This window comes from Vibrio sp. M260121, assembly GCF_036533715.1.
Lineage (GTDB): Bacteria > Pseudomonadota > Gammaproteobacteria > Enterobacterales > Vibrionaceae > Vibrio.
This window is the reverse complement of record NZ_JATABF010000028.1, coordinates 1-57,336: the sequence shown is the minus strand read 5'-3', so window position 1 is coordinate 57,336 and position 57,336 is coordinate 1. Positions and strand designations below refer to the sequence as shown.

The 57,336-nt window shown below is 46.4% G+C and carries 56 protein-coding genes and 1 pseudogene (1 of these 57 only partly in view); 36 read left to right on the top strand and 21 right to left on the bottom strand.

The genetic code is table 11. From position 1 onward, the window contains the following. From ispC to QTO06_RS15530, 15 genes are all read left to right on the top strand, one after another. Positions 1-990: the 3' portion of a 1-deoxy-D-xylulose-5-phosphate reductoisomerase gene (gene ispC / locus QTO06_RS15600; protein WP_331408814.1), read on the top strand. Its footprint begins 216 nt before the window's first position; only the last 990 of its 1,206 coding nucleotides appear in the window; its start codon lies beyond the left edge, outside the window; the stop codon is at positions 988-990. Next, positions 990-2,348 carry a sigma E protease regulator RseP gene (rseP, locus tag QTO06_RS15595; RefSeq protein ID WP_331408812.1) on the top strand — a complete coding sequence of 453 codons (1,359 nt, stop codon included), beginning with the start codon at positions 990-992 and terminating at the stop codon, positions 2,346-2,348. The genes ispC and rseP overlap by 1 nt, the downstream gene beginning before the upstream one ends. A 44-nt stretch (positions 2,349-2,392) precedes the next feature. Beyond that, entirely contained in the window at positions 2,393-4,807 is a 2,415-nt protein-coding gene (gene bamA, locus QTO06_RS15590; protein ID WP_038891873.1) for an outer membrane protein assembly factor BamA, read from the top strand. A 13-nt stretch (positions 4,808-4,820) separates the two neighbouring features. Continuing rightward, on the top strand, positions 4,821-5,330 hold the full coding sequence (locus QTO06_RS15585; RefSeq protein ID WP_005430239.1) for an OmpH family outer membrane protein: 510 nt from the start codon (positions 4,821-4,823) through the stop codon (positions 5,328-5,330). Between the two features lie 6 nt (positions 5,331-5,336). Beyond that, positions 5,337-6,368, top strand: coding sequence for a UDP-3-O-(3-hydroxymyristoyl)glucosamine N-acyltransferase (gene lpxD / locus QTO06_RS15580; RefSeq protein ID WP_005430236.1), 1,032 nt, complete (start codon positions 5,337-5,339; stop codon positions 6,366-6,368). Positions 6,369-6,541: 173 nt separating this feature from the next. Beyond that, positions 6,542-6,994, top strand: coding sequence for a 3-hydroxyacyl-ACP dehydratase FabZ (gene fabZ, locus QTO06_RS15575; RefSeq protein WP_005430234.1), 453 nt, complete (start codon positions 6,542-6,544; stop codon positions 6,992-6,994). A 1-nt stretch (position 6,995) separates the two neighbouring features. After that, the gene (lpxA, locus tag QTO06_RS15570; RefSeq protein WP_331408810.1) at positions 6,996-7,784 is read left to right on the top strand and encodes an acyl-ACP--UDP-N-acetylglucosamine O-acyltransferase; all 789 of its coding nucleotides are present in this window, start codon (positions 6,996-6,998) and stop codon (positions 7,782-7,784) included. Positions 7,785-7,966: 182 nt separating this feature from the next. Beyond that, complete coding sequence (lpxB, locus tag QTO06_RS15565; RefSeq protein ID WP_331408809.1) at positions 7,967-9,106, top strand: lipid-A-disaccharide synthase; 1,140 nt, start codon at positions 7,967-7,969, stop codon at positions 9,104-9,106. Between the two features lie 9 nt (positions 9,107-9,115). Further along, positions 9,116-9,754, top strand: coding sequence for a ribonuclease HII (rnhB, locus tag QTO06_RS15560; protein WP_331408807.1), 639 nt, complete (start codon positions 9,116-9,118; stop codon positions 9,752-9,754). Between the two features lie 92 nt (positions 9,755-9,846). Continuing rightward, positions 9,847-13,326, top strand: a complete 3,480-nt coding sequence (dnaE, locus tag QTO06_RS15555) for a DNA polymerase III subunit alpha (RefSeq protein WP_331408806.1) — start codon at positions 9,847-9,849, stop codon at positions 13,324-13,326. 47 nt (positions 13,327-13,373) lie between these two features. Beyond that, entirely contained in the window at positions 13,374-14,333 is a 960-nt protein-coding gene (gene accA / locus QTO06_RS15550) for an acetyl-CoA carboxylase carboxyl transferase subunit alpha (RefSeq protein WP_331408805.1), read from the top strand. A gap of 103 nt (positions 14,334-14,436) precedes the next feature. Further along, positions 14,437-15,783, top strand: a complete 1,347-nt coding sequence (gene tilS, locus QTO06_RS15545; RefSeq protein WP_331408804.1) for a tRNA lysidine(34) synthetase TilS — start codon at positions 14,437-14,439, stop codon at positions 15,781-15,783. 64 nt (positions 15,784-15,847) lie between these two features. After that, positions 15,848-16,162, top strand: a complete 315-nt coding sequence (locus QTO06_RS15540) for a c-type cytochrome (protein WP_331408802.1) — start codon at positions 15,848-15,850, stop codon at positions 16,160-16,162. A gap of 223 nt (positions 16,163-16,385) precedes the next feature. Continuing rightward, positions 16,386-16,724 carry a nitrogen regulatory protein P-II gene (glnB, locus tag QTO06_RS15535; protein WP_005436810.1) on the top strand — a complete coding sequence of 113 codons (339 nt, stop codon included), beginning with the start codon at positions 16,386-16,388 and terminating at the stop codon, positions 16,722-16,724. A gap of 136 nt (positions 16,725-16,860) precedes the next feature. Next, the gene (locus tag QTO06_RS15530) at positions 16,861-17,709 is read left to right on the top strand and encodes an endonuclease/exonuclease/phosphatase family protein (protein ID WP_331408800.1); all 849 of its coding nucleotides are present in this window, start codon (positions 16,861-16,863) and stop codon (positions 17,707-17,709) included. Between the two features lie 27 nt (positions 17,710-17,736). Here the strand turns inward: QTO06_RS15530 and QTO06_RS15525 are convergent, their stop codons facing one another. The 3 genes from QTO06_RS15525 to gloB form a co-directional block, all read right to left on the bottom strand. Further along, entirely contained in the window at positions 17,737-18,423 is a 687-nt protein-coding gene (locus QTO06_RS15525) for a YIP1 family protein (protein WP_005430220.1), read from the bottom strand. After that, on the bottom strand, positions 18,420-20,006 hold the full coding sequence (locus QTO06_RS15520; RefSeq protein WP_331408799.1) for a lytic transglycosylase: 1,587 nt from the start codon (positions 20,004-20,006) through the stop codon (positions 18,420-18,422). Before QTO06_RS15520 ends, QTO06_RS15525 begins: the two co-directional genes overlap by 4 nt. Before the next feature lie 253 nt (positions 20,007-20,259). Then, positions 20,260-21,018, bottom strand: coding sequence for a hydroxyacylglutathione hydrolase (gloB, locus tag QTO06_RS15515; protein WP_331408798.1), 759 nt, complete (start codon positions 21,016-21,018; stop codon positions 20,260-20,262). A 39-nt stretch (positions 21,019-21,057) separates the two neighbouring features. On the opposite strand from gloB, the gene QTO06_RS15510 reads away from it, so the two are divergent. Then, complete coding sequence (locus QTO06_RS15510) at positions 21,058-21,813, top strand: class I SAM-dependent methyltransferase (protein ID WP_005436820.1); 756 nt, start codon at positions 21,058-21,060, stop codon at positions 21,811-21,813. On the opposite strand, the gene rnhA is transcribed toward QTO06_RS15510, so the two are convergent. Continuing rightward, on the bottom strand, positions 21,810-22,274 hold the full coding sequence (gene rnhA / locus QTO06_RS15505; RefSeq protein WP_005533940.1) for a ribonuclease HI: 465 nt from the start codon (positions 22,272-22,274) through the stop codon (positions 21,810-21,812). The two genes, QTO06_RS15510 and rnhA, sit on opposite strands and share 4 nt — an antisense overlap. A gap of 58 nt (positions 22,275-22,332) precedes the next feature. Here rnhA and dnaQ point away from each other — a divergent pair, with 58 nt between their 5' ends. The 4 genes from dnaQ (at position 22,333) to QTO06_RS15485 (ending at position 25,528) form a co-directional block, all read left to right on the top strand. Then, positions 22,333-23,049, top strand: coding sequence for a DNA polymerase III subunit epsilon (dnaQ, locus tag QTO06_RS15500; RefSeq protein WP_005433192.1), 717 nt, complete (start codon positions 22,333-22,335; stop codon positions 23,047-23,049). 15 nt (positions 23,050-23,064) lie between these two features. Next, positions 23,065-24,315 carry a TIGR03503 family protein gene (locus tag QTO06_RS15495; protein WP_208445267.1) on the top strand — a complete coding sequence of 417 codons (1,251 nt, stop codon included), beginning with the start codon at positions 23,065-23,067 and terminating at the stop codon, positions 24,313-24,315. 213 nt (positions 24,316-24,528) lie between these two features. Continuing rightward, positions 24,529-24,921: a DUF1353 domain-containing protein gene (locus QTO06_RS15490; RefSeq protein WP_331408797.1), complete on the top strand. Its 393-nt coding sequence runs from the start codon at positions 24,529-24,531 to the stop codon at positions 24,919-24,921. 343 nt (positions 24,922-25,264) lie between these two features. Continuing rightward, positions 25,265-25,528, top strand: coding sequence for a hypothetical protein (locus tag QTO06_RS15485; RefSeq protein ID WP_047481390.1), 264 nt, complete (start codon positions 25,265-25,267; stop codon positions 25,526-25,528). A 105-nt stretch (positions 25,529-25,633) separates the two neighbouring features. Here QTO06_RS15485 and fadE read toward each other — a convergent pair whose 3' ends face one another. Then, positions 25,634-28,078, bottom strand: a complete 2,445-nt coding sequence (gene fadE / locus QTO06_RS15480; RefSeq protein ID WP_331408796.1) for an acyl-CoA dehydrogenase FadE — start codon at positions 28,076-28,078, stop codon at positions 25,634-25,636. 358 nt (positions 28,079-28,436) lie between these two features. Here fadE and lpcA point away from each other — a divergent pair, with 358 nt between their 5' ends. Both lpcA and QTO06_RS15470 read left to right on the top strand, forming a co-directional pair. Further along, a complete protein-coding gene (lpcA, locus tag QTO06_RS15475) occupies positions 28,437-29,012 on the top strand; it encodes a D-sedoheptulose 7-phosphate isomerase (protein ID WP_005436835.1) in 576 nt (191 codons plus the stop codon). A 61-nt stretch (positions 29,013-29,073) separates the two neighbouring features. Further along, the gene (locus QTO06_RS15470) at positions 29,074-29,919 is read left to right on the top strand and encodes a class II glutamine amidotransferase (protein ID WP_038891862.1); all 846 of its coding nucleotides are present in this window, start codon (positions 29,074-29,076) and stop codon (positions 29,917-29,919) included. A gap of 84 nt (positions 29,920-30,003) precedes the next feature. On the opposite strand, the gene purN is transcribed toward QTO06_RS15470, so the two are convergent. Then, entirely contained in the window at positions 30,004-30,642 is a 639-nt protein-coding gene (purN, locus tag QTO06_RS15465; RefSeq protein ID WP_039986299.1) for a phosphoribosylglycinamide formyltransferase, read from the bottom strand. A gap of 143 nt (positions 30,643-30,785) precedes the next feature. Next, positions 30,786-31,826: a phosphoribosylformylglycinamidine cyclo-ligase gene (purM, locus tag QTO06_RS15460; RefSeq protein ID WP_005436839.1), complete on the bottom strand. Its 1,041-nt coding sequence runs from the start codon at positions 31,824-31,826 to the stop codon at positions 30,786-30,788. A 179-nt stretch (positions 31,827-32,005) separates the two neighbouring features. Between purM and upp the strand changes: the two genes are divergently transcribed. Beyond that, positions 32,006-32,632, top strand: coding sequence for a uracil phosphoribosyltransferase (gene upp, locus QTO06_RS15455; RefSeq protein ID WP_005445324.1), 627 nt, complete (start codon positions 32,006-32,008; stop codon positions 32,630-32,632). A 142-nt stretch (positions 32,633-32,774) separates the two neighbouring features. On the opposite strand, the gene QTO06_RS15450 is transcribed toward upp, so the two are convergent. Beyond that, on the bottom strand, positions 32,775-34,028 hold the full coding sequence (locus tag QTO06_RS15450; RefSeq protein ID WP_009707401.1) for a uracil-xanthine permease family protein: 1,254 nt from the start codon (positions 34,026-34,028) through the stop codon (positions 32,775-32,777). 235 nt (positions 34,029-34,263) lie between these two features. Here QTO06_RS15450 and QTO06_RS15445 point away from each other — a divergent pair, with 235 nt between their 5' ends. Next, complete coding sequence (locus QTO06_RS15445) at positions 34,264-35,532, top strand: DUF2066 domain-containing protein (RefSeq protein ID WP_054824025.1); 1,269 nt, start codon at positions 34,264-34,266, stop codon at positions 35,530-35,532. Positions 35,533-35,676: 144 nt separating this feature from the next. On the opposite strand, the gene QTO06_RS15440 is transcribed toward QTO06_RS15445, so the two are convergent. From QTO06_RS15440 to QTO06_RS15425, 4 genes are read right to left on the bottom strand one after another with little or no spacing between them, the layout of a single operon-like run. Beyond that, positions 35,677-36,117: a DUF2069 domain-containing protein gene (locus tag QTO06_RS15440; protein ID WP_005436847.1), complete on the bottom strand. Its 441-nt coding sequence runs from the start codon at positions 36,115-36,117 to the stop codon at positions 35,677-35,679. A 19-nt stretch (positions 36,118-36,136) separates the two neighbouring features. Next, positions 36,137-36,709, bottom strand: a complete 573-nt coding sequence (gene wrbA, locus QTO06_RS15435; protein ID WP_009707399.1) for an NAD(P)H:quinone oxidoreductase — start codon at positions 36,707-36,709, stop codon at positions 36,137-36,139. Beyond that, positions 36,710-37,060 (bottom strand): arsenate reductase (glutaredoxin), encoded by a 351-nt coding sequence (gene arsC / locus QTO06_RS15430; protein ID WP_180824740.1) that lies wholly within the window; start codon positions 37,058-37,060, stop codon positions 36,710-36,712. A 16-nt stretch (positions 37,061-37,076) separates the two neighbouring features. Further along, complete coding sequence (locus QTO06_RS15425) at positions 37,077-38,531, bottom strand: beta-barrel assembly-enhancing protease (RefSeq protein ID WP_331408795.1); 1,455 nt, start codon at positions 38,529-38,531, stop codon at positions 37,077-37,079. Between the two features lie 270 nt (positions 38,532-38,801). On the opposite strand from QTO06_RS15425, the gene QTO06_RS15420 reads away from it, so the two are divergent. Further along, a complete protein-coding gene (locus QTO06_RS15420; RefSeq protein ID WP_009707396.1) occupies positions 38,802-39,038 on the top strand; it encodes a sulfurtransferase TusA family protein in 237 nt (78 codons plus the stop codon). A gap of 1 nt (position 39,039) precedes the next feature. Beyond that, positions 39,040-40,110 (top strand): AI-2E family transporter, encoded by a 1,071-nt coding sequence (locus QTO06_RS15415; protein WP_005436858.1) that lies wholly within the window; start codon positions 39,040-39,042, stop codon positions 40,108-40,110. A 64-nt stretch (positions 40,111-40,174) separates the two neighbouring features. Here QTO06_RS15415 and bcp read toward each other — a convergent pair whose 3' ends face one another. Further along, positions 40,175-40,645, bottom strand: a complete 471-nt coding sequence (gene bcp, locus QTO06_RS15410; RefSeq protein WP_331408794.1) for a thioredoxin-dependent thiol peroxidase — start codon at positions 40,643-40,645, stop codon at positions 40,175-40,177. 16 nt (positions 40,646-40,661) lie between these two features. Further along, positions 40,662-41,204, bottom strand: a complete 543-nt coding sequence (locus tag QTO06_RS15405; RefSeq protein ID WP_005436861.1) for a glycine cleavage system protein R — start codon at positions 41,202-41,204, stop codon at positions 40,662-40,664. 408 nt (positions 41,205-41,612) lie between these two features. Here QTO06_RS15405 and dapA point away from each other — a divergent pair, with 408 nt between their 5' ends. Both dapA and bamC read left to right on the top strand, forming a co-directional pair. Beyond that, positions 41,613-42,491: a 4-hydroxy-tetrahydrodipicolinate synthase gene (dapA, locus tag QTO06_RS15400; RefSeq protein WP_331408793.1), complete on the top strand. Its 879-nt coding sequence runs from the start codon at positions 41,613-41,615 to the stop codon at positions 42,489-42,491. Between the two features lie 66 nt (positions 42,492-42,557). Beyond that, entirely contained in the window at positions 42,558-43,577 is a 1,020-nt protein-coding gene (gene bamC, locus QTO06_RS15395) for an outer membrane protein assembly factor BamC (RefSeq protein ID WP_331408792.1), read from the top strand. A 128-nt stretch (positions 43,578-43,705) separates the two neighbouring features. Here bamC and QTO06_RS15390 read toward each other — a convergent pair whose 3' ends face one another. The 4 genes from QTO06_RS15390 to QTO06_RS15375 are packed head-to-tail and all read right to left on the bottom strand — an operon-like array spanning position 43,706 to position 46,149. Continuing rightward, complete coding sequence (locus QTO06_RS15390; RefSeq protein WP_033005406.1) at positions 43,706-43,909, bottom strand: DUF2897 family protein; 204 nt, start codon at positions 43,907-43,909, stop codon at positions 43,706-43,708. Continuing rightward, the gene (locus tag QTO06_RS15385) at positions 43,906-44,604 is read right to left on the bottom strand and encodes a M15 family metallopeptidase (protein WP_331408791.1); all 699 of its coding nucleotides are present in this window, start codon (positions 44,602-44,604) and stop codon (positions 43,906-43,908) included. Before QTO06_RS15385 ends, QTO06_RS15390 begins: the two co-directional genes overlap by 4 nt. Before the next feature lie 39 nt (positions 44,605-44,643). Beyond that, on the bottom strand, positions 44,644-45,780 hold the full coding sequence (gene dapE / locus QTO06_RS15380) for a succinyl-diaminopimelate desuccinylase (RefSeq protein ID WP_199437797.1): 1,137 nt from the start codon (positions 45,778-45,780) through the stop codon (positions 44,644-44,646). Between the two features lie 18 nt (positions 45,781-45,798). After that, complete coding sequence (locus QTO06_RS15375) at positions 45,799-46,149, bottom strand: ArsC family reductase (protein WP_005436871.1); 351 nt, start codon at positions 46,147-46,149, stop codon at positions 45,799-45,801. Between the two features lie 304 nt (positions 46,150-46,453). On the opposite strand from QTO06_RS15375, the gene QTO06_RS15370 reads away from it, so the two are divergent. Next, positions 46,454-46,741: a winged helix-turn-helix domain-containing protein gene (locus QTO06_RS15370; RefSeq protein ID WP_005445349.1), complete on the top strand. Its 288-nt coding sequence runs from the start codon at positions 46,454-46,456 to the stop codon at positions 46,739-46,741. 38 nt (positions 46,742-46,779) lie between these two features. Here QTO06_RS15370 and QTO06_RS15365 read toward each other — a convergent pair whose 3' ends face one another. After that, the gene (locus QTO06_RS15365; protein WP_331408790.1) at positions 46,780-47,112 is read right to left on the bottom strand and encodes a DUF4156 domain-containing protein; all 333 of its coding nucleotides are present in this window, start codon (positions 47,110-47,112) and stop codon (positions 46,780-46,782) included. Position 47,113: 1 nt separating this feature from the next. Then, entirely contained in the window at positions 47,114-47,467 is a 354-nt protein-coding gene (locus QTO06_RS15360; protein ID WP_045480567.1) for a DUF2956 domain-containing protein, read from the bottom strand. Between the two features lie 143 nt (positions 47,468-47,610). On the opposite strand from QTO06_RS15360, the gene QTO06_RS15355 reads away from it, so the two are divergent. Both QTO06_RS15355 and QTO06_RS15350 read left to right on the top strand, forming a co-directional pair. Further along, positions 47,611-48,096, top strand: a complete 486-nt coding sequence (locus QTO06_RS15355; protein WP_331408789.1) for a DUF2919 domain-containing protein — start codon at positions 47,611-47,613, stop codon at positions 48,094-48,096. Positions 48,097-48,140: 44 nt separating this feature from the next. After that, on the top strand, positions 48,141-49,043 hold the full coding sequence (locus QTO06_RS15350) for a Dyp-type peroxidase (RefSeq protein ID WP_331408788.1): 903 nt from the start codon (positions 48,141-48,143) through the stop codon (positions 49,041-49,043). 79 nt (positions 49,044-49,122) lie between these two features. Here QTO06_RS15350 and melR read toward each other — a convergent pair whose 3' ends face one another. After that, on the bottom strand, positions 49,123-50,133 hold the full coding sequence (gene melR / locus QTO06_RS15345) for a transcriptional regulator MelR (protein WP_331408787.1): 1,011 nt from the start codon (positions 50,131-50,133) through the stop codon (positions 49,123-49,125). 328 nt (positions 50,134-50,461) lie between these two features. Here melR and QTO06_RS15340 point away from each other — a divergent pair, with 328 nt between their 5' ends. From QTO06_RS15340 to QTO06_RS25560, 5 genes and pseudogenes are all read left to right on the top strand, one after another. Continuing rightward, positions 50,462-51,814 carry an alpha-glucosidase/alpha-galactosidase gene (locus QTO06_RS15340; RefSeq protein ID WP_331408786.1) on the top strand — a complete coding sequence of 451 codons (1,353 nt, stop codon included), beginning with the start codon at positions 50,462-50,464 and terminating at the stop codon, positions 51,812-51,814. An 88-nt stretch (positions 51,815-51,902) separates the two neighbouring features. After that, the gene (gene melB / locus QTO06_RS15335; protein ID WP_331408784.1) at positions 51,903-53,327 is read left to right on the top strand and encodes a melibiose:sodium transporter MelB; all 1,425 of its coding nucleotides are present in this window, start codon (positions 51,903-51,905) and stop codon (positions 53,325-53,327) included. 116 nt (positions 53,328-53,443) lie between these two features. Next, positions 53,444-55,690, top strand: coding sequence for a hypothetical protein (locus tag QTO06_RS15330; RefSeq protein ID WP_331408783.1), 2,247 nt, complete (start codon positions 53,444-53,446; stop codon positions 55,688-55,690). 172 nt (positions 55,691-55,862) lie between these two features. Then, positions 55,863-57,002 carry a flagellin gene (locus tag QTO06_RS15325; RefSeq protein WP_331408782.1) on the top strand — a complete coding sequence of 380 codons (1,140 nt, stop codon included), beginning with the start codon at positions 55,863-55,865 and terminating at the stop codon, positions 57,000-57,002. Between the two features lie 263 nt (positions 57,003-57,265). Next, positions 57,266-57,336 (top strand): annotated as a pseudogene (locus QTO06_RS25560) (flagellin); the annotation flags it as partial.

The following is a 57,336-nucleotide window of genomic DNA, read 5'->3' as shown; positions in this document are numbered from 1 at the left end:
TCTCCTCGTACAGAAGTGTTGGGTGGTGTTGATGCGCTTTGTCATGTGTCTGCCCTAAAAGAAGTCGACAGCGTGATGGCGGCTATTGTTGGTGCGGCAGGTCTGCTTCCAACCATGGCAGCGGTAAAAGCGGGCAAGCGTGTTCTCCTTGCGAACAAAGAAGCACTGGTGATGTCTGGGCAACTGTTTATCGATGCAGTTGAAGAGCACGGCGCAGAGCTACTTCCTGTTGATAGCGAACACAATGCGATCTTCCAGTGCCTACCTCAACAAGTTCAAACTAACCTAGGTCGCTGTAACTTAGAAGAGCATGGTATTTCATCTATCCTGCTTACTGGTTCTGGTGGTCCATTCCGCTACACGGATATCGCTGAGCTTGAGAGTGTTACTCCTGCACAGGCAATCGCTCACCCTAACTGGTCGATGGGACCTAAGATCTCGGTCGATTCTGCAACCATGATGAACAAAGGTCTTGAGTACATTGAAGCAAAATGGCTGTTTAATGCGGCTCGCGAACAGCTGAAAGTGATCATTCACCCTCAGTCTGTGATTCATTCTATGGTGCAATACCGAGACGGTTCAGTCTTAGCACAAATGGGTGAGCCAGATATGGCAACGCCGATTGCACTGACCATGTCTTACCCATCTCGTGTGAATGCTGGTGTGAAACCACTCGACTTTACTCAAGTGGGTGAGTTGACGTTCCTTCAACCCGACTTTGCTCGCTACCCGTGTTTGAAGCTAGCGATTGATGCTTGTTATGAAGGTCAACATGCTACGACCGCTCTGAATGCAGCAAACGAAGTCGCTGTTGATGCTTTCTTGAATAACCGTCTTGGTTTCACTGATATCGCTCGCATCAATGAATCAGTTTTGAACAAAATCACTGCAAGCCATAAAAGTGAGAATGTGAATAGCTTGGAAAGCTTGATAGAGCTAGATAGAATGTCACGAACTATCGCCTTAGAATTTTTACGCGAGCGTAGCTAATGACTGGTATTTTGTGGAATTTGGTTTCTTTTATCGTTGCACTGGGCATCTTGGTGGCCGTGCACGAGTATGGTCACTTTTGGGTTGCGCGTCGTTGCGGTGTAAAAGTTGAAAAGTTTTCTATCGGTTTTGGTAAGTCTATTTGGAGTAAAGTAGGCAAAGATGGAACTGAGTACAGCATCTCGATGATTCCGCTGGGCGGCTACGTTAAGATGGTGGACAGCCGTGTTGATGAAGTGCCTGAGCACGAAAAGCATTTGGCGTTTGACCAAAAGCCACTTTGGAAGCGCACATCGATTGTGGCGGCGGGTCCGATTTTCAATTTTCTCTTCGCCATTGTGGCGTACTGGCTGGTCTTTTTGATTGGTGTACCAGCAGTGAAGCCGGTAATTGGTGAAGTTACGCCCAATTCAATCATCGCAGAAGCAGGAATTGAATCAGGGATGGAACTAAAATCCATCTCAGGTATCAAAACTCCGGACTGGGAATCAGTCAACATGGGATTAGTTTCTCATATCGGTGATGATTCGATGACAGTGACGCTATCTTCAGCAAATGAAGTTGGCTCAGAAGTCACGAAGACACTTGATATCCGTGATTGGAAATTTGATCCTGAAACACAATCTGCGATGCAGTCACTAGGCTTCAAACCGTACACTCCTGAGATTTACACGGAGCTAGCGCAGGTGAGTGAAGGTGGTGCCGCTGAGAAAGCAGGCCTACAAGCTGGTGACAAAATCATCGAGATTGAAGGTGATAAGATTTCTAAGTGGGATGACGTGGTTCAAGCCATTCGTTCTAACCCAGAAACACCAATTGATGTGATCGTGTTGCGTCAAGGTGATGAGCAGTCATTTACCTTGATTCCAGGTAGTCGTGAGCTAGCTAACAAAGAAACCGTTGGCTTCGCGGGTATCGCACCTGAAGTCGCAGAATGGCCAGAAAGTTATCGCTTCGAACTACAGTTTGGTGTATTCGAGTCTATTGGCAAAGCGATTGACAAGACTGGTCAAGTTATTGGACTTACAATCAGTATGCTTAAGAAACTGATTGTAGGTGACGTTGGTCTGAACAATTTGAGCGGACCAATATCTATTGCCAAAGGAGCTGGGGCGACCGCAGACTACGGTCTGGTCTACTTTTTAGGTTTTCTGGCACTAATTAGTGTTAACCTAGGTATTATTAACCTCGTTCCTTTACCAATGTTGGATGGTGGGCATCTACTGTTTTTCGCAATCGAAGCAGTCATCCGACGCCCAGTGCCTGAGAAAGTACAGGAAATGGGCTATCGAATTGGTGGTGCGATTATCTTCTCGCTCATGGCGTTAGCGCTATTTAATGATTTTACTCGTCTGTGATAGTTCAGAGACAAAAGCAGTAGCAAGGAATAATTAGAACAAGTATGGCGATTAAGCGAATTCTGTTTGCAAGTTTACTGGCGACCAGTGTATCTGCAAACGGAGCAGAGAACTTTGTAGTTCAAGATATTGAAATCGATGGATTGCAGCGTGTGGCACTGGGTGCAGCGTTGCTGAAAATGCCTGTACGTGTCGGTGATACCGTTGACCAAGGCGATGTTGCAGAGATCATTCGCGCATTGTACGCATCGGGTAACTTCGAAGATGTAAAAGTACTGCGTAATGGTGATGTTCTGGTTGTTCAAGTAAAAGAACGTCCAACTATTGCCAGCATCTCTTTCTCAGGCAACAAAGCAATCAAGGACGAGCAGCTACAAGAAAACCTGAATGCTTCTGGCGTTCGTGAAGGTGAAGCGCTTGACCGCACAACGCTGAGCAACATCGAAAAAGGTTTGGAAGACTTTTACTATAGTGTTGGTAAATACAACGCGACCGTAAAAGCGGTTGTTACTCCATTGCCTCGTAACCGTTCTGACTTGAAATTCGTCTTCACCGAAGGTGTATCGGCGAAAATTCAGCAAATCAACTTTATCGGCAATGAAGTCTTTTCTGATGAAGACCTTCTTTCTCGTTTCAACCTAAACGTTGACGTGCCATGGTGGAACTTCCTAGCGGACGAAAAATACCAGAAGCAAGTACTTGCTGGTGACATCGAAGCGCTGAAGTCTTACTACCTAGACCGTGGTTACCTGAAATTTAACGTTGATTCGACACAAGTGGCGATTTCTCCTGACAAAAAAGGCGTATATATTACCCTAGGTCTTGAAGAAGGCGACGTGTACACCGTTAAAGACGTGAAATTCCGCGGTAATTTGATCGGTGAAGAAGCAACGTTCGAAAAGCTAGTTCCTTTCGAAGACAACGAAACGTATAACGGCTCTCGTGTTACTTCGATGGAAGAAGGCATCAAGCGTGTGCTTGGTGAATCTGGTTACGCTTACCCACAAGTAAACACCATCCCTGAGTTCGACGATGAAAACAAACAAGTATCGCTTGTTGTAAACGTTGAGCCGGGTAACCGTATTTACGTACGTGACATTCGCTTTACGGGTAACAACTCGACCAAAGACGAAGTTCTGCGTCGTGAAATGCGTCAGATGGAAGGCAGCTGGCTAAACTCGAAATCAATCGAAACCGGTAAAACGCGTCTAAACCGTCTTGGTTACTTCGAGAACGTAGAAGTACAAACGGTACGCGTACCTGGCAGCGATGACCAAGTTGACCTAGTTTACTCTGTTAAAGAAGCGAACTCAGGCAGCGTGAACTTCGGTGTCGGCTATGGTACTGAGTCGGGCGTGAGCTTCCAGGTTGGCCTACAACAAGACAACTTTATTGGTAGTGGTAACCGCGTTGGTATTAACGCGATGATGAACGACTACCAGAAAAACGTGAGCTTGGACTACCGTGACCCTTACTGGAACCTAGATGGTGTAAGTTTGGGTGGTAAGATCTTCTACGACGAGTTTGAAGCATCTGAAGCGGGTATCGTTGACTATACCAACCAAAGTTACGGCGCAAGTTTGACATGGGGTTTCCCATTCGACGAACTGAACCGCTTTGAGTTTGGTGTTGGCTACACTCACAACAAGATCGGTAACTTGTCACCTTACTTACAGGTAGAACAGTTCCTACAAGCGCAAGAAGATAACATTGATTCTAGCGGCGCGTTGAACACAAATGACTTTGACTTCAACATCTCATGGACACGTAATAACCTAAACCGTGGCTACTTCCCAACGGCGGGTAACCACCAACGTGCATTCTACAAGATGACCGTACCTGGCTCTGACGTTCAATACTTCAAGATGCAGTATGATGTTCGTCAATACGTGCCATTGACTAAGAAACACGAGTTCACACTCTTGTTCCGTGGTCGTCTAGGTTATGGTAACGGTTATGGTCAAACGGATGGCAACGATAACTTGTTCCCATTCTACGAAAACTACTACGCGGGTGGTTTTACAACACTACGTGGTTTCGGCTCGAACACAGTAGGTCCGAAAGCGGTTTATCGTGATTACTCTGGCTCGAACAACGGTGCAGATACAGCAACAGATGATGCTGTTGGTGGTAACGCTGTTGCACTTGCAAGCCTTGAGTTAATTGTTCCAACACCATTTGCTTCGGACGAAGTTCGTAACCAAATCCGTACCAGTATCTTCTTCGATATGGCGAGTGTTTGGGATACGGAATTCGATTACCGTAGCTCAGGTGCGGAATACGGCGACCGTTACTACTACGATTACTCAGATCCAACCAACTACCGCTCATCTTACGGTGCGGCGTTGCAATGGATGTCTCCAATGGGGCCTCTAGTATTCTCGCTAGCGAAACCAATTAAGAAATATGATGGCGACGATGAAGAGTTCTTCACGTTCACTATCGGTAGAACCTTCTAAAGAGGAAAATATTTTGAATAAAATGATCAAAGCAGCTGGCCTAGGCCTTCTAGTACTTAGCTCTTCAATGTTTGCTAACGCGGCTGAAGCTGCTCAGAAAATTGCTTATGTAAATACTGCTCAAGTTTTCCAAGCGCTTCCTCAACGCGAAGTAGTTCTACAAAAAATGCAGAAAGACTTTAAGAGCAAAGCAGACGAGCTGAAATCTATCCAAGCACGTGCTAAGACTAAAATTGAAAAGCTACAACGTGATGGCGAGCTTCTAGGTCAAGACGAAGTTGAAAAACTACGTATCGACATCGCTAAACTAGACAGCGAATACAAAGTGAAAGCACAAGCTCTAGAGAAAGCAAGTGCACGTCGCGAAGCTGAAGAGAAAGCGAAGCTATTCAAGACTATCCAAGACGCAGTGAAGAAAGTAGCAACGAAGAAAGGTTACGACATGGTAATCGACATTTCTTCTCTTCAGTACGGTAAGCCAGAATACAACATCTCTGAAGACGTAATTAAAGCTCTAAAATAAGAAGTTATGAAGACATTGACATTAGCCGAGTTGGCGACAATTACCGGGGGTGAGCTATTTGGTGACGAGTCTCTCGTTGTAAGCCGCGTAGCTCCAATGGATAAAGCACAAGAAGGTGATGTGACCTTCTTGTCTAACCCAAAATACGCAAAACACCTTTCTGAGTGCAAAGCGACAGTTGTGATGGTGAAAGCCGATCACAAAGATCAATGTGTGGGTAACGCATTGGTTGTGGCTGACCCTTACATTGCTTTTGCTCGAGTAGTACAAGCAATGGACACCACTCCGAAGCCAGCTGACGAGATCGCACCAAGTGCCGTTATCGCAGCAGACGTGAAGATGGGTACTAACGTAACTATCGGTGCAAACGCAGTGATTGAAACGGGTGTAGAGCTGGGCGACAACGTAAGTATTGGCGCAGGTTGCTTTATCGGTAAAAACGCAAAGCTAGGTAACAACACTAAGCTTTGGGCTAATGTGACTATCTATCATGAAGTATCAATGGGCGATGACTGTCTAGTGCAATCTGGCACAGTCATTGGCTCTGATGGTTTCGGATACGCAAACGACAAAGGCGAGTGGATCAAAATCCCTCAGTTGGGTTCAGTGCGTATCGGTAACCGCGTTGAGATTGGTGCGTGTACTACGATTGACCGTGGTGCACTTGAAGATACCATCATTGAAGACAACGTAATTCTTGATAACCAACTTCAAATCGCTCATAACGTGCAGATCGGATATGGTACCGTGATGCCAGGTGGTACTATTGTTGCGGGCAGTACGAAAATTGGTAAGTACTGTCAGATCGGCGGCGCGTCGGTTCTGAATGGCCACATCACGATTGCAGATGGCGTAGCTATCACCGGTATGGGCATGGTTATGCGCAGTATCGAAGAGAAAGGTCTGTACTCATCAGGCATTCCACTGCAAACCAACCGAGAGTGGCGCAAGACGGCGACTCGAGTTCACCGCATTGACGAGATGAACAAACGTCTGAAAGCTGTTGAGAAACAGCTGGAAACGAAAGAAGAATCTTAGTTCCACATTCTGAACAAAGACTCGCGAAATGCGGGTCTTTTTCTTCTATAATGACGCGCTATAAGTAGATTTATCACCAAGCTGGTATACACTTTGCAGGCGATTACTGCATAAGTGGCATTTGCCGCTGCCTTGCCATCTTGGTTGTTGAGAATTGATATAGGAAGACGACTTTGACTACTGAAAAGAAAACGATGAACATCTCTGAAATTCAAGAGCTACTACCTCATCGCTACCCATTCTTATTGATCGACCGTGTGATTGACTTCCAAGAAGAGAAGTACCTTCACGCAATTAAAAATGTGTCGGTTAACGAACCTCAGTTCACAGGTCACTTTCCACAGCTACCAGTATTCCCAGGCGTATTGATCCTGGAAGCGATGGCTCAGGCGACAGGCCTACTTGCATTTAAATCATTTGGTGCACCGACGGAAAACGAACTGTACTACTTCGCAAGTGTTGACGGTGCTAAGTTCCGTAAACCAGTAGTACCAGGCGATCAAATGATTATTGAAGTAGAATTTCTGAAAGAGCGTCGTGGCATTGCTGCATTCAGCGGTGTGGCAAAAGTTGACGGCGAAGTGGTATGTTCAGCTGAGCTGAAGTGTGCTCGTCGAGAGTTTTAATATGATTCATGAAACCGCTAAAATCCACCCAGCTGCGGTGGTAGAAGAAGGCGCGAAAATTGGCGCTAACGTGACCGTTGGTCCTTTCACTTACATCACCTCTACGGTGGAGATTGGTGAAGGCACAGAAGTGATGTCTCACGTAGTGATCAAAGGCCACACCAAAATTGGTAAAGATAACCGCATTTTCCCACATGCTGTGATTGGTGAAGAAAACCAAGACAAGAAGTACGGTGGCGAAGATACAACTGTGGTTATCGGTGACCGTAACGTGATTCGTGAAGCGGTTCAGGTTCACCGTGGTACGGTTCAAGATAAAGCAACAACAGTGATTGGTGACGACAACCTGCTTTGTGTAAATGCACACATCGCACACGACGTTATCGTTGGTAACCATACTCACATTGGTAACAATGCGATTCTTGGCGGTCACGTAACCGTTGATGACCATGCAGGTGTGATGGCGCTTTCTGCGATTCATCCGTTCTGTACGGTTGGCGCTTACGCTTACGTTGGCGGCTGTTCTGCTGTTGTTCAAGACGTACCAGCATACGTACTTGCTCAAGGTAACCACGCAACACCATTTGGTTTGAACTTGGTTGGCTTGAAGCGTAACGGTTTCGAAAAACCAGAAATTCGTGCGCTACAAAAAGCGTACAAAGAAATCTACCGTTCAGGTAAGACTCTGGAAGAAGTGAAGCCAATCCTAGCTGAAATGGCACAAGAGTGGCCTGCAGTGAAACGTTTCTCAGATATTCTGGAAACAACGGAACGTGGCATTATTCGTTAATCAACGAATGAGCGGTTAAATTGAAAAGATCGCGCCCAAATTGGGCTGCGGTCTTTTTGTGTTTTATGGATAACGGTTTGTAAGCTGCGAATTGTGCGGCTACTGCGGTTTATGTGGATACATAGTTTATCGTTTAGCTTAAATCGTTACCCATAGCGCACAGGAAAAATAGCGAAGTAGATATGGAAAGACCATTACGTATCGGCATCATTGCCGGAGAACTGTCTGGCGACACGCTAGGTGAAGGCTTTATCAAAGCGGTAAAACAGCAATACCCAGACGCAGAGTTTGTTGGTATTGGTGGCCCTAAAATGATCGCGCAAGGCTGCGAGTCTCTGTTCGATATGGAAGAACTTGCCGTGATGGGCCTAGTGGAAGTGCTGGGCCGCTTGCCAAGACTACTGAAAGTTAAAGCGCAACTTGTTAAGTATTTCACTGAGAATCCACCAGATGTTTTCATCGGAATCGACGCTCCAGATTTTAACTTACGAGTTGAGCTAGACCTGAAAAATGCTGGCATCAAAACTGTGCATTACGTAAGCCCGTCCGTTTGGGCATGGCGTCAAAAGCGCATCTTTAAAATTGAAGCAGCGACTAACCTAGTACTGGCATTCTTACCGTTTGAAAAAGCGTTCTACGATAAATTCAACGTGCCTTGTGAATTCATTGGCCACACATTGGCTGATGCCATTCCGCTGCAATCAGACAAAGCGCCTGCACGTGAGATACTCGGTTTAGAGCAAGATAAGCAATGGTTAGCGGTACTTCCGGGTAGCCGTGGCAGTGAGTTGAAAATGCTCTCTCAGCCATTTATCGAAACGTGTAAGAAATTGCACCAGAAATTCCCCGATCTTGGCTTCGTCGTAGCGCTAGTAAACCAGAAACGTCGCGAACAATTCGAGCAAGCGTGGAAAGAGCATGCACCTGAGCTTGATTTCAAACTGGTGGACGATACTGCACGCAACGTGATTACCGCTTCAGATGCCGTGATGTTGGCGTCTGGCACCGTTGCGTTAGAGTGTATGTTGCTCAAACGCCCAATGGTGGTGGGTTACCGTGTTAATGCTGTAACGGCATTCCTTGCTAAGCGACTATTGAAAACCAAATACGTGTCGCTGCCGAACATTTTGGCTGACACCGAACTTGTAAAAGAATACCTGCAAGATGATTGCACGCCGGACAATTTATTCGACGAAGTGTCTCGCTTACTAGAGAGCGACAACCGAGAAATGTTGGATAAGTTTACTGAAATGCATCATTGGATTCGTAAAGATGCGGATCAACAAGCCGCGAATGCGGTTCTAAAACTGATTAATAAATAGAGATTTACCATGGCTGTAAAACCAAAAACGACCAAAGCAAAAGTAGAACTACCACCGTTTGAATACCCGCAAGGCTATCAGCTGGTTGCAGGTGTCGATGAGGTAGGGCGTGGTCCTTTGGTGGGTGATGTTGTTACCGCAGCGGTCATCTTAGATCCAAACAACCCAATTGAAGGTTTGAACGATTCTAAAAAGCTGAGCGAGAAAAAGCGCCTTGCACTGTTGCCAGAAATCAAAGAGAAAGCCTTAGCATGGGCGGTAGGCCGTTGTTCTCCTGAAGAGATTGATGAGCTAAACATCCTGCAAGCGACCATGGTTGCCATGCAACGTGCAATCGCCGGTTTGAAGGTACAGCCAGACCTTGCGCTTATCGATGGCAATCGCTGCCCGCAGTTGCCAATGGATTCTCAAGCGGTGGTGAAGGGTGACTTGCGCGTAGCGGAAATCAGTGCGGCTTCTATCATTGCCAAAGTGGTTCGTGACCAAGAAATGGAAGAGTTGGATAAACAATATCCGCAATTTGGTTTTGCTAAGCACAAAGGTTATCCAACCAAAGCGCACTTTGAAGCGATTGAACAACATGGTGTGATCGGTGAACATCGTAAGAGCTTCAAGCCCGTGAAGAAAGCGCTCGGCATCGAAGAATAAAGCAAAGTAATAGAATGGGCATTTCGGTGTTATAAACCACGCCCGCTTTAGGTTAGAATCCCAATCAAGATATAGTTTTACGGTACCTGTTAATGTCAGATCCCAAGTTCATTCACCTAAGAATCCACAGTGATTTCTCTATGGTGGATGGTATCAACAAAGTTCCACCGCTCGTTAAGAAAGTCGCCGAACTCGGTATGCCTGCAATGGCGCTGACCGATTTCACTAACCTGTGTGGTTTGGTGAAATACTACGGCACCGCACACGGCAGTGGTGTGAAGCCAATCATCGGTGCAGACTTCAAAATGCAATCGGATGAGTTTGGTGAGGAGCTGACGCAATTAACGTTACTCGCAGCAAACAACGAAGGTTATAAAAACCTGACTTTGCTGATCTCAAAAGCTTACCTTCGTGGTCATGTACAGCACCAACCGGTGCTCGACAAAGCTTGGTTGGCAGAACTATCAGAAGGTTTGATCGTTCTTTCAGGCGCGAAAAACGGTGAAATCGGTAAAGCATTGCTAAAAGGCAACCGTAAAGTTGTCGACAGTTGTGTCGAGTTCTACAACCAATACTTCCCAGACCGCTTCTACCTAGAATTGGTTCGTACTGGTCGTCCAGATGAAGAAACTTACCTGCACTTTGCGATTGAATTGGCAGAAGAGGTTGAGCTGCCAGTTGTCGCAACCAACGAAGTTGTTTTCATCAGTGAAGACTTATTTGACGCCCATGAAATCCGCGTTGCGATCCACGATGGTTACACCCTAGAAGATCCGCGTCGTCCAAAGAACTACAGCCCAGAACAATACCTGCGTACTGAAGAGGAAATGTGCGAGCTGTTTGCCGACATTCCGGAAGCGTTAGAAAACAGTGTTGAAATTGCCAAGCGTTGTAACGTGACAGTACGTTTGGGTGAATACTTCCTTCCAGCCTTCCCAACCGAAGGTATGGAAGAGACCGACTTCTTGGTCATGAAGTCTCGCGAAGGCCTGGAAGAGCGTCTAGAGTTCCTGTTCCCAGATGAGGAAGAGCGCAAGCAACGTCGTCCTGAATACGATAATCGTCTGCAAATCGAACTCGACGTAATCAACCAAATGGGATTCCCTGGTTACTTCTTGATCGTAATGGAGTTCATCCAGTGGTCGAAAGACAACGCGATTCCGGTAGGTCCGGGTCGTGGTTCGGGTGCGGGTTCTTTGGTGGCATACGCACTGAAGATCACCGACCTTGACCCATTGGAATACGACCTTCTATTTGAACGTTTCTTGAACCCAGAACGTGTATCCATGCCCGATTTCGACGTCGACTTCTGTATGGATAAGCGTGACCAAGTAATTGACCACGTTGCGGAAATGTATGGCCGTGATGCGGTATCTCAGATTATCACCTTTGGTACCATGGCGGCGAAAGCGGTAATCCGTGACGTAGGCCGTGTACTTGGCCACCCGTTTGGCTTTGTTGATCGTATTTCAAAATTGGTTCCGCCTGATCCGGGCATGACGCTAGAGAAAGCGTTCAAAGCTGAGCCTGCACTTCCTGAGTTGTATGACGCAGATGAAGAAGTGAAAGAGCTTATCGACATGTGTCGCCTCCTTGAAGGTTGTACACGTAATGCCGGTAAGCACGCGGGTGGTGTTGTAATCTCACCAACCACCATTACAGACTTCGCGCCGATTTATGCTGACTCGGAAGGCCACTTCCCGGTTACTCAGTTCGATAAGAACGACGTTGAAACGGCCGGTCTGGTTAAGTTTGACTTCTTGGGTCTGCGTACCCTAACCATCATCGACTGGGCGTTGGGTCTGATTAACCCGCGTCTAGAACGTGAAGGCAAAGATCCTGTTCGCATCGAATCGATTCCACTGGATGATGCGGCGTCATTCCGTTTGCTGCAAAACTCAGAAACCACTGCGGTATTCCAGCTTGAATCGCGCGGTATGAAAGAGCTGATTAAGCGTCTGCAACCGGACTGTTTTGAAGACATCATCGCATTGGTGGCACTGTTCCGCCCAGGACCGCTTCAGTCGGGCATGGTAGATAACTTTATCGACCGTAAGCACGGTCGTGAGGCGATCTCTTATCCTGATGAAAAGTGGCAACACGAATCGCTTAAAGAGATTCTGGATCCGACTTACGGCATCATCCTGTATCAAGAACAGGTAATGCAGATCGCACAGGTACTGTCTGGCTACACCCTTGGTGGTGCGGACATGCTTCGTCGTGCGATGGGTAAGAAAAAACCGGAAGAGATGGCGAAACAGCGTGCTACCTTCGAAGAGGGTGCAATTGCCAACGGCGTCGATGGCGAGTTGGCGATGAAGATCTTCGACTTGGTAGAGAAGTTCGCGGGTTACGGCTTTAACAAATCTCACTCGGCAGCCTACGCACTGGTTTCGTACCAAACGCTATGGCTGAAGATGCACTATCCAGCGGAATTCATGGCAGCGGTAATGACTGCCGATATGGATAACACTGAGAAAGTGGTTGGCTTAGTTGACGAATGTTTCCGCATGAAGCTCACCGTGCTTCCGCCTGACATCAATGCCGGCTTGTACCGCTTTAACGTAGACGAGAATGGCGCGATTGTTTATGGCATCGGCGCGATTAAAGGTGTGGGTGAAGGTCCAATCGATGCGATCTTGGAAGCGCGCAACAAAGGCGGTCACTTCATCGACCTATTTGATTTTTGTGCGCGAATCGACCTGAAAAAGGTCAACAAGCGCGTTATCGAAAAACTGATTTACGCGGGCGCACTCGACAGGCTCGGTCCACACCGTGCGGCATTAATGGCATCGCTCAACGATGCGGTGAAAGCAGCAAGCCAACACCACCAAGCGGAAGCCTTTGGTCAAACCGATATGTTCGGTGTTTTGACTGATGCGCCAGAAGAGGTGGAACACAAATATACTCAGGTGCCAGCATGGCCAGAGAAAGTATGGTTAGAGGGTGAACGTGAGACGCTCGGTTTATATTTGACCGGCCACCCAGTTAACGCATACATAAAGGAACTAAATAAGTACGTTAGTTGTCGACTAAAAGACGCAACCCCAACTCGTCGCGATCAATCCGTGACAGTAGCGGGCTTGGTAATTGCAGCTCGTGTGATGACAACCAAACGTGGTACGCGAATCGGCATCATGACTCTGGACGATCGAAGCGGTCGAATGGAGGTGATGTTGTTCTCGGATGCGCTCGATAGGTATGCAGAACTTCTCGAAAAAGATAAAATTCTGGTGGTTTCTGGACAGGTCAGCTTTGATGACTTCAACGGTGGCCTTAAAATGTCGGCGCGTGAAGTTATGGATCTGGGTACTGCACGTGAAAAATACGCACGTGGTTTGTCGGTATCTATTGATGCTAACCAGATCAACGATAAATTCTTTGAACAATTTACGCGTATTTTAGAACCGCACAAAGCCGGAACCGTACCTGTCAATGTATACTACCAGCGTGCCGACGCCAGAGCGCGGTTAACATTGGGCACCGAATGGCGAGTAACGCCAACTGATACATTGCTAGACGATTTAAAACAGTTACTTGGTAAAGGCCAAGTAGAACTCGAATTTAACTAAAAAATTCAGCGCAATACGTAAGACGCTGAGTCAAAAAGGATTCATAGATGAGCCTAAACTTTCTTGAATTTGAAAAGCCAATTGCAGAACTAGAAGCAAAAATTGAAGCGCTACGCGACGTATCTCGTCACGGTGGTGATTCTGCGGTTGACCTTGATAAAGAAATCGAACAGCTTGAGAAAAAGAGCCTAGAACTTAAGAAGAAAACCTTCAGCAATCTAGGTGCATGGGAAACAGCTCAACTGGCTCGTCACCCTTTACGTCCGTACACACTGGATTACATCAAGCACGCTTTTGATGAATTTGATGAACTAGCGGGTGACCGCGCGTTTGCTGACGACAAAGCGATCGTTGGTGGTATTGCTCGTCTTGAAGGTCGTCCAGTGATGATCATTGGTCACCAGAAGGGCCGTGAGACCAAAGAAAAAGTAAAACGTAACTTTGGTATGCCTAAACCAGAAGGTTACCGTAAAGCGCTACGTTTGATGGAAATGGCAGAGCGTTTCAACATGCCTATCATCACTTTCATCGACACAGCAGGTGCATACCCAGGTGTTGGCGCAGAAGAGCGTGGCCAATCTGAAGCGATCGCAACTAACCTTAAAGTTATGTCTGGTCTTAAAGTTCCAGTAATCTGCAACGTTGTTGGCGAAGGAGGTTCAGGCGGTGCACTTGCAATCGGTGTAGGTGACTACGTGAACATGCTTCAGTACTCAACGTACTCAGTAATCTCTCCAGAAGGTTGTGCGTCAATCCTATGGCGTGATTCAGACAAGGCACCACAAGCAGCAGACGCGATGGGCCTAACCGCTCCACGTCTGAAAGAGCTTGAGCTTATCGATGAAATCATCGAAGAGCCACTAGGCGGTGCGCACCGTGACCACGTTCAAATGGCTGCAAACATGAAAGCAAACCTGCTTCGTCAGCTAGAAGACTTAGAACAACTGGATCACGAAACGCTACTTGAGCGTCGTTACCAACGTCTAATGAACTACGGTTACTGCTAATTACAGCTGTCGTTAGGCGCTAGCTGAATTCTCGCTAGATTACAGATAAAATAGAAAGGGTTGGGCATACGTCCAACCCTTTTTTGTTTCTATCGGATGATTTATGGAATCGCTTTACTCGCAATTTGCTCAAGTTCTTGATCGTTATTACCAATCAGGCACCAAGATTGTCTTGGCGTTTAGTGGTGGGGTGGATTCGCGTTTATTACTCGAGCTGCTTAGCCGTTATCGCCAAGCGCATTCGATAGACAATCAAACAGCAGGCTCTAAATCTGTTAGCTGTCATGCGGTGTACGTACATCATGGTTTGAGTACCAATGCGGACGACTGGGCAAACCAATGTTTAATTTGGGCTCAGCAAGCAGGAATTTCGTGTTCGGTTGAGCATGTGAACTTAGACATCAATAGTGGTGAAAGCATTGAGTTGTTGGCGCGTGAAGCACGTTACCAGGCCTTAGCAAAGCATATCCAAATGGGTGACTTATTGCTGACAGGGCAACATGCCGATGACCAAGTGGAAACCTTCTTGTTAGCACTTAAACGGGGCAGCGGACCAAAGGGGTTATCATCAATGGCTGAAAGCATGCCGTTTGCTGGTGGCACATTAGTTCGCCCATTGCTGGCCGTTAAGCGAGAGCAAATCGAAGCAGCAGCCAGAGAGCAAAAACTGGATTGGGTAGAAGACGAAAGCAACCAAGATATTCGTTACGACCGTAACTTCCTACGTCATCGTATAGTGCCAGAACTTTCTGAACGTTGGCCGAGCATCCATCAAGCGGTGCAGCGCAGTGCGAGTTTGTGCGCGCAGCAAGAAGCCTTGCTAGATGAGTTACTTAGCGGAGTGTTTGAGCGTGCTTTACAAAGTGATTTGAGTCTGAGTATTGAAGAGTTAGCTACGCACAGTGAACTGGCTCGTGCGCGATTGGTGCGTATGTGGCTGGCTAAGCTAGATGCCAATATGCCAACCCAAGTGCAACTCAATTTAATTTGGAATGAAGTCGGATTGGCACAGCAAGATGCTAACCCTAAGCTGCAACTTAAGCAGGGTGAAGTTCGCCGTTTTCACAATCGCCTTTATTGGGTAACTGAAACGGCCAATGTCACGACGTGGCAGAGTGCTATTCAAACCGATACGGCTTTGGTATTGCCTGAGCGACTCGGAGAGCTCACTTTGAGTACCAGTTCAGAGAAAGCTACCATTGCCTTACCGCCTCAACCTGAACTTCTCAGGGTGACGTTTAATCCTGAAGGACTCTCTGCGCACCCAACTACGCGTAATCACAGTCGTAAGCTGAAAAAATTGTTTCAGGAGTACAATGTGCCGAGTTGGCTGCGCCGCCAGATCCCGATTCTGATGTACCAAGATCAGGTGGTGGCGGTCGGCGATTTGTTTGTTGATCAAGCCTTCAGTGGTCAAGATTGTGAACTTATCTGGCGCAAGTCGTTGTAATTCATGCCACAATGTCGATTATAAAATATAAAAATCCTTAAATAAGAATCGATTAGGTGAAGCAATGAAGAAAACAATCATGGGCGCAATGATGGCGCTAACCATGTTAAGTGGGCAAGCTCTGGCGGCAGGTGATGTAGCCGCAGGGCAAGCAAAAGCAGGCGTATGTGCTGCTTGTCATGGCGCGGATGGTATCGCGGTGATTCCTGGCTACCCAAACCTGAAAGGTCAGAATGAGCAATACATCGTAAGTTCAATCAAAGCGTACAAAGCGGGTCAACGCACTGGTGGCCTTGCCGCAGTGATGCAAGCGCAAGCTAATCTACTGTCAGACGAAGATATCGCAAACTTAGCAGCATACTACGCAAGCTTGAAGTAAGCGCGGGTATAACCCAGATAAAGATTTAGACCAAGCCAGAGCCAGTGCTCTGGTTTTTTCGTTTCGGGCATACAGGATTGCTGACTGCGCGACTTTGTTACATTCATCCGCAAATAAATTCCACCAGTGTCAGGATTTTCAGGTGCTTGGTGACAACAAGGATTGAATGTTGTGAGACGCTAACCGATAATATGCGCAAACGATTGAAGCTTAAGGGATGAACATGAAAAAGATTGAAGCGATTATCAAGCCATTCAAATTGGATGATGTTCGAGAAGCATTGGCTGAAGTAGGCATTACAGGGATGACCGTCTCTGAAGTGAAAGGCTTTGGTCGTCAGAAAGGTCACACTGAACTGTACCGCGGTGCTGAGTACATGGTGGATTTCCTTCCTAAAGTGAAGCTAGAAATCGTTGTGACAGAAGATGTTGCAGACAAGTGTGTAGAAACCATCATTGAAACGGCGCAAACTGGTAAGATTGGTGACGGTAAGATCTTCGTAACCGACGTAGAGCGCGTAGTACGTATCCGTACGGGTGAAGAAGACGAAGACGCGATCTAATCTTTATCCAGATAGATATAAGATTTCACTACAGCATGTGGTGAAAATTTGAGTAAGCTAAAAGGGAGCCGAGAATGGCTCCTTTTTTATTGCTCGTATTTTTGATTCCATTTTATTTTTGCATTCAGGTAGGTCTATGTATCAGCGTTTAGCTTTTGCGTTAGTTTTTCTCATTATCGCTGGGTTTGTGAGTTTTCAGGTGATCTTTACTGTGCCAGAACAACCACAGATTGTTACTCAAACAGGGACGAACATTACTCAAGATATCCGCTGTATGGAGTTTAATAAGCCACAAGCGATTGATAAGAATGGTGAGCTTAACGTTTTGGTATGGAACATCTATAAGCAAAACAGAGACAACTGGCAACAAGCGCTCGATGCTTTCTCTGCCAATAAACAGCTGTTGCTTTTACAAGAAGCCAGTTTGACCGATGAGTTTAAAAACTGGCTGGTGGAAGGCCATTGGATGAGCAACCAAGTAAGCGCGTTTAAGGCACTAGGAAGTGGTGCAGGGGTAATCAGTATTGCGCAGAAAGAGCCAATTCGTGCTTGCGCATACACTACTAAAGAGCCATGGCTGCGTTTGCCAAAGTCGGCTCTATACAGCAAGTATCAACTTAGCAATGGCGAGACTCTAGCTGTGGTAAACATTCATGCGATTAACTTTACCGTCGGAACTGAAGAGTACACTTCACAGTTGTCTGGTTTAGAAATAGTTCTAAAAGAGCACAAAGGCCCAATTTTGTTTGCGGGAGATTTCAATAGCTGGAGTGAGGACCGCGTTAAAGCAATGAAGACGGCTCTCCAAAAGGCAGACCTACAAGAAGCGAAGTTCAGTCAAGATAACCGCACTCAGTTTATTACCGGATTACCACTCGACCACGTCTTTTACCGAGGTCTGACCCTCAAAAACGCGAAAGCGCCGCAGAGCGACGCTTCCGATCATAATCCATTATTGGTGTCGTTTACGCTTAACGACCAGTAAGGGCTCTTATGAACTCGCTTAAATGGCTTAAGCAATAACGATGTACAACGCCCAAATCACGTAAAACGCAATCCAAGGCAGGCTCGAAATCACAAGAGCCTGTCCACGTTCAAACTCTGTCCAAGTCAGAACCACACCGTACCCAAGTACAATGTACCAAGGCAAAAGCAGCGGTAATGAGCTAGCAAAATGTGACCATTCATTGGTGAGTGGCAGTTTTAACAAACCATTTAGGCTGTTTAAATCCGCCGCGTACGTCATTACCTGACCGTGTTTCAGTAACAGGCTCGCATAGCTTGCGATGTCGCCTAGTACCGCTGGGAATAAGATTGCAGAAGCCGCCGCAAACCATTTCCAGTAACCGTATTGTTGTTTGCTTGCTTTCGTCGCTAGGAAGAACCACAGCGCCAAAAGCAGCAGAGTTGCAAAGCGGTTAAACACATCATTGATGATCGCACTTGCCATCAGCGTGTTTGGCTCCAACAGCTCAATCTGCTTAGGATCTACCTGTTGGAATTGAGCCGTTAATTGTTCACTTAGCCAAGTGAAATCCACATTCGAGAAGTAGGCACCCCAGAATAGGAATGGACTGAGCATCAAAAAGATGAACGGTTGCCATCCCCAGCCCCCACGCTGATACAGCGCCAAGAAGCAAGATGTTGGAGAACGAAAAATATCCAACAACATTACAAGCGGGTTACTCGATGGGTTCATACACTTACCTTAGTTACGTCAACATACAACTTAAGCTTCTGACCTGGTTTCAGGTACTTCTGCTTTTGAAGAGAATTCCATTTCACGATGTCGTTGCTCTTCACCTTAAACTTGCTCGCGATGCCGCTGATGGTGTCACCAGAACGCACGTCATAGAATACTGTGCGAATGACTGCGCCTTTGTCTGAGTTTTTCCAGATCACCAGTTTTTGGCCAACGCGCAAGGTGTCTTTTGGTCCCATGCCGTTCCATTTTGCCAGGGACTTATGAGAAACCTTGTTCTCTTTTGCGATAGACCACAAGCTCTCGCCAGATTGCACAACGTGAGTCAGTTTGAATTGACCGCGAGCTCGAGATTGCGTTTTGTTAAGGCGATTTTCCGCAGTAAGCGCGTACTTAGCATCGTCTTTTGTTGACGTTGGGATCATTAGGTACTGACCAACGCGAATATTGTTGTTTTTTAGGCCGTTAGCACGTTGGATAACTTTCGTTGTCGTACCGTACTTCTGAGCCAATACGCTGAGTGAGTCACCAGACTTCACTTTGTAGCGTGCGACCTTCATGCCTTTACCACGGTTCTTCTTCACCTGAGCAAGAAACTGATCCTTTTTCTCGATAGGAATAAGAAGCTGATGCGGGCCATTCGGTGCTGTCGACCATTGGTTGTAAGCCGGGTTGTAACCTTGCAGCTCTTTAACACCAATGCCTGCGTAATCTGCCGCAATCGCGAGATCCAATTGTTCTTTTGGATCGACTTGCGTAAGCACAGGTTTGTTCGGGATCGGTGGAATGTCGATGCCGTACTTATCTTGGTTCGCGATGATGTCTGCAAGTGCAAGTAGCTTAGGAACGTAACTGCTGGTCTCTTTTGGAAGATCTAGAGAGAAGAAGTCCGTAGGTTTACCTAGCTTTTTGTTCTTACGAATCGCGCTTGAGACACGACCGCCACCACTGTTGTAAGCAGCAATCGCTTGGTCCCAGTTACCGTCAAAGCGCTTGCTTTGTTGCTCTAGGTAATCAAGTGCTGCATCCGTCGCTGCATACACATCACGACGACCGTCGTACCAATAGTTCTGCTCTAGGCCCATCATCTTGCCGGTGCCAGGAACGAACTGCCAAAGACCTGCCGCACTACCGTGTGAGTACGCGAATGGGTCAAATGAGCTCTCTACGATAGGTAGAAGCGCTAATTCCATTGGAAGACCACGTTCTTCAATGCGTTTTGTAATCATGTACAAAAACGGCTGTGCACGCTCAGAAACGGTGCGCAGGTGGTTAGGGTGCTTCAGATACCATGTACGGTAGTAAGCGACTTTCTTGTTGTCTGGGATGTCCATTTCAAGCTGCATGCCGATACGACGCCATACATCTTCTTGTTCCTGAGGAGAAAGGGTTTTCGGCGTCTCTTTAGCAGGTTTCTTCGCTATCGATTGCTTTTTCTCGGAGTCCGCTTGAGCCGCGTCTTGTTTTACCGCTTGCTCGGACTTATTGGTTTCTGGTGTTGGTGTGTTTGTTGAATCTGACTGTGTCAATTGACAGCCAGAAAGTAGTAACGCCAACGCCCAACTGTACTTTAAACGCATGGATTCAGCCTATTTAGGGCCTGTTTATCTTCTCCTGCCTGTCGCGCAGCTAAGGTGCGTGGCAGTCGCAAGATAATAGACATCTTGTAACACTAACTAAGGGTAGGGCGCGAAAGCCGCTACTTTTATGCGATTGGGTGAAATACAAACAGCTTTATATCAGCCCCAAACGCAATAGAAGCGCCAGAGGCGCTTCTATGAAAATCAGCTCACGATAATACTTGCGTCGAGCAAAGTTACAAGCAGAAATTGGTTAAAATTCGTTCTTCCACTCACGTAAAGCTGTAAAAACCGAGCATGGGTCGCTATTTTCGATACGGTTTGTTACAGATTTTATGACCTCTGCGTTGGTTGCACGCAGGAATGGGTTGATTAACTTCTCTTTGCGAAGCGTGGTAGGAATAGTTGGAATGTTTAATCCGCGTAGTCGGTTTACGTCATCACGGTACTGACGTAAGTGCTCATTGTCTGGCTCAACCGCTAGGGCAAAGGCTACGTTACTTGCGGTGTATTCGTGCGCGCAGAACACGTCGGTCTCTTCTGGGAGCTTCATAATTTTGCTTAGTGACTCGAACATTTGCTCTGGTGTGCCTTCAAAAATACGACCGCAACCTGCAGAGAACAGCACATCACCACAGAACAACTTACCGTCACCAGCGTAGCCGATGTGACCAAGCGTGTGACCCGGCAAACCTAGCACCATGAAGATTTCTCCGAAAAGCTCAAGCTTATCGCCTTCTTCCATGGCATTGGTCAATGTTGGGATAGGTTCCGCTTTTGGCCCAACAACAGAAACATGAGGAAAAGCATGAACTAAATCTGGAACGCCACCAATGTGATCGTTGTGGTGGTGCGTAATTAAGATCGCTTCTAAAGTTAACTCGTTAGCCTGCAAATATTCTAACACTGGCTTAGCATCGCCCGGATCGACCACGGCACATCGCTTGTCGCTATTTTGTATCAGCCAGATGTAATTATCATTAAATGCGGGTATGCTTTTGATCTCTAACACGATTCGTTCTCCGTCACCCTTTATATAGTCAGGTGGTTAATGAAACCAGCACTCAGCAACAAAACTTTACAGCACCCGTCGACTTGGTCAGACATGAACAATGGGCCGTGGGTACTTGAGTCAATCCAAACCCGACTCGATGAGTGGTGTCCGAAGCTGTTCGGTTACCACATGTTGAAATTGGGTGGCTTGAGCTGTGAGCTAACCAGCTGTAGTTGTAACATTCAACACCAAGTCAACGTAGATATCCAGAACCCGTTGCATAATGTCATCGCAGATGGTTACGAATTACCCTTTTTAGAAAAAAGCTTTGATGTTGTGGTGCTTGCTCATCAGCTTGACTATGCAAGTGATCCCCATCGACTGCTGCGCGAAGTTGATCGCGTCATGATGGATGATGGTTATCTTATTATTACGGGGTTCAATCCGATCAGTCTCACTGGGTTAGCGAGTTTATTGCCTTGGCGAAGAAATAATTTGCCATGGAGTGGTCGCATGTTCACGGTGAACCGGATTAAAGATTGGTTAGGGGTATTGAACTACCAAGTGATTCACTGCGATCGCTATGCGCTGTTTCCAATGACGCGTTACAAAACCATGTGGACGTGGTTAGAGAACAGTTTGGGTGATTGGGCATCACCGGCGGGGAGCTTGTACTATATCGTGGCTCGTAAACGAACGTACCCTCTCAAGCCTATCAAGCCGCATTGGCGCTTAAAGAGAAAGCTAACACCACTTGGCGTGATGAACAGAGAGGGCAGTGCTGTGAAAAAGGTCTCAAGCAGTAAAAACTAAGATGCTTGGTAACCCGTATCTTCTTCGGTTGGGTTCTCTGCGGCTGTGCGCGCTAGCTCATCACAGATTTCATTCTCACGATGGCCTGCGTGGCCCTTAACCCAATGCCAATCTACTTTATGGCGAGCGGTTTCTTTATCCAATGCTTGCCATAAATCGGCATTTTTCACTGGCTTCTTATCTGCCGTTTTCCAGCCACGTTTTTTCCAGTTATGAATCCATTGCGTAATGCCTTGGCGCACGTACTGGCTATCCGTTGTTAACGTCACTTGGCATGGCTCTTTTAGCGTTTGCAATGCCACCACTGCAGCCAACATTTCCATGCGGTTATTGGTCGTCAGCGTGTAGCCTTTCGCTAGGGTCTTTTCCGTTTGTTTGTAACGCAGCACAATGCCGTAACCGCCAGGGCCTGGATTGCCTAAACAAGATCCGTCAGTGAAAATCTCAACGTGTTTGGTCATATTTTTGGTACTATTAGCCGAAACATTTAATAAAGCATAGTCTGACACACATAACCTTATGAATACCAGCAGCAATTCTGAACATAATCGTATTGTCGTTCTCGATACCGAAACCACGGGTATGAACCTAGAAGGCGGCCCGCACTACATGGGTCACCGCATCATCGAAATTGGTGCCGTGGAGATCATCAACCGTAAGCTGACTGGTCGTCACTTTCACGTTTACTTAAAGCCTGACCGTGAAATCCAACCAGACGCGATTGGAGTCCACGGTATTACGGATGAATTCTTGGTCGATAAGCCAGAATACTCTGCCGTACACCAAGAGTTTCTAGACTTCATTAAAGGCGCCGAGCTTGTTGCCCACAACGCGCCCTTCGATACCGGCTTCATGGATTACGAGTTTGAAATGCTCAATCCAAGCATCGGTAAGACGGATGATTACTGTAAGGTGACCGATACCCTTGCCATGGCGAAGAAAATCTTCCCGGGCAAGCGAAACAACCTCGACGTATTGTGTGAACGCTATGGCATTGATAACTCACACCGTACTCTCCACGGGGCATTGCTCGATGCGGAGATTCTAGCCGACGTTTACCTCCTAATGACGGGTGGTCAAACAAGCCTAGAATTTAATGCCAATAAAAAAGATGGCGAAGCCGAAGGCATTCGTCGTGTTGAAGGAAGAAAAGCGCTAAAGGTTTTGCGTGCAACTGCCGATGAAGTAGAAGCACACCAGAAAAGACTCGAACTGGTGAACGACAGTATTTGGTAGTAAATAGGAGAGACTATGTTGAGGGCTTTGTCAGTCGCTATTTTAGCGTTCTGGAGTTGTTTCGCGTTTGCCGCGAGCGAGTCCGCCATGTCTTTGTTAGATAACCGCTTTCGTGTCGATCCCACTATCGAACAGATTACTTTTTTGGTTTATCGTGAACAGAGCTCTCAGCCTGTCGTCCTTGTCCGCCCTGACGGTAAAAAGTATTACGCTTGGGGCACCTACGACAACGTTCGTTGGTATCAAGAATCTTCCCTCGATATTATTTCGATAGATAAACCCATGCCAGGTCCGTGGCAGGCTGTCGGAAAAGTCACCCCGAAAAACAACATTCGTCTGATCTCACACTTAAAGCTCAGCACTGATGTGTTCCCAAATCGCCTTTATCAGAATGAAGCCCTCAAGTTCACCGCACGTTTGACTTCAGACGATAAGCCGCTCGTACTGCGTGACTTCCTAGACCGCGTAAATCTGCGCGTCACCTTCACTAAGTTTGTAGAAAACGAAGACGAACTGATCAAAGAAGCGCGTCCCGTACCTATGGTGATTGGCGAGTTTGCTGATGATGGCCGTGGGCTAGATGAAAAAGCTGGCGACGGTGTGTTTACCGTTCAACTGCCAATTGATATCGAGCCGGGTAAATACCGTGCACGTATTACGTCGGGCAATGGCGTATTTTTGCGAGCACAGGAACAAGTGGTACTGGTGTACCCATCGCCAATCACACGCACCTTTATTCAAGCACGTCATGCAGACCAACCACACCAGTTGGTGGTCAGTGGTGAGCAAGGTATGATCACGCCGGGATCCATTGCGGTGAATGTAGAGCAAGAAGCACCAGACGGTTTCATCAGCTACAGCCAAGGTCAAGTGTCTGCTGACGGCACCAAAACCACGCTTAATATGGATAACGATCCAGAGTTAGGTAAGTACTCATGGCATGGTGAAGTCTTTGCCACAGACCTAGCAACCAAGCGCTCATTAGTCTTCCCAATCAAAGAACAGTCATTTAGCGTCGTTGATGAAGTGGATCTTGAAGCTGCGCGCTTAGCGAAAGAAGCGGAGATCGCCGAGCAACGCCGCATCGAAATGGAAAAACGCATCATCGCCGAACGTGAAGCCGAACGTAAGCGCAGCATGATCATCATTGCCATCGGCAACGTGATTGCATTGATTCTGGTGATTCTATTCTGGATTATCTGGAGCAAGCTCAAAGCCAAACGCCAAGCCATGCCAGAGATGCAGTTGGAAGTGCCTAAGAAGTAGGGCGCAGAATTTAGATTATAGAACGGAGCCGATTGGCTCCGTTTTACTTTCTATGACGCATCTAATTTTGTGACACTCTTGGCGAAGGTTATGAATATCGGTTCGATTTGCAAAATCATTCGTGATATTCACTAAGTGGGTTAAAGCTGATTTGAGTGTGTGAAAGCTTTAAGCTCCAAATCTCAAAGAAGCTAGGTGACTAGGAGGTCTCTTATGAAGTACAAAAAACGTCAGGCATACAAATACAACCTTCATTCCGAAGAACAGATTGAAACCGGTATCACCCTCGCACAGCCTTTCGATAGCCCGTTTCTGAGTCTATCTGAGCAAGGGGTGCTGACGATTAAGAAAGGTTACTCATGGGATGGAGCGAGTGGCCCGGCGATTGATACCAAGAACATCCTCAAAGCGTCTTTGGTGCATGACGCGTTGTATCAGCTCATGAGGGAGGAAATATTGCCGCAAAGCAGTCGAGAGCAAGCGGATAGGCTTCTGCGTCAAATATGTCTTGAACATGGTATGTCGAACTTTAGAGCGACGTACATCTATTACGGAGTAAGAGTGTTTGGCGGATGTTTTTCCAAGTCGGATCTCTTATCTGCCTAGTTAAGCTCTCTTGGTAAGTAGATTCTGAATCACGTTCGTTCCTCACTGTTCAGAATGACGGAAATCTAGAAACACTGTGCGTGTAGTAACCTGATAATTCAAAGTAAACCGTCATTCTAGCGAGCCCCAGCGAGACTAAGAATCTATTGTTAGCACGCTGGGGCGTTTGTTCCTTCACCCTCCACAGAGTGCTCGGCAGTAGGTTCTAGTACGCACACACAATCACTTTGCTGTTCCTTTACGTATCTATGTTAGACTCACGCCATCAGCTATATGAATGACTTCTCATTTGTTTACCTGAGGGCAGCAATTGGGCTGCTGTATTCTTATTAAAGGCACAAAAATGAGCAAATTAACTTCAGCTGAACGTAAAGCACGTGACAACGAACGTTTCTCTCAACGCGTGAGTGAACGCCGTGAAAAAGGTGAAGATGTCGTTGCGTACGCATTGGCGAACAAAAAAGCGGTGAAGTTCCTGACCAAGTCAGAGAAGAAAGCATTGAACGAACGCAAAGCGACACTTCAAGAAGAACTTAAGCTGAAAGAGCAGGAAGAACTGCGCAGAATTGAACAGTCGTTTATCGTTGAAGACAATAACGAACAATAAACGCTTCTTTGCTAACACCGTGTTGTGCTTAGCAGAGATTCAATAAAAAACGGGAGCCTCGGCTCCCGTTTTGCTTTCCTACTTATCGTCTAAGCGATCATTCGCTCAAGCGACGTTTTCCATCTGAGGGTAAAGCGGCTTTGCGGCCAATAGCTCTGGCTCAAAATCGTCTACGTTGATGGTGTCTAGGCGGTGTTGCTCCGCTTCTCTCAGCAAATCAGCTTCTTCTTGAGTAATCACGCCTTGCTCTAGACCTTCTTGAGCAATCATATCCAGACGTAGGAATGGACGGCGTTTACCTTGCGCTTTACATACCTTGTCAAACACAGGCTCAGCTTGAAGAATCACAGACAGTGCCAGCTCAATCTTACCTGCTGCGTTGTGTTCTGTTGGTTCTAGGTACTGACCTCGACCAATACGTGAACGTGTTGCACTTGGCGTTTGTAGAATACGAGCGACTTTGCTGTCTAGCTTATCACTTGGCGCTTTGCGTACACGACCGAATGGCATGATTAACACGCGCAGTGCACGACCAATCACTTTGTTTGGGAAGTTCGCTAGGAACTCATCAATCGCCGCTTCAGTTTGCTTCAAGCTGTCTTGCAAGCCCCAGTGTACTAGTGGCAAATCTTCAACAGGACGACCATCTTGCTCGAAGCGTTTTAGCGTAGCAGAGCCAAGGTATAGTTGGCTTAGAATGTCGCCAAGACGTGCTGACAAACGCTCTTTACGTTTCAACGAACCACCCAGTACCGCCATTGAGATATCCGATAACAGAGCAAGGTTTGCACTGTAGCGGTTCAATTGTTGGTAGTAACGCTTGGTCGCGTCTTTGGTTGGTGATGAAGAACCTAGACCGTCACTTAGACCAAACCAAATACTGCGAACGAGGTTACTCATGGTGAAGCTCACGTGACCCGCTAGTGCTTTGTCGAACTTCTCAACGGCATCGCCCGCGTCAGAATATGCTGCGTTCATCTCTTCAAGAACGTAAGGGTGACAACGAATCGCGCCCTGACCGAAGATGATCATTGAGCGAGTTAGGATGTTCGCACCTTCTACCGTTACCGCGATTGGTGCACCTTGGTAACCACGCGCTAGGAAGTTAGAAGGGCCCATACAGATCCCCTTACCGCCTACGATATCCATTGCGTCGATGATGCTTTGTTGGCCACGATGCGTACAGTGGTACTTCACGATAGCCGAGATAACCGAAGGTTTTTCACCTAGGTCGATACCTGCCACGGTTAAGTTGCTCGCTGCATCCATTACGTAGGCGTTACCACCTAGACGTGCTAATGGCTCTTCCACACCTTCCATGTGGCCGATAGGTTGTTTGAACTGACGACGAATGCGTGAGTAAGCGCCTGTTGCCATAGCCGCTGTTTTGATGCCGCCTGTTGAGTTTGAAGGTAGCGTGATACCACGACCAACCGATAGACACTCAACCAGCATACGCCAGCCTTGGCCTGCCATTTTTTCACCACCGATGATGAAGTCCATCGGTACGAAGATGTCTTTACCGCGAGTTGGACCGTTTTGGAATGGTACGTTAAGCGGGAAGTGACGGTTACCGATCTCAACGCCTTTAAGGTCAGTTGGGATTAGAGCACAAGTGATACCAAGATCTTCTTGATCGCCAAGCAGGCCTTCTGGGTCGCGCAGTTTGAATGCAAGACCAAGAACCGTTGCGACAGGTGCTAGAGTGATGTAACGCTTGTTCCATGTAAGACGCATACCAAGGACTTCTTCACCTTGCCATTCGCCTTTACATACCACGCCGTAATCTGGAATAGAACCCGCATCTGAACCTGCTTCTGGGCTAGTCAGTGCGAAACATGGGATCTCTTTACCTTCTGCTAGGCGAGGTAGGTAGTAATCTTTTTGTTCTTCAGTACCGTAGTGTTGCAATAGCTCACCTGGGCCTAATGAGTTAGGTACACCAACGGTTGACGACAGTACGCCAGAAACACCAGTCAGTTTTTGCAGTACCAAAGATTGCGCGTACGCTGAGAATTCTAGGCCACCGTATTTCTTCTTGATGATCATGGCGAAGAATTTGTTGTCTTTCAGGTATTGCCATACTTCTGGTGGTAGATCGGCCAATTCGTGTGTTACTTGGAAATCACTCACCATGGCACACACTTCGTTTACTGGGCCATCTAGGAAGGCTTGCTCTTCTTTGCTCAGCTTAGGCGCTTTAATTGCGTGAAGTTTTTGCCATTCAGGTTTGCCTTTGAATAGCTCGGCTTCCCACCACACTGTACCTGCGTCCAATGCTTCTTTCTCGGTTTGAGACATAGCAGGCAGGACTTTCTTAAACATCACCAGTGCTTTGCGGCTAATGAGGGATTGGCGAATGCCAGAAACCGCGAACACTGCAACGGCAAGAACGTAAAGTGCCCAGCCAATAAAGCCAACTGAGCCTGCGATTGTCAGTGCTAGCATGGCAGCAGTTAGCAAGCTGACGGATTTCACGAGTGACATTCTGTGGTAAAGCGTAATGCCTAATACAACTGTCATCGCTACGATTGAGAGCAAGATGTCCATATGTTTTTTCCTTTTCAGACTTTAATTATGTTGTACGTCTGTATTTTGGTAAGAGGTCTAACCAGTACTGTAAGTGTAATCAAAATATTAAATAAATGTAAATTCTGAGATTGGGCAAAAAGTGATCTAAGTAGAGTTAAAATTCTAAAGTTGAGAGTTGGGTGATGATTTCGTAAGCAAGTTAACAAGTTTATTACCGTGATAAATCCAAATCTGTTGCTTCGCTATCGACACTAATTCTCGTTTGTGGGTAAACTCAGAGTAATGAACTGTCCGGTGTGAATTTCACATCAGAACAATTTGCCAAGCGAGAGGCTCAACCTCACTGCTGTGGCCGAGATAATAAAGAGAACGTCTTATGTACCAAGATCTGATTAGAAGTGAATTAAACGAAGCTGCTGAAGTTCTGAATAAGTTTTTAAGTGATGACCACAACATCGCGCAAATCGAAGCGGCAGCGAAAATGATTGCTGACTCATTCAAGCAAGATGGTAAAGTGTTGTCGTGCGGTAACGGTGGTTCTCACTGTGACTCTATGCACTTTGCAGAAGAGCTAACAGGTCGTTACCGTGAAAACCGCCCAGGTTACGCTGGTATTGCTATTTCAGATCCAAGCCACCTTTCTTGTGTAAGTAACGACTTTGGTTACGATTTCGTATTCTCTCGTTACGTAGAAGCAGTAGGTCGCAAAGGTGACGTTCTGTTTGGTTTGTCGACTTCTGGCAACTCAGGCAACATCTTGAAAGCGATTGAAGCGGCACAAGCGAAAGGCATGAAGACGATCGCGTTAACGGGCAAAGATGGCGGTAAAATGGCAGGTCTTGCAGACATCGAGATCCGCGTACCACACTTTGGCTACGCAGACCGTATCCAAGAAGTGCACATTAAGATCATTCACATCATCATTCAGTTGATCGAAAAAGAGATGGAATAAGATTTACAACTAAGCCGAATACTGGCTTAGTTGTGTTTTAAGGTAAGGAGTTCGTTAAACCATGTGTGAATTGCTCGGCATGAGCGCAAATGTTCCTACAGATATTTGTTTCAGTTTTACAGGCTTGATGCAGCGCGGTGGTCGCACTGGCCCGCATCGTGATGGTTGGGGGATCACTTTCTATGAAGGAAAGGGGTTCCGTACTTTCAAAGATCCCAACCCAAGTTGTGACTCTCAGATTGCTGAATTGGTGCAAAACTACCCGATCAAAAGTCGTGCTGTAGTGAGCCATATTCGTCAAGCTAACCGAGGTGGTGTGAATCTCGAAAACACCCATCCGTTTACGCGTGAGCTTTGGGGGCGTTACTGGACATTTGCACACAATGGTCAACTGACCGATTACCAAGATTTGCACACAGGGCGTCATCGTCCGGTGGGTCAAACGGACAGTGAAATGGCGTTTTGCTGGCTCTTAAAGCAGATGGAAGATAAGTTTCCTGAACCTCCTCAGGATATGGAAGCGGTCTTTATCTATGTTGCAAAGTGCTGCGACAAACTGAAAGAGAAGGGCGTGTTTAACATGCTGCTCAGCGATGGTGAGTTTGTGATGACTTACTGTACCAACCACTTGTACTGGATCACGCGTCGTGCTCCATTTGGTAAGGCTGCGCTGTTGGATGAAGATGTAGAAATCAACTTCCAAGAAGAGACAACGCCAAACGATGTGGTTTCTGTGATTGCAACTCAACCGCTTACTGGCAATGAAACATGGCATCGCATGAAGCCGGGCGAGTACGGTTTGTTCCATGTTGGTGAATTGGTGCTGAATAACGCTGAAGCGTTAGCGGATGTTCCGTTTGCCGCGCCGAAACCGGGTAATCAAGCGCCGACCGAACCGTTGGAGTGATGGTTTTCTCGCAGTAAAACATTCGAATAAAACAAAAGGCAGCTTGATGGCTGCCTTTTTGCGTTTGGTGTTTGGAATTAAGAGTTACTCGGCTGCGTAGCCGTGCGCACCTAGCTCAAAACCATCGAGATACGCTTTGCCCTCGGTCATCGATAATCGCCCGTCGACTAACCACTTAGTCACCATTGGGTAGATGTTGTGCTCTTGAGTCTGAACGCGTGCGGCGAGTGCGTCGGCATCATCGTCTTCAAATACCGGTACTTTAGCTTGCAGCACAACAGGACCGCCGTCTAATTCTTCTGTGACAAAGTGAACGCTGGTGCCGTGCTCTTTGTCTCCGGCATCAATAGCACGCTGGTGGGTGTGTAAACCCGGATACTTAGGCAATAGAGAAGGGTGGATGTTGATCATCTTACCCAGATAATGGGAAACAAACGCACTGCTGAGAATACGCATGTAGCCCGCCAGTACAATCACATCTGGTTGGTATTCATCAATTTGCTTCATCAGTTCGGCATCAAAGTCTTCACGAGACTCAAATGCTTTAGGATCGACAAAGTGACCATTCACATCAAACTGTTTTGCACGCTCCAAACCGTAGGCATCAGCTTTGTTAGAAAAAACCGCTGCCACTTGTGCGTTTGGCATGTTGGCTTCACAGGCTTCAAGTATTGCTTGTAGGTTACTGCCGTTACCCGAAATGAGGACCACTATGTTTTTCATGATATTGAGACTGCCTTGATACTGTAGGTTTGACGTGCGTAATCACTAAATTACCTACTATTAGAATGGTTTTCGATGTTCCAGATAGCAGAATGAGGACATAGCGTCCTCATTCTTTTTATTTTTTGAGCTTGATTCGCAAGTTATTGGATTTCAACTTGCTCTTCGTTTGCTTCTGCTTGAGCGATTTCACCAATCACCCATGCGTTTTCGCCTTCTTCTTTAAGAAGAGCAACTGCTGCGTCTGCTTGGTCTTTTGGTAGTGCAACGACTAGACCAACACCACAGTTGAACGTACGGTACATTTCGTGCGTTTCAACGTTGCCTTTCTCTTGTAACCATTTGAAGATGATTGGCCATTCCCAGCTGCTACCATCGATAACGGCTTTTGTGCCTTCAGGCAGTACGCGTGGGATGTTTTCCCAGAAACCACCACCAGTGATGTGAGAGATCGCGTGGATGTCGTGCTTCTCAATCATCTTAAGTGCTGATTTGATGTAAATCTTAGTTGGTTCTAGTAGGTGTTCACCGATAGTGCGACCTGCTAGCTCTTCGTTCTTATCTGCGCCAGATACTTCTAAGATCTTACGGATAAGTGAGTAACCATTTGAGTGTGGACCGCTTGAGCCAACAGCGATTAGTGCGTCGCCTGCTGCTACTTTCGTGCCGTCAATCACGTCTTCTTTTTCTACTACGCCAACACAGAAGCCAGCAACGTCGTAGTCTTCGCCTTCGTACATGCCCGGCATTTCAGCAGTTTCACCACCGATAAGTGCACAGCCTGCTTGAACACAGCCATCAGCAATGCCAGAAACCACGTCTGCTGCAGTGTCTACGTCTAGCTTGCCAGTTGCGTAGTAATCTAGGAAGAATAGCGGCTCAGCACCTTGCACGATTAGGTCGTTTACACACATCGCTACTAGGTCTACACCGATGGTGTCGTGCTTGTTCATATCCAGTGCTAGACGAAGTTTTGTACCTACACCGTCAGTACCAGAAACCAGTACAGGTTGTTTGTATTTAGTCGGTAATTCACACAGTGCGCCAAAACCACCGATACCACCCATCACTTCAGGGCGACGAGTACGCTTAACCGCACCTTTAATACGATCTACAAGCGCGTTGCCTGCATCAATATCTACACCAGCGTCTTTATAGCTAAGAGAAGAGTTGTTACCACTCACAGGGAAGTCCTCGGTTTTTAAGTTGGATATGAAAACGGCGCTATTCTACCAGTGGTTAAATACAGATAGCAAACGTTTGCGTCGGTTTTTTTCTTTAGTGATCTATCCTGATATCCCTGCAAAAATCATGTATAATCTGAAGGTTTGTTTAAATATTGCCAAAAAAGCCGGAGATGGAAATGAAAGTTGTTGAAGTTAAACACCCTCTAGTAAAACACAAAATTGGTCTAATGCGAGAAGGTGACATCAGCACGAAGCGTTTTCGTGAGTTAGCGACAGAAGTCGGTAGCCTACTTACTTACGAAGCGACAGCAGACTTTGAAACAGAAAAAGTAACCATTGAAGGTTGGAACGGTCCTGTAGAAGTTGACCAAATCAAAGGTAAGAAAGTGACAGTTGTGCCAATCCTACGTGCTGGTCTTGGCATGATGGACGGCGTACTTGAGCACATGCCAAGTGCACGTATCAGTGTTGTTGGTATCTACCGTGACGAAGAAACACTTGAGCCAGTACCTTACTTCAACAAGCTTGCTTCTAACATCGACGAGCGTATCGCTCTAGTTGTTGACCCAATGCTTGCAACGGGCGGTTCTATGATCGCAACAATCGATCTTCTAAAAGAGAAAGGTTGTCAGGCAATCAAAGTGCTTGTTCTTGTAGCGGCTCCTGAAGGTATCGAAGCGCTAGAAAAAGCTCACCCAGACGTTGAGCTATACACAGCAGCAATCGATGAGAAGCTAAACGACAAAGGCTACATCGTTCCTGGTCTTGGTGACGCAGGTGACAAGATCTTCGGTACTAAATAATTCGGGCTTGATGCTAGATTATTACTGAATTGAAAAAACAAAGGCTTGGTGAAAACCAAGCCTTTTTTGTATCTGTTATATAGATAGAAGCGAGTTACGAGGGCAGGAAGGGCGACTTAAATCGATTAAGCCGCACTACAAATTACTTCGCGTTCTCTTCTTCCATTTGTGCGTTATCCACCACGTGATTTTCACCAAGGTCGTGTGGTAGCACTAGGTTAAGAATGATAGCCACGATACCACATAGGCTCACACCTTGTAGGCTGAACTCGCCAATACCGAAAGCCATGCCGCCGATACCAAACACTAGCGTTACTGCTACGATCACTAGGTTACGTGATTTGTGAAGGTCAACATGGTTCTTGATCAGTGTGTTCAGGCCAACTGTTGCGATAGAGCCGAACAGTAGAATCATGATGCCGCCCATAACTGGAACTGGAATCGTTTGTAGAGTCGCACCTAGCTTTCCAACCAGCGCAAGTACGATGGCTGTGATAGCGGCCCATGTCATGATCACTGGGTTGAATGCCTTAGTTAGCATAACCGCACCGGTTACTTCACTGTAAGTCGTGTTTGGTGGCGCGCCAACCATAGAAGCAGCAATTGTTGCTACCCCGTCACCCGCGATAGTGCGGTGAAGACCTGGCTTCTTCAGATAGTTTTTACCCGTTACGTTAGAAATCGCTAGCATGTCACCTACGTGTTCAACTGCCGGAGCGATAGCCACAGGGATCATGAATAAAATAGCGTTGATGTTGAATTCAGGCGCGGTGAAGTTTGGCATTGCTAGCCAAGCCGCTTGAGCAACCGGAGTGAAATCCACCACGCCGTAGAATAGAGACACAGTGTAGCCTGCCAAGATACCGCCAACGATAGGAACCAGTTTTAGGAAGCCTTTCGCGAATACGCTCAATGCAATCGTCGTTAGCAGTGACACTGCGGAGATGATAATCGCTGCGTCGCCGTTCACTAATTGAATTGCACCGTCACCTGATTTACCTACCGCCATGTTTACAGCCGTTGGTGCTAAGCCAAGACCAATCACCATGATTACTGGGCCAACAACGACAGGCGGAAGAATTTTATGGATGAATCCAACGCCGCGCACTTTGATCATCGCACCAAGGCCAACGTACACCAAACCAGCAGCCATCAAGCCACCCATGGTTGCACCGATACCCCAAGTTTGGATACCGAACATGATAGGAGCAATAAACGCGAAAGAAGAGGCAAGGAAGATTGGAACAGAACGTTTAGTAATCAGTTGGAAAAGAAGAGTACCGACCCCAGCACCAAACAAAGCAACGTTTGGGTCAAGGCCAGTCAGAAGTGGCACAAGTACGAGAGCACCAAAAGCGACAAAGAGCATCTGAGCGCCTTGTAACGCATTTTTCATAATAATTCCCTATTCAAAGATACGCAGACAAATCCGGCGAATCTTATCATCTGGCAATCGATTGCAATGTTGCCTAGATCAAACTTTTGTGTGGATTTATAAGGTCAGCGAATGTTTAGTTTCATGCGGGCCTTTTAAGTTGGTCAGAATACAGACAATTCACTCAGTACTCTTCTTGCTCAAGGTTTGATAGTTGCTTATCATGCGTGTTCTTGTTCAGAGGATTATGAAAACTATGCGCTATTTAGCTCTCTTATTGATAGGTTGGTTGTCTCTGCCAGTTTATGCATTAACTCAGGTAGATATCTATCGTGCCGAAGTGGCGATCGACGGTGAGCAAAAAGACGGCGAAGAACTCGCGCGTCAACAAGGTATGCAAGATGTGATTGTGCGTGCGACAGGCAGCCAATCTTCCCTTAGCAACCCAGTAATTAAGAAAGCAGTGGGTTCAAGTTCTCGCTATATTTCACAACTTGGCTATGGCCAAATGGATGGTCAAAGCAGCTTAAAAATGCTGTTTAACAGTGGCCAGATCCGCTCACTACTAACGCAAGCTCAGCTTCCTCTTTGGTCACCAAACCGTGCGAACATTCTGGTTTGGATGGTAGAAGAGCAAGGCTACGATCGTACGATTACATGGGAGCATTCAGATTCAACGAGTGCAGCGACGCTTCGTGATGCCGCACAAGCACGTGGCCTGCCAATCACGATGCCAGTGGGTGATTTCGATGATGTAACAGGCGTGAACGTTTCTGATCTATGGGGTGACTTTGTTGACCCAATCAGCCAAGCGAGCCAACGTTACCCAGTGGATGCGGTACTGATTGTTCGTGTTCAAGGCGATAAGATTCGTTGGACACTGTACGACCAATCTCCAGCTCAGCTTTCTGAGTCCAAACAATCTCCACGCAGTGGCTCGGCATCTGGCGCAAATGCGATTCCTGCAATGGTTGGTGGCATTGCCGATTACTATGCGAAGAAGAGCGCTGTCGTCGTTTCGAGCAAATCATCAGAAGCGATTGATGTGAAAGTGCTTAGCGTTTCCTCTGCTATGGATTTCTTCGAGCTAGAAAACTCACTAACAAAGTTGAGCTCGGTTGCTGGTGCTGAAATTAAGCGTATTCAAGGCAATCAAGTCACCTTAACTATCCATCTATTGGCTTCTCAACAAGCGTTTGAGCAAGAAGTCTCTTCTATTCGTTCTTTAGAAGTAACGGAAGACCCAATGGCTGGTATGGAAGAAGTTGTGCCGGCCCAGTTACCTGAAGAGCCTGCACAGCCAACGCAATTGCCAGCAACGACAGAAGATGCTCAAGCAGCGGAAGTGGTCGATCTAAATACAGATACAGCGCAACCAGAACAGCCTGTCGTAGTGAAGCCTGCACCAGAGCAGTACGACTTGATCTACAAGTGGAATGCGCCAGTTCGCACGCCTGTCGAGCCTGAAGAAAACTCAGAGATTGCGCCAGTGCTCGAAACGGATGTGGTTGAAGACCTAAACTAAGCATTAGGCCTAGCTAGCAACAAGCTGAACAAAAAAAGAGTCGCCAAGTGCGACTCTTTTTTATTTGGTATTTCTTGCTGGGAATGAGAGCACTGGAGGCTTCATTATCCAAATACGTATTGGGCTGGTTATTTATTGAAACTGCTATTTATTGAATTTAGCTTTCTCTTCTTTCTCTACTTGAGATAGACGTTTTAGCTTCAACCCCAACTCTTTACCACGCGCTCGTGCAAACAAGATGTTACCTGCAAAGCCGAGTGAAGTAAGGAGTAGTTCCACAGCCGCTAACCAACGCTCACCACCATCGATATACAAAATTGTCAGGGCGTGTAAGAAGTACAGCATCAAGACGAAGTTTGCCCATGCGTGCGTGTATGGCTTACCTGCAAGAATGCCTGGCAATGGTAAAAGTAGCGGGATACACCATGCGATAGCCAGCGTGGTACTGCTTAGGTGCGGGTGAGGGGAAAGCGCTAATTGCCAAATCGCGACCCAAGCTAACAATGCCAAATTGCCGAACAGTGCCATGTAGCGATAGGTTTGGGTTCGGGTGCTTAGAGGTGGTTGGTCAATAATGTCAGACATCGATTTCTTATCCTTGAGCTTACTGACTTCCTTTGAGCTTTTTCGCTGCGGTCGCCAGTCGTTTTCCTAATTGTTGTGCGAGACGAATCTCTTCTGCCGTAAGACTTGGTTCTTGTCCTACACTGCTTGCCCCGTATGGGGTCCCACCGGATTGGGTGGTATGCAGTTCTGGCTCTGAGTAAGGGATTCCTAACACCATCATGCCGTGATGCAGAAGTGGGGTCATCATGCTCTGTAGCGTGGTTTCTTGACCTCCGTGCATTGAGGACGATGAGGTAAACACACAAGCTGGCTTATCGATAAGATCGCCGTTCACCCACAAAGGTGTGGTTTGATCCCAAAAGTGCTTAAGCGGTGCTGCCATGTTGCCAAACCATACTGGGCTGCCAAACGCGAGGCCATCACACTGCTTCAACTCATCTAGAGTAACAATTGGATCGGAAGGGGTATGTGAGTGAGGTGACAATTCTTCAACTGTACGCAAAATCGCTTCGCAATGAGGAGTCGATTCGACCCCTCTTGCTATTTGTCTTGCCAGCTGTTTTGTCGAGCCATGACGGCTGAAATACAAAATGAGGATCTGGCAATCCATTTATAGAATTTCCAGTACTTGCTCTGGCGGACGACCAATTTTCGCTTTGCCGTTGGCAACCACAACAGGGCGCTCGAACAGTTTAGGGTTTTGTGCCATTGCTTCGAACAGTTGCTCGTCTGTCACTGACGCTTCACCCAGAGCAAGCTCTTTGTAGATGTCTTCTTTTGTACGCATCATTTCGCGTACAGAAGAGAAACCAAGTTGAGCGAAAAGTGCTTTGAGTTGTTCCACATTAAGTGGTGTATCAAGGTACTTAACGACTTCTGGTGTAACACCGTTTTGCTCTAGCAGTTCTAGAGTTTGACGGCTCTTTGAGCAACGAGGGTTGTGATAAATCACGACTGACATGGTTTTCTCCATTTCGTTATTGTAATGCCATGAATCGATCTCTTTGGATCATTAACTGGTCGATACGAGCGTCGTATCGTGCTTGTTTTAAGCTGCCCAGTTCCGCAATTTTACTTGCTTCAGAATAATATTGAATGGCTTTATTCCATCCTGCACGCAGCGCTAAAATTTCTGCGCGAGCGGCGAGTTCTTCGTCATTGCGACCCAGTGCGTGGTTACCTTTTGATAGAAGGTGCCAGCCGTTGGTATCTTCTGGGTTATCGTGTGTGTAACGTTGAAGAATGCGCACGGCTTCTTCATTCTTATTCGCTTCTAGCAAAGCGTTAGCGTAGTTGATGGACAGCACTTTGTTTTGCGGGTTGCGTTTCAGCGCACTGCTCAGCATATCAACCGCTTTTTGTGGCTTCTTCTGTGCGATGTACAAGTCGGTCATGGCATCCAAATAGAATGGGTTGCCAGGGTCTTGTTGCAGCAGCTTTTTCAGCAGTGGCTCAGCTTCACTCAAACGTTTGTTGTCTAGGTGAACGAGCGCTCGACCGTAATCAAAAGACGGGATGATCTCTGGAGAGGCTTTCTTTTGAGTTCGATTAAACCAACCCATTGCCGCTTGTCCATCGATACCTGCGTAACGCGCAACGATCCGAGCTCGCGTCAAATGGTAGTCAATCGACGGCATGATGCGCATTGGCGGATAAGCTCGGGCACGTGCTCGGCTATCGGTAATACGGTCTTCTGGTAATGGGTGAGTCAGCAGCATTGGTGGTGGCTTGCTGGCGTAGCGATATTCATCCGCTAGGCGACCAAAAAAACGTGGCATTGCTTGTGCGTCAAAGCCTGCTTTTGCCAGTGTCGCGATACCAAAACGGTCGGCTTCTTTTTCGTTTGAGCGGGTGTAGTTGATTTGGCTCTGCATGTTACCGGCTGTTGCTGCCGTCACGGCTGCCATCCCAGCTTCTGGAGAAGCAATGGCGAGTAGCAATGCACCAGCGAGTGCTGCCATAGTAGCTGGCGATCGACGAGCTTGTTCTTCCATGCTTCGTGCAAGGTGGCGCTGTGTGACGTGGGCAATTTCGTGCGCCACAACAGAGGCAAGCTCACTTTCAGTACGAGCGTGTAAAAACAGACCCGAGTGCAGGGCAACGTAACCACCAAAGAAGGCGAATGCGTTGATGTTGCGGTCACGGATCATAAAGAAGTGAAACGGAGTTTTTACGTCATTCGCATTGGCGACCAAACGGTGTCCAAGTGTGTCAATATATTCATTAATGACGGGATCGCTAACAATAGGGCTGCTGGCTCTGAGCATACGCATGTAAGCGTCGCCATAAATCAACTCCTGATCTATCGTCAGAGTACCTCCAGCTGCCGTACCAATATCAGGGAGCTCAAGGCTATTGGCGTAAATAGGTGTCGGTGTACTCAATGCAGCAGCAAGGCATAAACAAACTAGCGAGCGAGTGCGTTTTAACATACGGTTTAAAGATTCTCCAAAATACCGAAACATGGGTTGGGTGCCGAGTTCCTCTCAGCATGACCACCATGCATTATGGTCATCCTTATGGGATGAATATGCTAGCTATAAGACCGAAAATAAACGGATTGGTTTCGTAGATACTTCTTACAAGATGTTAAAATTTTGAATTATAAAGTCTTTGTCGTCTACGCTTAAATCACTAGCACCAGCTCAAAAAGCCGTTACAATACAACCCTATCACAAGTGCAGAGCAATACAATGGAATCCATGTTACTCGATTTGCGCGAGCAACGCTGCCCTATGGCACTGTTACTTGCTAAGCGTCACGCTGCAGATGTGTTTCAGGGAGAAACGCAGCAATATCATCAGCTTGTCATTCAAGTGGTGGATAAAAGCTCTAAACACGATATCGTGAAGTATTTACTTAACCAAGGGTATGCGGTGGATTGCCAAACTTCGCCGGAACACTTCACGTTGACAGTATTCAATAAGGAATCTTCATAAGATGCTTGAAATGGTAAGTCGTTGGTATAAGCGACGCTTTTCAGACCCACATGCAGTGAGCCTAGTGGCGATCTTGCTGTTCGGCTTTATCACAATTTACTTTTTCGGGCATTTGATTGCGCCATTGCTGGTGGCGATCGTTCTTGCATACTTACTTGAATGGCCAGTGACACAAATGTGCCGTTTGGGTATTCCGCGTACTTTCTCCGTCATTACCGTCATTCTTATTTTTATCGGTTTGATGCTGATTGCCGTCTTTGGTCTTGTGCCAACGATTTGGACGCAGGTGGGGAATTTAATAAACGATATTCCGAACATGTATGCAGGGTTACAAAAGTTCATTGCTACACTGCCACAGCGTTATCCTGAGCTGGCAAACCTAGAGATCGTAGAAACCGTTGTTACCAACGCGAAAAACCAAGCCATTGGTCTGGGTGAGAGTGTGGTAAAAGGCTCTTTGGCATCTTTGGTAAGCTTAGCGACACTGGCGGTTTATCTTATTCTTGTCCCACTGTTGGTATTCTTCCTGCTCAAAGACAAAGAAGAAATGCTGCGTATGGCGAGTGGCATTTTGCCGAAAAACCGTAAGCTAGCGAATAAAGTTTGGCACGAGATGAATGAGCAAATCTCGAACTACATTCGCGGTAAAGTGTTAGAAATCCTGATCGTGGGTGGCGTAAGTTACGTGACGTTCGCGATTCTTGACCTGCGCTACTCTGCATTGCTTGCTGTAGCGGTGGGTTTGTCAGTGCTAATCCCGTACATCGGTGCTGCTGCAGTGACGGTGCCTGTCGCGATTGTTGGTTTGTTCCAATGGGGCTTAACACCACAGTTCTACTGGTTATTGGTCGCTTACGGCATCATTCAGGCACTAGATGGTAACGTATTAGTCCCTGTATTGTTCTCTGAAGCGGTAAACCTTCACCCTGTGGCGATTATCGTTGCGGTGTTGGTTTTCGGTGGTTTGTGGGGCTTCTGGGGCGTCTTCTTCGCAATTCCATTGGCGACACTAGTGAAAGCGGTATGGAACGCACTGCCAAGTACTGAAGAAAACGAACCGATACAAGAATAGAAATCGAATCGAATAAAAAGCCCAGCGATTGCTGGGCTTTTTGGTATTTGGATGAAAGCTATGCTTACACGTTTTCTTTCAAGTAGTTCACAACCACTTCGTGGTGATCTTTGGTTTTGAACTTGTTGAACACGTGTTCAATCACGCCGTCTTCGTTGATCAGGAAGCTAATACGGTGAAGACCATCGTACACTTTACCCATGAACTTCTTCTCGCCCCACACACCAAACTGGTCAGCTACCGCATGGTCTTCGTCTGAAAGTAGCGTGAAGTTTAGTTCATCGCGTTCGATGAATTTACCAAGGCGTTTTACTGGGTCGATACTTACGCCCAAAACCACAACGTTGTGTGCATCTAGCTCTGCTTTTACATCACGCAGGCCTTTTGCTTGAGTGGTGCAACCCGGCGTCATCGCTTTCGGGTAGAAGTAAAACAGAACTTTTTTACCTTTGAAGTCACCGAGAGAAACGGTGTTGCCATCTTGGTCGAGCAAAGAGAAGGCTGGCGCTGGCGAGCCTGCTGTCAGCGTATTCATTGTTATATCCTTTACTTTATAGATTGTTTTTAATGAAATTCAGAGAACCTTGTACGTTGAGCGTATTACAAAGTTCATCGAAATCTTCTTGTAATTGCATCAGATTACAGTCAGAGCTCACTGAAGCGGTGATCGCAATGTGGAACTGATCGGCATCTAATTGGATTTTTGATTTACTGATTGTTTGCGCACTAAGGGAATCTAGACCAATCTGTTTATCGGCGAAGAATTGTGTGAATTTCTCTGTAAGGCCGATACGGTCTTCTGATTCGATGAACACTTCCATGGTGTAGCTGTTGTCGAGCAATTCGTGTGCTGACGTGCGTTTCATGATAGTGATAAGGTCGTGTTCTTGACCTAGTAGTGGCAATTGCGTTTCGACGCGGGTGACATTACTGGCGTTACCAGTAAGCAGCATGATAAGAGTGAATTCATTACCAAAGATAGCAATACGGCTATCGACAATGTTACAGCCAGCTTGTGTGACGAGCTTAACCACTTGGTTACATATGCCCGGACGATCCGTTCCAACCGCTGTAAGTACCAGATGTTGCTTCATAAATGAGCTTCTTGTCCTTTCTTCAATAGAGAGATGTTAGCACAGATACGGCACAGAAATGTCGAGTCAGTTCTTTTTTTAAACTTGTTAAAACGCTTTGTTGATTAAGTGAACAGTTTGATTGTTGAGTACTCTATTAATTCACTCAACGCTGACTTGAGCCTCATGACGAGAGAGTATATTCCGCGCCTAATTAAAAGCGGCGGCCTAGGCTTATTCGCGGCATGTCGCCACCAAACACAATTATCAGAATGGCTAGGATTGAGAACAAAATTCACATTTTAGTTGCGAGACCTCTAACAACTGATAATTATTCATTCATTTGTACTTTGTAAGCGAGTTTACGCTCTTGTGTTTTTCAATCGCATTACAGTACCATGCAGAAAGAGTAAAATGAGGGAGATAAACATGTTTTCAGGAAGTATCGTAGCGCTGATTACACCACTAAAATCAGATGGTGGAGTAGATTTTGATAGTCTACAAAAGCTTGTTGAGTACCATGTTGAAGCAGGTACAGACGGTATTGTTGCAGTTGGCACCACTGGTGAGTCAGCGACTCTAACCATTGAAGAGCATGTAAAGGTCGTGAATAAAACCGTTGAGTTTGCAAACGGTCGTATCCCAGTGATTGCTGGTACGGGTGCAAACGCAACCCACGAAGCAGTGACATTTAGCAAATTATTGGCTGATTCTGGTATTACGGGTTTCCTGAGCGTAACGCCTTACTACAACAAACCAACTCAAGAAGGTTTGTACCAACACTACAAAGCAATTGCTGAAGCGAGTGACGTACCTCTAATTTTGTACAATGTACCGGGTCGTACTGCGGTAGATATGTTGCCTGAGACAGTGGCACGCTTGTCAAAGCTTGATAATATCGTGGCTCTAAAAGACGCGACAGGCGATTTAAGCCGAATTGCACTTCACCGTGAACTTTGTGGCGAAGATTTTATCTTACTAAGTGGTGATGATGCGACTGGCCTAGAATTTGTTAAACTTGGCGGTCATGGCGTTATCTCGGTAACGAACAATATCGCGGCTAAGGACATGGCAGACATGTTCCATTTGGCAAGTGAAGGAAAATACGACGAAGCAGAAGCGATCAATGAACGTTTGATGACTCTGCACAAGAACCTATTCGTTGAATCAAGCCCAATCCCAGTAAAATGGGCTGCACATAAGCTTGGTTTGATTGAAGAAGGTGAACTGCGTCTTCCTTTGACCCCACTTTCTGAAAAATCGCAGCCAGTCGTGGAACAGGCGCTAACCGACGCCGGTATTTATTAAGATTGAGTTGCTAGGATTGAAGTTCATGCTGGGGGCAAATAAGCCCTCAGTGTTTTAGGAGTATAAATGAAGCTTTCAAGCCAGTTAGTGTTAAGTTCACTAGCTGTATTCGTATTGACTGCCTGTTCAGGTGGTGCAAACCAGCGTCGTCAAGCAAAAGACGACTTCGAGTACTTGAACACCCCACCTCTTGAAGAGTGGAGTGTTCCCGCAGGTGCTGTTCCTCAGTTTTACCCTAACTACCGTATCCCACAAGGTGAGTACGCTGGTGGTATTGGTAAAGAAGTGGATATTCGTCCGCCGCAGCAAGTATTGGAATTGATCCCTGGTGCTCGCCTAGATCGCAGCAATGACGGTGAAGTAACACTGTGGCTGCTTCGCAAGGATGAATTGGATAAAGTTTGGCAAACCGTTCAAGACATGGTTACTGAGAACAAGATCCCAGTAGAAAGCCAAACTGACAATCGTATCGAAACGGGTTGGGTAACTTGGAACTCACCAGATGAAGACATGGAAATCGGCAGCCGCTACGAAATTACTCGTGGTGAGATGAACGGTCGCCATGGCTTTAAAGTGAGCTTGATTGATTGGCGTGAAGGCGATCAAGTTAAAGAAGTAACACGTACTAACCGTGAGCGTTACAACGTGTTTATGACTAACTTGGTTACTGCTCGTTATGACCAGCACGTTCGTGAAGAAGCACAGCGTAAAGCACAAGAGTTAGTGAAACACATCCCAATTACCATGGGTAAAGACCGCAGTGGTCTACCAGTGATCATCGCTCGTGCTCAATACAACGTAGTGTGGAACCGCCTACCAGATATCATGCCGAAGATGGGCTTCACTATCGAAGAGCGCAGCCAATCTCAAGGTACGGTGACAGCGAAATACGCATCACCTGATGATGCGTTCTGGAATGACATCGGCGTGAAACCAGTAGACCTAGCAGCAGGTAAATACACTTTCCTATTGGGTGACTTGGGTAACCGTACTTCTATCAACATTACCGACTCTTCTGGTAAGCCAGTAGAAGAAGAATTCTTGAAGTCACTTGCGCCAGTATTGGCTGCGGTTGTGAAAGATTAATTGCTTAAGACAGCTAAGTAGTCAGACACAGATAAACAAAAGGGACCTTCTTGGTCCCTTTTTAGTATTTGTTTTAATGAGAGTACTCAGTACTTTGCTTTGAGTTTAGAGTAAGCTCAAATGTGATATTAACGAGAGTCGTCTTTCTTCTCACCATTTTCGCCGTAGCGTTCTTTATCCAGCTCGTTCAGCTTATCTAAATCGTTCTTACGACCTTTATCCATCTGACCAAACTTCATTTTTGCGGTGTACTTGAGCGCAGCAATATTCCCCACCACGATGCTGACCACTATGATGATAATGACCCAAGGGTTGGTTAATAGTTCAATCATAGAGCCTCCGGCGGCGTGATATTGTGAATGAATTTGGTAACGACCTTATCCAAATTATTCAATATGACGTCAATCCCTGCAATGTTATCGATCTGATTTTGCTCAATGAGCTGATTTCTCAGAACTTCGGGCGTCAAATGGGTTAGGCATTGTTGCCCTACAAAGCGATGGCTGATGTGCCAGGGTTCAATGGCAACGCCCCCCAGATCTTGCTGATAAGGGAAGAAGAAACCAAAGCGCTCTAAATTGGCTGCTAACCATTGATAGAAAGGTAACTGGTGACCTTCTAAGTATTCCCACGGCTCTAACTGCAATTGTGTGTCTGACGGTAGCAAGTTACGCGCGTAGACATCAAAATCACAACCCCAATGATGTCGGCTTCCGCCGGGTAGGGCAGACCAACGAAGAATGGCCATCAGCTTTTCTTTATCACTGAGTTTCGCCTTGTCTAGAGGCTGGGAGTGAGAATCTAAGATGGTTAAGTCACCGGCAAACTTACCGTTCCAGATCGCTTTTTGGCGGTTGAAATCGCGAAAGCCGCTGGCAATTTCCATCTTAAACCCCGCTTTGTTTGCCGCATCAATCATCTGCAACAAATCCTCTGCGACCTCTGGATGAAGCATAAAGGCTTTTTGACCCACTAAAGTGGATTGCAGGTGTGAGTCAGTGATTCCGGTAAGTTGCTCTGGTGTCATGGTGTTCTCGTTAAATACTACTTGCTACACACGTAGGCGCTATTTTGCTAACAGATGCTTTAATGTGTTCTCGTACATGTCAGTCAACTTTTCTAGATCGTCCACTTTCACACACTCGTTCACTTTATGAATCGTCGCATTAACAGGGCCAAGTTCAACCACCTGACCACCCATGCGGGCGATAAAGCGACCATCAGATGTGCCGCCTGTTGTCAGAAGCGCTGGTTTAGTGCTGTTTACTTCATCAACCGCTGCTACCACTGCGTCTAGCAATGCGCCAGTGTCAGTTAAGAATGGGTCGCCGTTGAAGGTCCATTTTAGATCGTAGTCTAACTCGTGCTTATCCAGCGTCTCAGTGATGCGTTGAACGATCACTTCATTGCTGAGCTCAGTGCTAAAGCGCAGGTTGAATTGAACGTTGAATTCGCCAGGAATGACGTTAGACGCGCCAGTCCCTGCTGAAACATTTGGGATCTGGAAACTAGTCGGAGGGAAGTAGTCGTTACCTTGGTCCCACTCAGTGGTGGCAAGCTCATGGATAGCCATTAGAGACTGGTGAACTGGGTTGTTTGCAAGGTGAGGGTAGGCCACGTGACCTTGTGTACCTTTTACGGTTAGGTCACCAGTGATTGAGCCGCGACGGCCATTTTTCACTACATCACCAACCACTTCTGTACTTGAAGGTTCGCCAACGATACACATGTCGATGTTCTCGCCGCGTTCCATTAGGGTTTCAACAACGCGAACGGTACCGTTGATGAATGGACCTTCTTCGTCTGAAGTGATCAAGAAGCCGATCGAGCCTTTGTGGTCCGGGTTTTCTGCAATAAAGCGCTCAACCGCAACCACCATACAAGCCAGTGAGCCCTTCATATCAGCCGCACCGCGACCGTGAAGGTAACCATCGATAATGGTCGGTTCAAATGGTGGTGTATCCCACAGTTCTAACTTACCCGCTGGCACAACGTCTGTGTGGCCGGCAAAAGCAAACAGTGGCGCTTCTGTACCACGGCGAGCCCAGAAGTTAGTAGTGTCTTCAAACACCATGACTTCGATTTCAAAACCAAGCGCTTTCAATCGCTCGATCATTACTTCCTGGCAGCCTGCATCTTCAGGCGTTACGGACTGGCGGCTAATCAGGTCTTTAGCAAGTGCCAGTACTGGACTGTCTGTCATCCTTGAGTGTTCCTTAAATTAAGAGTTAAAAATGGTCGCGTATTGGTCTGCTTTGAAACCGATATGAAGTTGGTCTTCAACTTTCAAGATTGGGCGCTTAATCATCGCTGGATTTTCTACTAACAGCGCGATTGCGTTTTCTTCGTTAAGAGAATCTTTTTGCTCTTGAGTCAGTTGACGGAAAGTTGTGCCACGCTTGTTCAGAACTTGCTCCCAACCTAGAGCGTTACAAAATTCCGTCACCATTGCCGCATCGATACCTTGTTTGCGGTAGTCGTGAAAATCAAAAGCAACGTTTTCCGCTTCTAGCCATTTCTTGGCTTTTTTAATCGTGTCGCAGTTTGGGATGCCGAACATAGTGATCGTCATATTATTTCCTTTTCTCTTTGTACTTTACTTATCGGTTTGCGCTATGGAACGCCCGATTTTGCATTGTTTTTGGCTGTTCAAGCATCCTATCAAGAAGCAACCAATGTGACAAAATCATGCGGCGAATATTTCACAGGTCAGTGCTCTATTCAGGCTTATTTTGTAGCTCATTCCTCCACCAAATGGTGATCAGATTGATAAAAAACTCGGCTAAATAGCACGGAAAAGTCGAGTTATTGATCAAACGCAACATCTCGCCGAGCAAAAAAGAAATAATGAATCAGCACAATTTTAGGAGGTGTCAATGGAATTGAGTCCTGTTTTTGCAAGGCGGCTATATTTGGCCTTGTTGGTGGAAAACCTAGAAAGGCCAAATGTACCAAAATTGATCGAAAGAACGGGGTGGCCTCGTCGTACTATTCAAGATGTACTCAAGGCATTACCGGGGATCGGCATCGAACTCATCTTCGTTCAAGATGGTCGACGTCATAACGACGGCTATTACCAACTTTCGGATTGGGGACCTTTTGACAGTCAATGGGTTCTTGAGCGAGAGGGAGATATCGCTAGCAGTCTTGGATTTCGTGCATAAGCCAGCAATTGCTGGCTTTTTTTACGTCTGGAAAACGCTTATTGGCAGCGGTAGGCAGTACCCAGCACGCTGAAAGAAGTCACAAAGTCTTGAGGTGAGACCATGTAAACGGTGTCGGCCTCGAGCAAAGCGGCGTTGTTTTTCAAATCGGCCATTGCACCATGCATCATGGCATCGTTGGTGTAGAACAAGTAATTATACCAATGCCCTTCGCTGCCAGTGACTTCACCTAGGTACTCGCATCGTTCTGGATTGAACTGACTATCAATGCGAATCTGCACATTACTACCTAGTTCAGTTGGCAGTGTGGATGGGGATGAACACCCCATCAAAGCCAATGCGATGCTTCCTATCATCACATAACGTTGCATGCTATTTCCCCATCATGATGTAAGCCGCAAAACCTGCCCAACTTAAAACCAATAGCGCCCAAGGTAAGACGGCAGGTTTGCTCGTTGGTGCTTCAACGTTTGCAGAATCTTGTTCAACTACGTCATCGACTTGGCGCTGTTTTTCTCTTTGCTGCTTTTTCTTCGCTTTATCCGCTTGTCGATTGCGCTCTTTCTGCTGCTTCTTGTACTGAGCAATGCCTTTCTCAATACCTTGAGCGATCAGTTTAGTCTGTTCTTTGGTTTGCCCTGGCTTTTGCGTGGATTTAGCAATCTTCATCGCTTCAGTTTGGGTTTCTTGGGAAGGAACGGGTGCTGCTGTGTTTTTCTTCTTCATGTTTCCATCGACGTCACTGTAAATCTAAACCTAGTTTACCTGCGTAAGATGATGAAATGAACTTTAGTTCTCATCTTTGCTGGGTTGCAACTCTTAAGCGATCGGTTAAAGTGGCGTTTTTATGAAACTAAGAAGACGATATTGTGCGTTACTCATTTGATCAGTACGACGCTCATGGATTTTTGAAAGCGCCAATTATGTTATGGCTAGGTTGGATGTTCCTAGCACGCTCTTGGGTGGTGTTTGCCATGGCAGGAGTGAGTAGAGACAGCGGTAGCAAGATACTATCGATTGTTTACCCCGACTCTAATACGTTATACCTCGGACTATCGATGGGTATTCCCAGCCTGTTGCTGATGTGGTTGATGGGCTTGCGTCATCCCGACAGAGGCTGGGTGAATCAAATTACCCGACATGGTCGCGCTATGACTTTGATCTTGTGCGGTATTCAATTGGCTCAGACCATGTATCATGTCTACCTCGAACATGGCGTATTCAACTGGGCAAACGCGCTCACTATTACCCTGTTAGCTTGGTTTATGATCTATCTTTTTAATGGAAGATGGGTGAAAGACTGTTTCAACGTGCCACAAGTTGAGCACAAAGAAGAACAGCCATCGAAGAATTAAGAACAAAAAATTCCCGCATGGGGCAATGTATAGAGGATTTCTCAATGTCACAAGCTCAAACGGCGATTGTGCCTGAAGCAGGACCATTTGCACTTTACACTCAGTTAAAAGTGAACCAAAACCGTGAAAACGTACTGGCGAAACTGAAAGCGCTACCTGAGCTAGTAAAAGAGCTCAATGCGAACCAACCAGATGCAGACCTAACAATTTCTATCGCATTCACTAAGTCTTTCTGGCAGCACCTAAACATGCAAATGCCAGAAGAGTTGATTGATTTCCCACAATTGGGTGAAGGTGACGTGATTGCTCCGGCATCAGACGTTGATGTGCTGATCCACTGTCATTCAACGCGCCACGATTTGCACTTCTACGTTCTGCGTAAGTTCCTAGTGGACACAGCAGAAGACGTAACAATTGTTGACGAAACATACGGCTACCGTTACCTAGATGCTCGTGACATGACAGAATTTGTTGATGGCACAGAGAACCCGAAAGGTGACGCACGTGCTGACGTAGCATTGATCAAAGACGGTGCTTTCGCTGGTGGTAGTTACGTGATGGTTCAACGCTTTGAGCACAACCTTCCTGCATGGAACCGTTTGAACGTGTCTGCACAAGAGAAAGTGATTGGTCGTACTAAGCCTGACTCTATCGAGCTAGAAGATGTTCCAGCCGCTTCTCACGTAGGTCGTGTGGACATCAAAGAAGAAGGCAAAGGCCTTAAGATCGTTCGTCACAGCTTGCCATACGGTACAGTAACGGGCGCACACGGTCTGTTGTTCATCTCTTACTGCAACACTATCCACAACATCAAAGTGATGCTAGAGAGCATGTACGGTGTTACCGATGGTAAGACTGACCAACTGCTTCGCTTCACTAAAGCGGTAACAGGTGCTTACTTCTTCGCTCCTTCACAAGAAATGCTAGCGGAATTGGCGATTAAGTAATTCTTCGCTAACCCTCCAATGATTAAAAAGGCAGAGTGATCTGCCTTTTTTGTTTCCCCCTCATTCTTGCCTGATAAGACTAACTGACCGTCAATGGTCTTTTGCCATCAATGGCGCCTTTCTCTAGTTCGTAAAGTGGGCTACTACTGTGACTGCTCCAGCGATGATCTTCGCGTGATTTCTTACGATATTGCGTTGGTGTCACACCAATAAAATTCTGAAAAGTCTCATAGAAACGGCTACTCGAGTTAAAACCTACCGTTAAGGCAATGTCCAATATTGTCCGGTCGGTATCACTCAGCAGTGCTCTGGCGTGGTTAATCCGCATCGCCGTTATGTATTGTTTGATGGTCATCTGCATGGTTCGTTGGAATACGTTCATCGCATAATTGGTATGCAGCCCAATATGCTCTGCGATGTCTTTGACCGTAATCGGCTGGTTATGGTGGGTGGCAATGTATTCCAGCATCTGACTGACGTAAAACTGCGAGTGTTTGGAGACGCCTTTTTTGGTCGACTTCTCTTGTCGATTGATGACCAGTTGCTCCCAGCCATCAAGGCACATTCGCTTTAACATGAGCCCAATTTCATCTATCGCTAATTGCTGACGGCTTTCTGAAGGGTGACTAATTTCTTCTGCCCAACGCGCTAACTCAAATTCACTGACCAATGCATTCGAGTTGGACTGCAATACGCAGCCGTGGGTGATCTGATTGACGAAGTCTCGATTTAGCGTCCAAGACATAAAGTGGTGAATCGGAATATTGATGATCCCCATATTATGACTCTTGCCCGGGTCGGTGAGCCTATGAGGCACCGACGCCCAAAACAATCCTATCGAGCCTGCTTTCACCACTATTGGACTGCCGTTAATGATGTACTCGACATCATCGCCAAAAGGAATGTTCACCTCTACTTGTCCATGCCAGTGATAACCCGGCATAGAGTGGGGCGGCCTAAGCTCGATATCGATTTTTTCATAGGAGGAGTACAGCGAAAGCGGACTTACAGAAACAGTTTCGGAAGAATACTTATCTTGAATCACCACTTTCAATGTATCTAACTCTGCCTTGGACTCTACCTTTGCCATCGCCCACCTCTTAGGAAACTGTATAAGTTCTTTGTACTAAATCTGTTGAAACAAAACTCAGAACAGCTTCAAAAACACCGACGACTCTGTTTTATAAGATTTTGGTTATGTGATTTAAATCGCCGTGCTAGCAAGCCTCAGCGTATCTTTCCACCTTCTTTATCCTTGATTTACACAAAAATATCCCATTTCCTAAGATTTTTTACTGGTTGATTTTAAATATTAGGAAACGGGAGAGTGATTGGTTTATCTGAGACGAATTCGGCCTTGCGACAGGTGTAACTTAAATGCATCGAAACAAAAGTATGAAAGCAAAAAGGATTCAACTATGAAAAGCCCTAAAATCACATTCATCGGTGCGGGTTCTACGATTTTTGTGAAGAACATTCTTGGCGATGTGTTCCATAAGCCAGCCTTCAAAGGGGCGCAAATTGCCTTGATGGATATTGATGAAATCCGCTTGGAGGAATCACACCTAGTAGTAAGCAAGTTGATGGAATCATCCAGTGCGACGGGGACGATCACTTGTCACTTAAACCAAAAAGAAGCATTGCAAGGCGCAGACTTTGTCGTCATCGCATTCCAAATCGGTGGGTATGAGCCATGCACTGTAACTGACTTTGAGGTTTGTAAGCGTCACGGTTTGGAGCAAACCATCGCCGACACTTTAGGCCCTGGCGGCATCATGCGCTCACTGCGCACTATTCCTCACCTTTGGAGCGTGTGTGAAGACATGACTGAAGTGTGTCCAAATGCCACCATGCTCAACTACGTTAACCCAATGGCGATGAACACATGGGCGATGTATGAGAAATATCCGCATATCAAACAAGTGGGCTTGTGCCATTCAGTGCAAGGTACGGCGGAAGAGCTTGCCCGTGACCTCGATATCGAATATTCAGATCTTCGTTACACCTGTGCGGGCATTAACCACATGGCTTACTACCTGACGCTCGAAAAGAAAAACGAGCAGGGGGAATATGTCGACATTTATCCTGATTTGCTTGAGGCATTTGAATCAGGCAAAGCGCCGAAGCCGGGTCTGCACCACAATGGTCGCTGTACCAACCTAGTCCGCTACGAAATGTTTAAGAAGTTAGGCTACTTCGTGACGGAATCATCAGAACATTTTTCTGAATACACCCCATATTTCATCAAACCAAATCGCCCAGATCTGATTGAACGTTATAAAGTGCCACTTGATGAATATCCTAAACGTTGTGTAGAACAAATTGCTGACTGGAAAAAAGACCTCGAAGACTTCAAAAACGCGGATCAAATCACCGTCAAAGAGTCGCATGAATACGCGAGCACTATCATGAACTCGATTTGGACAGGCACGCCAAGTGTTATCTACGGCAACGTGAAGAACGAAGCGTTAATTGACAACTTGCCACAAGGTTGTTGTGTGGAAGTAGCTTGTCTGGTCGACGCAAATGGTGTTCAACCTATCAAAGCTGGCCGACTACCAAATCACTTAGCGGCATTAATGCAGACCAACATCAATGTTCAAACTCTGCTGACGGAAGCCATCCTCACTGAAAACCGAGATCGTATCTATCATGCTGCCATGCTTGATCCTCATACTGCAGCAGTGCTTGGACTCGAAGAGATTTATGCCCTTGTTGATGACTTGATTGAAGCACATGAAGGCTGGTTGCCAGCGTGGGTGCATCAGTAAATCCAGAATCACAAAATCAATATCAATAAAAACGACAATAACGTGAATATACTGCGCCTTCTCGATGAGGAGGCGTAAGGAGCAACAAATGAGTATCTCTATGAATACCAAGCTAAGCTACGGCTTTGGCGCATTTGGTAAAGACTTCGCTATCACCATCGTTTACATGTATCTGATGTTCTACTACACCGATGTTGTTGGTATCTCGGCTGCCGCAGTGGGAACCATCTTTTTGGTGGCGCGTATTTGGGATGCGGTCAACGACCCGATTATGGGCTGGATCGTGAACAATACGCGCTCTCGTTGGGGCAAATTTAAGCCTTGGATTTTGATCGGTACCATTACCAACTCGGTCGTGTTGTTGATGTTGTTTAGTGCACATTACATCGAGGGACCATGGCTGCTTGCTTATGCTGCAGTGACTTACATTTTGTGGGGCATGACCTACACCTTAATGGATATCCCTTTCTGGTCACTGGTTCCAACACTGACACTAGACAAGCGCGAGCGTGAAGAGCTGGTTCCGTACCCTCGATTCTTCGCTAGCCTTGCATGGATTGTTACCGCCGCAATCGCAATGCCGTTCGTGAATTATGTCGGTGGTGACGACAAAGGATTTGGCTTCCAAGTGTTTGCCATTTTGCTTGTCGGTTGTTTCCTCGTCTCAACATATATCACGCTACGTAACGTGAAAGAGCGTTACTCAACTAGCAACCTTGACGTGACGAAACCTGAAGAAAAAGTCTCACTGAAAAAACTCCTCTCCCTTATCTACAAAAATGACCAACTGACTAGCGTGCTTTGTATGGCACTGTCATACAACTTGGCCACGAACATCATCACAGCCTTTGCGGTGTATTACTTCACCTATGTGGTTGGTAATGAGGAACTTTTCCCTTACTACATGGCGTATGCTGGTATTGCTAATCTAATTACTCTGGTTCTTTTCCCTAAACTGGCTCAAATGTTTTCACGTCGAGTGCTGTGGGCGTGTGCATCGAGCTTCCCGATCTTAGGTAGTGCGGTACTTATCTATGTAGGCATGTACGACAAACAAAGCATCTTGCTGATCTCTACAGCGGGTGTGTTATTGCAAATCGGTACGGCGCTATTTTGGGTACTGAACGTCATTATGGTGGCGGACACGGTGGACTATGGCGAGTACAAGCTAGGTTCACGCTGCGAAAGTATTGCTTACTCAGTACAAACGCTGGTGGTTAAAGCGGGTTCAGCTTTTGCGGCCTTCTTCATCGGTATCGCGTTAACTGCGGTGGACTATGTTCCAAACATGGAGCAGAGCCCTGAAACCGTATTTGGCATGCAATGCATCATGGTTGGCTTGCCTGCGTTCTTCTTTGCTATCGCTTTGGTTGTGTACTTCCGCTTCTACAAACTCAACGGTGCTTATCATCAGGAGATTCAAGATCATCTGACGGAGAAGTACGACCATATCGTAGCCAACGATTCTGATGAGAAAACGAAAGTCTCTCCAGAGTCCATCCAAGCAGTTTAACGCATCTTATAGCTATTAAAAATTAACAATAAACATGCCGGCGTCTTCATTTCATGTCGCCGGCAGCATCCCGAATAAACGTTATCCAATAACCACGCTATCCCTACGAGAAAAAAATGAAACTGAAAATACTTGCTTCAGCGATTCTTGTCGCCCTTGCTTTGTCCGGTTGTAATAGCTCGTCTGATGATGATTCTTCGAAAGGCGACAACCTTGTCTCAAATTCTACCTTTGAAAATGACGGTTTAGGATGGAGCTACTGGTTTGCCAATGTGAAGTATGAAGACGCTTATGTTGGTGAGTCGATGGCGAGGATTGCCACCGGAACCAACCATCATGTAAGCCAAACAGTCACCATTCCAGAGACGGGCTTTTATGATTTATCCGCCTTCATCAGCAGCCCAAGTGATGACGCCATTCTTGGCTTGAGTAATCTGACCGATGAGGTTCTAGTCAGCCAGACGATTGAAAAAACCAAAGACGAAAATGTAGAGGGTGAAATATATAAGCCAAATACTATGCCAGCTATTCCACTAGAGAAAGGCGAGCAAATTAAAGTCTGGTTTACAGGATCTGATGTCGGTGGGGTGAGCGTCGACAGTGTGTCTTTGGTAAGAGTGAACAAGAGCCAGCCTGTTCGTTTTAATCAAATCATCCAATTTAAAGCCGAGCAACAGGTCGGTGTGACGGGCATTGATAAAACTCAACGAACCGTCGAGTTCCAAGTGCCTTATGGCACCGATTTGAGTGCCATAAAGGTGAGTACCCTTTTGGTTTCTGAACAAAGCCGATCAAGCATGGATGTGGGTGAAGTCGTGGACTTTACTCAACCAGTGCAAGCGGTAGTAACAGATGCAAATGGTAAAGAAGAAAAATGGACATTAACGGCGATTGAAAAAGAGAAGCAGGTTGTCGTCACGTCCTCGAATCAGAAGCTTCAAGATTCGTTTGAATGGGCAATTGATAAAACACGTCGCTTCGTTATGACGGGGCAGCATGATCTGGTTAACCGTGATGAGAACAATAATGATGGTGATGGCACTGCTGATTACATCCCATCTTATTGGGCTGGCTACTTTGACCGAACGGCTTTCTACTCTCGCGACTTCTTACATCAAGTCAGTGGAGCCAAAATTGCAGGTTTAGATGCCGAAAACTTTTCGATGTTTAAGACCTTCGCTAAGCATTCCACGGAATCAAGAAAATGGTATACCTTGTGGGCGGTTAACTTTGATGGCACGCCACATACCATTGACTACAAAGACGACAGTTGGTTTGTACGTGAAGTGCCTGCGCAATTTGAGTTTGTGGAAAAAGCATGGAAGCAATATCAATGGACAGGAGACAAGCGTTACATCGAAGACCCAGATTTATGGCGTTTTTACACCAAGGTGCTAACGGATTATATCACGCTTCACGACGATCAAGATCCTAACGGTATTGCCGAAGGTTATGGTGGTATTTTTGAAGGATCCGCAACTTACAACGAGCGTGGCGAATTCCCAATTGAAGCCGGTGATGGCATAGGCTCTCAATACCAAGCGACGGTCGCGTATGCTGCAATGCTTGGAGCTCGTGAAGAGTACAGCGAGGCGGCGCTTTGGCAAGAGAAAGCACAGCAACTTAAAAACTTCTTTAATGAAGAGTGGAGTATCGCGGATCCAAATAAACCGCAGGACAATTACGTGAATATCGTTCAGCGTGATGGCTTCCGAATGAATGACTTCGGCAAAGAAAACAGTTGGTTCATGCCAATGAAGCTGATCACTGAACCTGGAGAACGTAACGACCGCTACTTAGACTTTATTGCAGAAAATCTGGGTGATGGAATTGGAAGTACGCCGGAAGCGCCATACAACATTGAGGCTTACACTTATATCCCAGAAACCTACTTCCCTTACAATCGTAATGCGGAAGCATGGAAGTGGATGCAGTACATCATGGATATCAAAGACGAGCCCCATGAGCGTCCAACTCAAGGTACTAACGGTGACTATCCTGAAATCTCTTTTACCTTTATTTCGAATACCATTGAGGGGTTGATGGGCATCAAGCCTGATGCGGCAAACCATCGAGTTGTAACCGCGTCTCATCTAACAACCGATATTGACTGGCTTCAAGTTGAGCAACTTCCGATGGGAGAGCACGAATTAACTTTGCGCCATGATGGTTTGGAGCGGTCGATGCTAACCAATACCTCCGAGCAAAACTTAGAATGGGAAGCTTGGTTCTATGGCGATTACCCGACGCTTATTGTTGATGGGCAGCCTGTTTCTGCTGAGCACAAGCTCGTTAACGGACAACGAGTGAGTTATGTGACAGTTACTCTTGCGGCCAACTCAAGCAGCGAAGTAAGAAAATAATCTGAGTCGTCTTTGCTTATAAATGCAAAGCCTAGTGTGTCATCACTAGGCTTTTTGCTATTCGCTGTCTCGTCGGGAAATGCGTAACTACTTCGCTTTTCTTAAAAAACATTAAACCTTTCTGAAATTTGGTCGATAAGTATCCAAAGCCTTAATTTCAGGACCTTTATTCGTGGCGATCACCGTTAATACCAATGTGGCAGCACTTGTCGCACAGCGTCATTTGACCAGTGCAACCGACATGCTGAACCAATCCATGGAGCGTTTGTCTTCAGGGAGGCGTATTAACAGCGCAAAGGATGACGCTGCAGGTCTACAAATCTCCAACCGTCTGCAATCGCAAATGCGTGGTTTGGATGTTGCCGTGCGTAACGCAAACGACGGCATTTCCATCATGCAAACTGCGGAAGGCGCGATGAATGAAGTGACTAACATCATGCAGCGTATGCGTGATTTGTCGCTTCAATCAGCCAATGGTTCAAACAGCAAAGCGGAACGCACTGCACTGCAAGAAGAGGTCTCTGCTTTAAATGATGAGTTAAGTCGTATTGCGGAAACCACCTCATTTGGTGGGCGTAAACTACTAAATGGCACATTTGGCACATCGTCTTTTCAAATCGGTGCAACTGCTGGTGAAGCGGTACAAATTGGCCTACGGACTATGCAGCCGGAATCTTTTGCTAGCTTTTCTATGAGATCATCTCAAAGGCTCGGCTCCGATTGGACGGTTCAAAACGGAAACAACGATATTGTTATCCACTATCGTGATAACAATTTTGAAGAGCAGGAGATCCGTATTGAAGCTAAAGCAGGCGACGATATAGAAGAACTCGCTACTTACATTAATGGGCAAACCGATAAAGTAAAAGCGTCTGTTAATGAAGAAGGGCAACTGCAGTTACTGATGTCCTATAAAGATGCCATAGGATACCCTGGACCAACCTTCAGCGGTGGTTTGGGTGATGAGTTAGAGCTTGACAAGTATGTCACTGTAAAACGAACGGTAGATAAAATTGATATCAGTACGGTGGGTGGTGCTCAAATGGCGGTCGGTATTCTAGATGACGCCATGAAAACAGTGGACAGCAGTCGTGCTGAGTTAGGTGCGTATCAAAACCGCTTTAATCATGCGATCAATAATCTGGATAATATCCACGAAAACCTAGCGGCTTCGAACAGCCGCATTCAAGATACTGATTACGCCAAAGAAACCACGCAAATGGTGAAGCAGCAGATTTTGCAACAGGTCAGTACTTCTATTCTGGCACAAGCAAAACAAGCGCCAAACCTTGCTTTGACGCTGCTTGGTTAATGGTTCGCACCACACGAATTTAACGCAAAATCAGCCTGTATCGACAATTCGAAAAGAAGCTTTAGCGAAAAATGAAAGTTTTTTTGCTTTTTTATCCGCTTCGTCACGATTACCTCTCCAAACGAATTATTTTCAAAAAAATCTAAAATTTTTTCTAAAGAAAACAGGGCATGCGCCGTTAATAAAAGTAACTTTGAGAGAACTACTTGGTTTTCCGAGACGTCGGAAACCGCTACATCGGAAAATCAATTGGAGAAATCACCATGGCAGTGAATGTAAACACAAACGTATCAGCGATGACCGCTCAGCGTTACCTAAACAACGCAAACTCAGC

Excerpts from the sequence above, each read along its gene's own strand:
- QTO06_RS15520 (WP_331408799.1), bottom strand. The coding sequence starts at position 20,006 with ATGCGTTTAAAGTACAGTTGGGCGTTGGCGTTACTACTTTCTGGCTGT.
- accA (WP_331408805.1), top strand. The coding sequence starts at position 13,374 with ATGAGCCTAAACTTTCTTGAATTTGAAAAGCCAATTGCAGAACTAGAA.
- QTO06_RS15385 (WP_331408791.1), bottom strand. The coding sequence starts at position 44,604 with ATGACACCAGAGCAACTTACCGGAATCACTGACTCACACCTGCAATCC.
- QTO06_RS15495 (WP_208445267.1), top strand. The coding sequence starts at position 23,065 with ATGTTGAGGGCTTTGTCAGTCGCTATTTTAGCGTTCTGGAGTTGTTTC.
- QTO06_RS15485 (WP_047481390.1), top strand. The coding sequence starts at position 25,265 with ATGAGCAAATTAACTTCAGCTGAACGTAAAGCACGTGACAACGAACGT.
- QTO06_RS15510 (WP_005436820.1), top strand. The coding sequence starts at position 21,058 with ATGAAACCAGCACTCAGCAACAAAACTTTACAGCACCCGTCGACTTGG.
- QTO06_RS15330 (WP_331408783.1), top strand. The coding sequence starts at position 53,444 with ATGAAACTGAAAATACTTGCTTCAGCGATTCTTGTCGCCCTTGCTTTG.
- QTO06_RS15540 (WP_331408802.1), top strand. The coding sequence starts at position 15,848 with ATGAAGAAAACAATCATGGGCGCAATGATGGCGCTAACCATGTTAAGT.
- QTO06_RS15420 (WP_009707396.1), top strand. The coding sequence starts at position 38,802 with ATGTTACTCGATTTGCGCGAGCAACGCTGCCCTATGGCACTGTTACTT.
- rnhB (WP_331408807.1), top strand. The coding sequence starts at position 9,116 with ATGGCTGTAAAACCAAAAACGACCAAAGCAAAAGTAGAACTACCACCG.
- tilS (WP_331408804.1), top strand. The coding sequence starts at position 14,437 with ATGGAATCGCTTTACTCGCAATTTGCTCAAGTTCTTGATCGTTATTAC.
- QTO06_RS15440 (WP_005436847.1), bottom strand. The coding sequence starts at position 36,117 with ATGTCTGACATTATTGACCAACCACCTCTAAGCACCCGAACCCAAACC.
- upp (WP_005445324.1), top strand. The coding sequence starts at position 32,006 with ATGAAAGTTGTTGAAGTTAAACACCCTCTAGTAAAACACAAAATTGGT.
- QTO06_RS15390 (WP_033005406.1), bottom strand. The coding sequence starts at position 43,909 with ATGATTGAACTATTAACCAACCCTTGGGTCATTATCATCATAGTGGTC.
- rseP (WP_331408812.1), top strand. The coding sequence starts at position 990 with ATGACTGGTATTTTGTGGAATTTGGTTTCTTTTATCGTTGCACTGGGC.
- bamC (WP_331408792.1), top strand. The coding sequence starts at position 42,558 with ATGAAGCTTTCAAGCCAGTTAGTGTTAAGTTCACTAGCTGTATTCGTA.
- dapE (WP_199437797.1), bottom strand. The coding sequence starts at position 45,780 with ATGACAGACAGTCCAGTACTGGCACTTGCTAAAGACCTGATTAGCCGC.
- lpxB (WP_331408809.1), top strand. The coding sequence starts at position 7,967 with ATGGAAAGACCATTACGTATCGGCATCATTGCCGGAGAACTGTCTGGC.
- QTO06_RS15490 (WP_331408797.1), top strand. The coding sequence starts at position 24,529 with ATGAAGTACAAAAAACGTCAGGCATACAAATACAACCTTCATTCCGAA.
- QTO06_RS15445 (WP_054824025.1), top strand. The coding sequence starts at position 34,264 with ATGCGCTATTTAGCTCTCTTATTGATAGGTTGGTTGTCTCTGCCAGTT.
- bamA (WP_038891873.1), top strand. The coding sequence starts at position 2,393 with ATGGCGATTAAGCGAATTCTGTTTGCAAGTTTACTGGCGACCAGTGTA.
- QTO06_RS15405 (WP_005436861.1), bottom strand. The coding sequence starts at position 41,204 with ATGAAGCAACATCTGGTACTTACAGCGGTTGGAACGGATCGTCCGGGC.
- QTO06_RS15340 (WP_331408786.1), top strand. The coding sequence starts at position 50,462 with ATGAAAAGCCCTAAAATCACATTCATCGGTGCGGGTTCTACGATTTTT.
- arsC (WP_180824740.1), bottom strand. The coding sequence starts at position 37,060 with ATGTCAGTCGTGATTTATCACAACCCTCGTTGCTCAAAGAGCCGTCAA.
- QTO06_RS15530 (WP_331408800.1), top strand. The coding sequence starts at position 16,861 with ATGTATCAGCGTTTAGCTTTTGCGTTAGTTTTTCTCATTATCGCTGGG.
- QTO06_RS15360 (WP_045480567.1), bottom strand. The coding sequence starts at position 47,467 with ATGAAGAAGAAAAACACAGCAGCACCCGTTCCTTCCCAAGAAACCCAA.
- purN (WP_039986299.1), bottom strand. The coding sequence starts at position 30,642 with ATGAAAAACATAGTGGTCCTCATTTCGGGTAACGGCAGTAACCTACAA.
- QTO06_RS15470 (WP_038891862.1), top strand. The coding sequence starts at position 29,074 with ATGTGTGAATTGCTCGGCATGAGCGCAAATGTTCCTACAGATATTTGT.
- QTO06_RS15365 (WP_331408790.1), bottom strand. The coding sequence starts at position 47,112 with ATGCAACGTTATGTGATGATAGGAAGCATCGCATTGGCTTTGATGGGG.
- dapA (WP_331408793.1), top strand. The coding sequence starts at position 41,613 with ATGTTTTCAGGAAGTATCGTAGCGCTGATTACACCACTAAAATCAGAT.
- fadE (WP_331408796.1), bottom strand. The coding sequence starts at position 28,078 with ATGGACATCTTGCTCTCAATCGTAGCGATGACAGTTGTATTAGGCATT.
- lpxD (WP_005430236.1), top strand. The coding sequence starts at position 5,337 with ATGAAGACATTGACATTAGCCGAGTTGGCGACAATTACCGGGGGTGAG.
- QTO06_RS15370 (WP_005445349.1), top strand. The coding sequence starts at position 46,454 with ATGGAATTGAGTCCTGTTTTTGCAAGGCGGCTATATTTGGCCTTGTTG.
- bcp (WP_331408794.1), bottom strand. The coding sequence starts at position 40,645 with ATGAATACGCTGACAGCAGGCTCGCCAGCGCCAGCCTTCTCTTTGCTC.
- QTO06_RS15375 (WP_005436871.1), bottom strand. The coding sequence starts at position 46,149 with ATGACGATCACTATGTTCGGCATCCCAAACTGCGACACGATTAAAAAA.
- lpcA (WP_005436835.1), top strand. The coding sequence starts at position 28,437 with ATGTACCAAGATCTGATTAGAAGTGAATTAAACGAAGCTGCTGAAGTT.
- melR (WP_331408787.1), bottom strand. The coding sequence starts at position 50,133 with ATGGCAAAGGTAGAGTCCAAGGCAGAGTTAGATACATTGAAAGTGGTG.
- lpxA (WP_331408810.1), top strand. The coding sequence starts at position 6,996 with ATGATTCATGAAACCGCTAAAATCCACCCAGCTGCGGTGGTAGAAGAA.
- dnaQ (WP_005433192.1), top strand. The coding sequence starts at position 22,333 with ATGAATACCAGCAGCAATTCTGAACATAATCGTATTGTCGTTCTCGAT.
- QTO06_RS15350 (WP_331408788.1), top strand. The coding sequence starts at position 48,141 with ATGTCACAAGCTCAAACGGCGATTGTGCCTGAAGCAGGACCATTTGCA.
- rnhA (WP_005533940.1), bottom strand. The coding sequence starts at position 22,274 with ATGACCAAACACGTTGAGATTTTCACTGACGGATCTTGTTTAGGCAAT.
- wrbA (WP_009707399.1), bottom strand. The coding sequence starts at position 36,709 with ATGGATTGCCAGATCCTCATTTTGTATTTCAGCCGTCATGGCTCGACA.
- QTO06_RS15425 (WP_331408795.1), bottom strand. The coding sequence starts at position 38,531 with ATGTTAAAACGCACTCGCTCGCTAGTTTGTTTATGCCTTGCTGCTGCA.
- glnB (WP_005436810.1), top strand. The coding sequence starts at position 16,386 with ATGAAAAAGATTGAAGCGATTATCAAGCCATTCAAATTGGATGATGTT.
- QTO06_RS15525 (WP_005430220.1), bottom strand. The coding sequence starts at position 18,423 with ATGAACCCATCGAGTAACCCGCTTGTAATGTTGTTGGATATTTTTCGT.
- dnaE (WP_331408806.1), top strand. The coding sequence starts at position 9,847 with ATGTCAGATCCCAAGTTCATTCACCTAAGAATCCACAGTGATTTCTCT.
- QTO06_RS15415 (WP_005436858.1), top strand. The coding sequence starts at position 39,040 with ATGCTTGAAATGGTAAGTCGTTGGTATAAGCGACGCTTTTCAGACCCA.
- melB (WP_331408784.1), top strand. The coding sequence starts at position 51,903 with ATGAGTATCTCTATGAATACCAAGCTAAGCTACGGCTTTGGCGCATTT.
- QTO06_RS15450 (WP_009707401.1), bottom strand. The coding sequence starts at position 34,028 with ATGAAAAATGCGTTACAAGGCGCTCAGATGCTCTTTGTCGCTTTTGGT.